This is a genomic window from Algoriphagus sp. (genome assembly GCF_024642405.1).
Lineage (GTDB): Bacteria > Bacteroidota > Bacteroidia > Cytophagales > Cyclobacteriaceae > Algoriphagus.
In genome coordinates this window covers 1-44,438 of sequence record NZ_JAHEBC010000002.1, presented here as the reverse complement: position 1 = coordinate 44,438, position 44,438 = coordinate 1, and the positions used below count along the sequence as shown (strand labels likewise).

The 44,438-nt window shown below is 35.4% G+C and carries 39 protein-coding genes and 1 riboswitch; of the genes, 18 read left to right on the top strand and 21 right to left on the bottom strand.

Annotated features, from left to right (window positions below):
* Positions 1 to 16: 16 nt before the first annotated feature.
* The 3 genes from Q0L68_RS00435 to Q0L68_RS00425 form a co-directional block, all read right to left on the bottom strand.
* Positions 17 to 643: a hypothetical protein gene (locus Q0L68_RS00435; RefSeq protein WP_296697812.1), complete on the bottom strand. Its 627-nt coding sequence runs from the start codon at positions 641 to 643 to the stop codon at positions 17 to 19.
* Positions 644 to 717: 74 nt separating this feature from the next.
* Positions 718 to 3,132 carry a TonB-dependent receptor gene (locus Q0L68_RS00430; protein ID WP_296697809.1) on the bottom strand — a complete coding sequence of 805 codons (2,415 nt, stop codon included), beginning with the start codon at positions 3,130 to 3,132 and terminating at the stop codon, positions 718 to 720.
* Between the two features lie 145 nt (positions 3,133 to 3,277).
* Positions 3,278 to 4,540 (bottom strand): FAD/NAD(P)-binding oxidoreductase, encoded by a 1,263-nt coding sequence (locus Q0L68_RS00425; protein ID WP_296697806.1) that lies wholly within the window; start codon positions 4,538 to 4,540, stop codon positions 3,278 to 3,280.
* Positions 4,541 to 5,124: 584 nt separating this feature from the next.
* On the opposite strand from Q0L68_RS00425, the gene Q0L68_RS00420 reads away from it, so the two are divergent.
* Positions 5,125 to 5,781 carry a Crp/Fnr family transcriptional regulator gene (locus Q0L68_RS00420; protein ID WP_296697802.1) on the top strand — a complete coding sequence of 219 codons (657 nt, stop codon included), beginning with the start codon at positions 5,125 to 5,127 and terminating at the stop codon, positions 5,779 to 5,781.
* On the opposite strand, the gene Q0L68_RS00415 is transcribed toward Q0L68_RS00420, so the two are convergent.
* Complete coding sequence (locus Q0L68_RS00415) at positions 5,782 to 6,585, bottom strand: universal stress protein (protein ID WP_296697799.1); 804 nt, start codon at positions 6,583 to 6,585, stop codon at positions 5,782 to 5,784.
* A 217-nt stretch (positions 6,586 to 6,802) separates the two neighbouring features.
* On the opposite strand from Q0L68_RS00415, the gene Q0L68_RS00410 reads away from it, so the two are divergent.
* Together Q0L68_RS00410 and Q0L68_RS00405 are read left to right on the top strand one after the other, a co-directional pair.
* Positions 6,803 to 7,609: a sulfite exporter TauE/SafE family protein gene (locus Q0L68_RS00410; RefSeq protein ID WP_296697796.1), complete on the top strand. Its 807-nt coding sequence runs from the start codon at positions 6,803 to 6,805 to the stop codon at positions 7,607 to 7,609.
* A gap of 28 nt (positions 7,610 to 7,637) precedes the next feature.
* Positions 7,638 to 7,994 (top strand): rhodanese-like domain-containing protein, encoded by a 357-nt coding sequence (locus Q0L68_RS00405; RefSeq protein WP_296697794.1) that lies wholly within the window; start codon positions 7,638 to 7,640, stop codon positions 7,992 to 7,994.
* A 44-nt stretch (positions 7,995 to 8,038) separates the two neighbouring features.
* On the opposite strand, the gene Q0L68_RS00400 is transcribed toward Q0L68_RS00405, so the two are convergent.
* Positions 8,039 to 8,689, bottom strand: a complete 651-nt coding sequence (locus tag Q0L68_RS00400) for a sulfate ABC transporter permease (RefSeq protein WP_296697791.1) — start codon at positions 8,687 to 8,689, stop codon at positions 8,039 to 8,041.
* A gap of 74 nt (positions 8,690 to 8,763) precedes the next feature.
* Here Q0L68_RS00400 and Q0L68_RS00395 point away from each other — a divergent pair, with 74 nt between their 5' ends.
* The 5 genes from Q0L68_RS00395 to Q0L68_RS00375 all read left to right on the top strand — a co-directional run bounded on the left by Q0L68_RS00395 (position 8,764) and on the right by Q0L68_RS00375 (position 14,038).
* The gene (locus Q0L68_RS00395) at positions 8,764 to 9,963 is read left to right on the top strand and encodes a tol-pal system protein YbgF (RefSeq protein ID WP_296697787.1); all 1,200 of its coding nucleotides are present in this window, start codon (positions 8,764 to 8,766) and stop codon (positions 9,961 to 9,963) included.
* A 209-nt stretch (positions 9,964 to 10,172) separates the two neighbouring features.
* Positions 10,173 to 10,655, top strand: coding sequence for an Lrp/AsnC family transcriptional regulator (locus Q0L68_RS00390; RefSeq protein ID WP_296697784.1), 483 nt, complete (start codon positions 10,173 to 10,175; stop codon positions 10,653 to 10,655).
* A gap of 57 nt (positions 10,656 to 10,712) precedes the next feature.
* On the top strand, positions 10,713 to 11,255 hold the full coding sequence (locus Q0L68_RS00385; RefSeq protein ID WP_296697781.1) for an NUDIX hydrolase: 543 nt from the start codon (positions 10,713 to 10,715) through the stop codon (positions 11,253 to 11,255).
* A 3-nt stretch (positions 11,256 to 11,258) separates the two neighbouring features.
* Positions 11,259 to 12,617 (top strand): MATE family efflux transporter, encoded by a 1,359-nt coding sequence (locus Q0L68_RS00380; protein WP_296697779.1) that lies wholly within the window; start codon positions 11,259 to 11,261, stop codon positions 12,615 to 12,617.
* A gap of 68 nt (positions 12,618 to 12,685) precedes the next feature.
* Positions 12,686 to 14,038 (top strand): M24 family metallopeptidase, encoded by a 1,353-nt coding sequence (locus Q0L68_RS00375; protein ID WP_296697775.1) that lies wholly within the window; start codon positions 12,686 to 12,688, stop codon positions 14,036 to 14,038.
* Here the strand turns inward: Q0L68_RS00375 and Q0L68_RS00370 are convergent.
* From Q0L68_RS00370 to Q0L68_RS00320, 11 genes are all read right to left on the bottom strand, one after another.
* Positions 14,032 to 15,213 carry an MFS transporter gene (locus Q0L68_RS00370; protein WP_296697772.1) on the bottom strand — a complete coding sequence of 394 codons (1,182 nt, stop codon included), beginning with the start codon at positions 15,211 to 15,213 and terminating at the stop codon, positions 14,032 to 14,034. The two genes, Q0L68_RS00375 and Q0L68_RS00370, sit on opposite strands and share 7 nt — an antisense overlap.
* Before the next feature lie 1,053 nt (positions 15,214 to 16,266).
* Positions 16,267 to 17,368, bottom strand: a protein-coding gene (prfB, locus tag Q0L68_RS00365) for a peptide chain release factor 2 (protein ID WP_296697769.1) whose coding sequence is annotated in 2 segments (ribosomal slippage) — positions 16,267 to 17,307 and positions 17,309 to 17,368 — 1,101 coding nt in all. Because the reading frame shifts where the segments join, the coding sequence is not laid out codon by codon here.
* Between the two features lie 67 nt (positions 17,369 to 17,435).
* Positions 17,436 to 17,942, bottom strand: coding sequence for a hypothetical protein (locus tag Q0L68_RS00360; protein ID WP_296697767.1), 507 nt, complete (start codon positions 17,940 to 17,942; stop codon positions 17,436 to 17,438).
* An 86-nt stretch (positions 17,943 to 18,028) separates the two neighbouring features.
* Positions 18,029 to 19,096 carry a branched-chain amino acid aminotransferase gene (locus Q0L68_RS00355; RefSeq protein WP_296697765.1) on the bottom strand — a complete coding sequence of 356 codons (1,068 nt, stop codon included), beginning with the start codon at positions 19,094 to 19,096 and terminating at the stop codon, positions 18,029 to 18,031.
* A gap of 44 nt (positions 19,097 to 19,140) precedes the next feature.
* On the bottom strand, positions 19,141 to 19,689 hold the full coding sequence (locus Q0L68_RS00350) for a cob(I)yrinic acid a,c-diamide adenosyltransferase (RefSeq protein WP_296697762.1): 549 nt from the start codon (positions 19,687 to 19,689) through the stop codon (positions 19,141 to 19,143).
* Between the two features lie 58 nt (positions 19,690 to 19,747).
* Positions 19,748 to 20,464, bottom strand: coding sequence for an ABC transporter ATP-binding protein (locus Q0L68_RS00345; protein WP_296697760.1), 717 nt, complete (start codon positions 20,462 to 20,464; stop codon positions 19,748 to 19,750).
* A gap of 86 nt (positions 20,465 to 20,550) precedes the next feature.
* Entirely contained in the window at positions 20,551 to 23,331 is a 2,781-nt protein-coding gene (locus Q0L68_RS00340) for a hypothetical protein (protein WP_296697755.1), read from the bottom strand.
* Positions 23,331 to 23,618 (bottom strand): Asp-tRNA(Asn)/Glu-tRNA(Gln) amidotransferase subunit GatC, encoded by a 288-nt coding sequence (gene gatC / locus Q0L68_RS00335; RefSeq protein WP_296697752.1) that lies wholly within the window; start codon positions 23,616 to 23,618, stop codon positions 23,331 to 23,333. The genes Q0L68_RS00340 and gatC overlap by 1 nt, the downstream gene beginning before the upstream one ends.
* A complete protein-coding gene (locus Q0L68_RS00330; RefSeq protein ID WP_296697750.1) occupies positions 23,605 to 24,345 on the bottom strand; it encodes a 1-acyl-sn-glycerol-3-phosphate acyltransferase in 741 nt (246 codons plus the stop codon). Before Q0L68_RS00330 ends, gatC begins: the two co-directional genes overlap by 14 nt.
* Entirely contained in the window at positions 24,338 to 24,715 is a 378-nt protein-coding gene (locus Q0L68_RS00325) for a cyanoglobin (protein ID WP_296697747.1), read from the bottom strand. The genes Q0L68_RS00330 and Q0L68_RS00325 overlap by 8 nt, the downstream gene beginning before the upstream one ends.
* A gap of 28 nt (positions 24,716 to 24,743) precedes the next feature.
* Entirely contained in the window at positions 24,744 to 26,093 is a 1,350-nt protein-coding gene (locus Q0L68_RS00320; protein ID WP_296697746.1) for an NfeD family protein, read from the bottom strand.
* A 206-nt stretch (positions 26,094 to 26,299) separates the two neighbouring features.
* On the opposite strand from Q0L68_RS00320, the gene Q0L68_RS00315 reads away from it, so the two are divergent.
* The 3 genes from Q0L68_RS00315 (at position 26,300) to Q0L68_RS00305 (ending at position 28,920) form a co-directional block, all read left to right on the top strand.
* The gene (locus Q0L68_RS00315) at positions 26,300 to 27,481 is read left to right on the top strand and encodes a LysM peptidoglycan-binding domain-containing protein (protein WP_296697744.1); all 1,182 of its coding nucleotides are present in this window, start codon (positions 26,300 to 26,302) and stop codon (positions 27,479 to 27,481) included.
* A 117-nt stretch (positions 27,482 to 27,598) separates the two neighbouring features.
* On the top strand, positions 27,599 to 28,153 hold the full coding sequence (locus Q0L68_RS00310; RefSeq protein ID WP_296697741.1) for a hypothetical protein: 555 nt from the start codon (positions 27,599 to 27,601) through the stop codon (positions 28,151 to 28,153).
* Positions 28,153 to 28,920 carry a TIGR02757 family protein gene (locus tag Q0L68_RS00305; RefSeq protein WP_296697740.1) on the top strand — a complete coding sequence of 256 codons (768 nt, stop codon included), beginning with the start codon at positions 28,153 to 28,155 and terminating at the stop codon, positions 28,918 to 28,920. The genes Q0L68_RS00310 and Q0L68_RS00305 overlap by 1 nt, the downstream gene beginning before the upstream one ends.
* Here Q0L68_RS00305 and Q0L68_RS00300 read toward each other — a convergent pair.
* From Q0L68_RS00300 to aceK, 4 genes are all read right to left on the bottom strand, one after another.
* Positions 28,917 to 30,134, bottom strand: coding sequence for an ATP-grasp domain-containing protein (locus tag Q0L68_RS00300; protein ID WP_296697737.1), 1,218 nt, complete (start codon positions 30,132 to 30,134; stop codon positions 28,917 to 28,919). The two genes, Q0L68_RS00305 and Q0L68_RS00300, sit on opposite strands and share 4 nt — an antisense overlap.
* 2 nt (positions 30,135 to 30,136) lie before the next feature.
* Positions 30,137 to 31,555, bottom strand: coding sequence for a M17 family metallopeptidase (locus tag Q0L68_RS00295; protein WP_296697733.1), 1,419 nt, complete (start codon positions 31,553 to 31,555; stop codon positions 30,137 to 30,139).
* A gap of 1 nt (position 31,556) precedes the next feature.
* Complete coding sequence (locus Q0L68_RS00290) at positions 31,557 to 32,684, bottom strand: alpha/beta hydrolase-fold protein (RefSeq protein ID WP_296697732.1); 1,128 nt, start codon at positions 32,682 to 32,684, stop codon at positions 31,557 to 31,559.
* 78 nt (positions 32,685 to 32,762) lie between these two features.
* The gene (gene aceK, locus Q0L68_RS00285) at positions 32,763 to 34,490 is read right to left on the bottom strand and encodes a bifunctional isocitrate dehydrogenase kinase/phosphatase (protein ID WP_296697729.1); all 1,728 of its coding nucleotides are present in this window, start codon (positions 34,488 to 34,490) and stop codon (positions 32,763 to 32,765) included.
* 316 nt (positions 34,491 to 34,806) lie between these two features.
* On the opposite strand from aceK, the gene Q0L68_RS00280 reads away from it, so the two are divergent.
* The 4 genes from Q0L68_RS00280 (at position 34,807) to Q0L68_RS00265 (ending at position 37,688) form a co-directional block, all read left to right on the top strand.
* Positions 34,807 to 35,505 (top strand): hypothetical protein, encoded by a 699-nt coding sequence (locus Q0L68_RS00280; protein ID WP_296697727.1) that lies wholly within the window; start codon positions 34,807 to 34,809, stop codon positions 35,503 to 35,505.
* Entirely contained in the window at positions 35,492 to 36,127 is a 636-nt protein-coding gene (locus Q0L68_RS00275) for a CoA pyrophosphatase (protein WP_296697725.1), read from the top strand. The genes Q0L68_RS00280 and Q0L68_RS00275 overlap by 14 nt, the downstream gene beginning before the upstream one ends.
* Positions 36,128 to 36,191: 64 nt before the next feature.
* Positions 36,192 to 37,445, top strand: a complete 1,254-nt coding sequence (locus Q0L68_RS00270) for a DUF819 family protein (protein WP_296697722.1) — start codon at positions 36,192 to 36,194, stop codon at positions 37,443 to 37,445.
* Positions 37,446 to 37,688: a (2Fe-2S) ferredoxin domain-containing protein gene (locus Q0L68_RS00265; RefSeq protein WP_296697719.1), complete on the top strand. Its 243-nt coding sequence runs from the start codon at positions 37,446 to 37,448 to the stop codon at positions 37,686 to 37,688.
* A gap of 18 nt (positions 37,689 to 37,706) precedes the next feature.
* Here Q0L68_RS00265 and Q0L68_RS00260 read toward each other — a convergent pair whose 3' ends face one another.
* Positions 37,707 to 38,027, bottom strand: coding sequence for a YbjQ family protein (locus Q0L68_RS00260; protein ID WP_296697717.1), 321 nt, complete (start codon positions 38,025 to 38,027; stop codon positions 37,707 to 37,709).
* Positions 38,028 to 38,259: 232 nt separating this feature from the next.
* Between Q0L68_RS00260 and Q0L68_RS00255 the strand changes: the two genes are divergently transcribed.
* From Q0L68_RS00255 to Q0L68_RS00245, 3 genes are all read left to right on the top strand, one after another.
* The gene (locus Q0L68_RS00255) at positions 38,260 to 42,555 is read left to right on the top strand and encodes a PAS domain S-box protein (protein WP_296697715.1); all 4,296 of its coding nucleotides are present in this window, start codon (positions 38,260 to 38,262) and stop codon (positions 42,553 to 42,555) included.
* Between the two features lie 58 nt (positions 42,556 to 42,613).
* Positions 42,614 to 43,930: a hypothetical protein gene (locus Q0L68_RS00250; RefSeq protein ID WP_296697712.1), complete on the top strand. Its 1,317-nt coding sequence runs from the start codon at positions 42,614 to 42,616 to the stop codon at positions 43,928 to 43,930.
* Between the two features lie 83 nt (positions 43,931 to 44,013).
* Positions 44,014 to 44,112, top strand: a riboswitch (SAM riboswitch).
* 61 nt (positions 44,113 to 44,173) lie between these two features.
* The coding region (locus tag Q0L68_RS00245) for a homocysteine S-methyltransferase family protein (RefSeq protein WP_296697708.1) at positions 44,174 to 44,438 on the top strand (265 nt) is incomplete at its 3' end.

The window sequence follows — 44,438 nt, the reverse complement described above, 5'->3', positions numbered from 1 at the left end:
TTTTTAAAACTTTGAATTATTTGATGTTTAGTTGCTCATTATTTACTGAAATAGTCCTTCCATTTTCAAAAATGAGCTGCAAACTGAACTCAATAATAACCTCTTTTTTAGGGTCTTTAATAAAAGTTAATTTGTAATAATCATCTAAATAGAGGGTATTGTTTTCAGAAAGAAACTCTTCAATAGGTTTTGTCTCTGAAACGAAGTAATAATTGATTTGAAATAAATCATTTAGGATATCACCGGCTTTTAAAACGGTTCCATCTCCCAGTGTTACCTCTTTTAAATTAAATAATTTTAAATCTTCCAGTCTTTCTTGAGATTTGGGTGGTATTGGTGAACAAGCATAAACCACACCTGGCACACCAAAAGTGGAAGACTCAATATTAGAAAGCACTTCAATGTCTTTAATTTTGAAAGTTTTTAAAATCTGTTGGTAGGGTTGTGGTATTTCAGGGTTAACTTCCTCTCCTTGAGTATTTACTGTCAGCATCTCAAAAGAAATTATTTTGAAATCATTTACTTGTGTCTGAGAACCACAACCACATGTATCATTGCATACTATATCACATGAAATAGGAAGCAATGCTAAAAGCATAAATAGAAAAGCTGTTGCTAATGAATTTTTATAAGTCTTTCTCACAGAAACTAAACATTCGAATTATTCAAATTTGTAAAATTCAATGAATATTTTTTAGCTTTTCACGAGATAACTTTCTAAAAATTAGCTTTTAATGAAAAAATAAAGTTTCTACCTGATGCAGTAAGTCCAGAACTATAGGGTCTATATCTTTTATCTCCTATGTTTTCTAATCCTGCCATGAGGTCAATAAAATTCGTCACTTTAAAAGTACTATGAAGATTGAATGTCACCCACGAAGGCGAATATGGATTCCCATTTTCATCCTTTGCGTAAAGTTGAGGCTTACCTTTTTCATCGAGAGGCATCTCCTCATAACTAACTTCTCCACTGTAAATACTGCTAAAATCAATTTTTAATCTTTTTTTAGAATAAGTTAGCCTAGTTAAACCGAATAAGGGAGCGGCATGCCTTGAAGGGCTTGTGCTTTCATCATCGAGTTCTTCTTCACCTTTCTGCCAATTTATTTTAGAATAAAAAAGCCAATTTTGGGTAGGTGACCACTCAATTCCAGCTTGAATTCCATACACTGTAGCGGTTGCGGCATTTTGAATTGCCAATACTTTACTTTGTACGCCTTCATAAGGGATGCTATCCAATCCATTTAATTGGAATGGCCTTCTTACCATAGCATTATCCATTAAAGTGTAAAATAAAGAAGCATCAATTTTTAAGAAATTCCCCCAAAATTTATTGATGTTGATTTCTGCATTGTAAACATATTCTGGTTTTAAATCTGGATTAGGGACAATTATAGCTCCTGGTTCAGAGTCAAAAAATTTACCTAGGTCATCGACATTGGGAGCTCTAAATCCAGTAGAAAGCTGTGGAGAAATTAGCCATGTGGAAGTTGGTTTAAAAATTAAGCCAATAGACCCTGTTAATGCATTATTATTATTGGTTGTCTTTTGATATGGAAGAGGGAAAAAGTCATCATTAGATAAAAAATCAGCTGAGAGTAAAACCTGATTATATCGTAATCCAGTCTGCAATTTTAAACTTTCTGATAAATGGGCATGGTAAGTACTATAAATGGCTAAGGAGGTCCAATCTGATTTAGGGTATCGGGATGATGCCGGAATTTCCTCCATAGATTGGATATTGATTTCTGTTCCTGTTGACTCTACATTATTATAAACTGTTTCAATTCCATAGCTTAAAAAACTTTCCTGATTTATATTTTTTACCCAATCTGCATTTAGGGACCAAGCATTTACTTTTTCTACTCGGTCAAATAAACTAGAGTTGTTAAATCGTCTATTGAGCCTGCTTTCTTCAAAATATTGCTGGGCAATTTTTATACTCATTTGATCATATAATCTGCCATTTCCTAATTGATTCAATGTTAATTGATTCATCATCCAGATCTGAGGCCCGTAATTCCAAATCGCATATTTTGGGTTTTCATAAGTTCCCTCGATCAATCGATCATATCTGGGAATATCTGAAGATTTCGAATAATGAAATGCATATTCCCAATCCGTTTTATTGGAAGGTTTAAATCGGATTTTTTGCATTATGTTCAACTGAGAATACCCACTTGTCTTTTGTTTTTGAGGATCTGGATTTTCTAAAACCTGATCTTGGTTTCGAGAAGGAATCACATACCAAGGCCGTAAATAGTCATCAGATCCATTTTTACCCATTTTCAGATCTCCATAATCAACATGAGAAACACTGGTTAAGAATGCCCACTTTTCCTTTGCAAAAGAAATATCTCCATGGAAAGACTTTTCATTATTAGATGAAGAAAAACGACTAAATAGATTCCCGCCGACTGAAAGTCCTGAATCTGAAAAACTTGGTTTTATGGTTTCAAAGGCCATGACGCCTCCTAAAGCATCACTTCCAAACATTACGGAGCCAGGACCAAATAAAATCTCCGTATTTTGTACCGCTAAAGGATCAATAGAAATTACATTATGAAGATTGCCCCCTCGGAAAATGGCTGTGTTAATTCGTATGCCGTCCACAGCATAAAGTAAGCGATTTGCAGAAAACCCCCTTATCATTGGGCTTCCGCCTCCTTGTTGACTTTTTTGAATAAAAACATCGCCATTGCTTCCCAACCAGTCTGCGGTATTGGAAGGGGATCTTAATTGAAGTAAATCTTTGTTTAATACGCTGACTTTTCCAGGTATATCTTGATTGCTTTGCCTCCATCTACTGCCAGAGACAATTGCTTGATCCATTAGGATAAGACCGGGTGTTAGATAAACATTAAAACCTTTCTCTTTTAGTTCTTTGATTGAAAATGAAGAAGATTCGTATCCCATTAATTGGAAGTGAATTTCTCCCTGATTGGAAAAAATCTCAATATCTATTTGGCCTTTTCCATTAGTTACTGAACTTCGATAGGGCTCATTGCCAAAAACTAATACTCCTGGTAAAGGAAGATTTGTGTTTTTTTCAAAGACTGTTAAGATTTGCCCAAAAGAGGAAGAGCAAATGAAAAAGATAAAAGAAAACAGGAATAAATATTTCTTCCTCATAGAAGTTTAAGGGAATTAAACAGGTCTGGATATTGAAAAGTAAATGTTTGAAATTACAAATAAATCTTCCTTTAGATAGAAAGTGATTAATTGGTTTGGAAGGCATAAAAATAAAAAAACCGGTCTATTTTAGACCGGTTCCGCATTAAGCTTTTCCTTTAAGCATTAGATTCCAATACATAAAGGGCAGCCCATATTTTTTGAGTAGCCACATGGAATATTGTTCCTTGGTGGTATCCACGAATTTTGAAATCAAGGGATCACTATCTCTGACATTATCATATTTAAACTCTGCTAGGACCATTTTTGAATATCCTGTTACCAGTGGGCAAGAGGAATACCCATTATAGGATGCAGAACCTACCTGGTTGCTGTGAATCAATTTCAATAGATTTTCTACCACTACAGGTGCTTGTTTTCTGATGGCTGCTCCAGTTTTTGCAGTTGGCAAAGCAGCGACATCTCCGAGAGAGAATATATTTGAGAATCTTTTGTGCTGCAAAGTGTGGATATCGACATCTATCCAACCTTTATTGGCTCCATCTTGAATGGATACTATAGAATCCCTAATGAATTTCGGAGCGCCTTGTGGCGGAGCTAAATGAAGAAAATCAAAAGAAATTTTTATTTCTGATTCACCGACGATCTCTTCACCTATTTTATTTCCTTCGGTTACTACACATCCATTTTCCCCAGGTTTGGAATATCTAAAAAAGATCTCTTTTTTCTCTGGGTCAATTCGGACTGGTGCATAAAATGGTTTGAAAATAATATCACGGTCATGAATAATTTTATTTAGAGTTTTGGCGAAATCTGGCACTCCAAATATGACTGTTCCGGGAGTCGCGAAAATGACATTTGTTTTCTCTCTGACACCAGCTCTCCTGAAATGCTCTTCCGCCAAATACATAATCTTCTGGGGTGCTCCACCACATTTAATCGGAGTGGTAGGTTGAGTGAAAACTGCATTTCCTCCCTCAAATTTTTGAAGTAATTCCCAAGTATGTTCGGGGTCAGTATAATTGCTACAAACAATTCCTTTTTCCATTGCCTCAGGCAATCCTGGTAATAATTCAGGCATCATCACTAAGCCTGGTGCGATTACTAGGTATTCGTAAGATATGGTACCTGAAGATTTTGTATTAATCGAATTTGAATCAGGATTTATCTCAGTGGCATAATCTTTCAACCAGTCCACTCCATCTGGTATATAATCAGCCTCATTTCTTTCGGTGTCTTTAAAATCGTAGGTGCCTGCACCAACCAGTGTCCAAGCAGGTTGATAGTAGTGTTTTTCAGAAGGCTCTATGATCGCCATTGAAAGGGATTTATCTTTCCTTTTAAGTTGAGCTGCAACAGTTATTCCTGCTGTTCCTCCTCCGATAATAAGTATTTGATAATGGTTCATTTGCTGATAACTTGATTTTGAGAAATTTAAAAAGACTTTGGGAAGTAAAAGGTGACATTTATCACCTACAGAAAATTCTCTATATTTTTTTGTTTCAATTCTTTCCTTGCCTGATTTTCTAAAAGGCCATTTTACTATGAAATTTTATTGTGAATCAATATGAAAAAGATTCATTGTTTGATTTTTTGAGGAAGTTGGAATTAAATACCAAAAAAAGAATAAACACTAAGATTAAATCGACATTTTTAGCTTTCCTCTTCTTCCTGTTATTCAAATACATAGTTAAAGAAATGACGAGTTTTATCTGCCGCCTTGAATTTCAAATAATTCATATCTTCCATAATATAATAATATGAAATTCAGTTATTTATAGAAATTAATTATAGAAATAGATAGAAGGGTTTTTGAATTCAATACCTTCAGTTGTCTAGCATGTAACATATCATGAGAATGGACTTTGTTTTGAACAGAATTATTTAGGTAGCGTTTTGTACCTTAAAAAGATTGGTTTTATTTGCAATATGTGATGCAAATCACCTATATCCTTTTTATTGAAACTTAACTTTGATTTTTTACTGACTAATATGAATCAAGAAGAGCTTAAATCTTATTTGCCTAATTTTACCGACCCAAAATTACTTCAGGAAATTTTGGATAAAGGTCAGATCCTTCATTTGCCTCCAGGTAAAATATTAATGGAACCAGGGCAATTTATAAAGATGGTACCCATAGTCTTGGAAGGATCAATTAAGATTTTGAGAATGGATGAAGAGGGTAAAGAATTGTTTTTATACTACTTGGATGCAGGGGAGACCTGCGCACTTTCTTTAACCTGCTGTTCAGCATCGAAACCAAGTGAAATCAAAGCAATAGTTGAGGAAGAAACTACTTTAATAGGGATTCCTGTTTCTGTCCATGAACAATGGACTGAACAGTATAGACAATGGAAAGATTTTGTTTCAAATACCTATCAAAGCCGATTTCAAGAGATGTTGGTGGCATTGGATGCTGTAGCTTTTAAAAGAATGGATGAGCGTTTGATGCGGTATATCGTTACTAAAATGAAGCAGCATAAGGCAAATGAACTGCACACAACTCACCAAGAAATAGCAAATGAGTTAGGGACTTCACGAGAAGTGATATCAAGGTTATTAAAACAACTTGAAAAAAAGAAATGGATAGAATTAGGCCGAAATGTGATTTATATTCGGGATGATTTCGAAGAATTGATTAATAAATGATCAATTCATAATTAACAAGGGAACATGGGTATGATATGCCATCTGGATTGTCTTGCTCTTGGATAAGATCTGATCCCAAATATTTTTTTGGTTATGGCACATGACTAATATTACATTTTTATTTCTTCCAAGGTATTTGTCCAGACCATCAATTAAGTTTTCGGATTTCAAAGTTTCTAATTTTGAGTCAAGTTCAGGATATTTATTTTGAACATATGCTTCTAGACCAAGCACTGTTAATTCTTCCTTAAAATTGTGACGAATCTCAATGTGGAGGAAATCTATTTTCAATTCCCAACTTTTGCTTATTTTAATTACCCTTTCTAAAAAAGGCTCTTCATGATCAGAAAACTCTAATGCCAGCGTCATTTTCTCTATATTTTTAACCTTTGCATCGGCAGGTATCAGTAAAACAGGACATTCGGAGGCTTTAATTACATCGATTGAAGTACTTCCTAGTAAGGTACGCTTGATTCCAGTTAAACCTTGAGTACCTATAACGATGAGATCTGCATTAATTTCTTCAGCTGTTTTAGAAGTCATAATTGAAACTGTACCATCTTTTATCATTCCTTGCACCTGAACGTCTTCTTTTTTGTAATGTGTTACTAATTCATCGAGATAGGATTCCGCATCTTTATGCATTCCTTCTATGACGATAGCTGCTTGGGCAGCAAAATCATAAATAGCCTCGATTACATGTAATATAGTAATTGATCCATTTTTCCTTTTTGCCAGGGAAACTGCAAATTCCAATGCTTTTTTCGAATTTTCAGAGAAATCAATGGGGACTAAAATTTTCATGATCGTTTAATTTTCAATCAAATTACAAAAAATGTTTTCACCGATTTATGATATAAATCAGGATTGAATCTATAATTTTTATTATTATCAGTTTCTTAAAATTGTCATAGTTGTTTTTAGTTTAAGGAGTTAGTTTTTAAAATCAAATGTAACTTTTGTCACTACATACGGCATATTCCAATTGTACTTTTGTCATGTCAATGATGGATAAAAAAATATGGACTTAGTTAATTTAATAGGATTTGCGGCTGCAGTAATAATCGGAGTATCACTTGGACTAATAGGGGGAGGCGGCTCTATTCTTACTGTACCTGTTCTTGTATATATTTTAAGTGTTGAGCCGGTTTTAGCGACGGCTTATTCACTTTTCGTCGTAGGTAGTACCTCTCTTGTAGGTTCTTTTACTTACATGAAAAAACAATTGGTTGACTATAAAACTGCTTTAGTTTTTGCTATTCCTTCATTTATAGCAGTTTTTTTAACAAGAAAATTTCTTGTTCCAGCTCTTCCTGATCCCTTATTCACAGCAGGAGGATTTGAAGTTTCAAAAAGTGTAGGAATAATGGTGTTTTTCTCCCTGATCATGTTGGCAGCATCATATTCCATGATCAAAGAGAAAAAGAATAATGAAAGTAAAGAGGATTCTGAATTAAAATTCAATTTCCCTTTAATTGCAATAGAGGGACTGCTCGTAGGTTTAGTGACAGGGATAGTAGGTGCAGGTGGTGGTTTTTTGATTATTCCTGCATTAGTATTATTAGCCAAACTACCTATGAAAAAGGCAGTTGGCACTTCCTTGTTGATCATTGCGGCTAAGTCGCTTATTGGTTTTCTGGGCGATGTATCCAATCAACCAATTGATTGGATGATGCTACTAATTTTCACTGGATTATCTATTGTGGGGATTTTTATTGGAAGCGCATTATCTAAAAAAATCAATGATAAAGTGTTGAAAAAAGGATTTGGTTGGTTTGTACTAGCAATGGGAATCTATATTATTTCTAAAGAATTGATTTTTGTATAATTCTAGGTTAGTAATTCATTGATGATACATGAAAACCATAAATAATATAGTCATTAACTCTTCAAATTCCTTTCCTAAGAATTACGAGAACCTACCTTCAGGTCCATTTTATGATCTATTCCTTTCTAACAATAGTGTTTTAATAGATGTAAGGTCTTTTGGGGAGTATGTAGTAGGAAAGATTCCCGGGGCAATAAATATTGATGTTTCGCGCAGCGACTTCAAAATTCAAGTTGAAGAACTTCCCAAAGAAAAAATCTATTTGGTTTACTGTAGATCTGGAAATAGAAGTAAAACAGCTTGCGAAATTATGATAAATCTCGGATTTGAAAATGTGAAAAACCTTGAAAAAGGTTTGATTTCCTGGAGATTTGGAATAGTCTAAATGAAAAACTTATTTATAATAAAAGAGCCATCAGGCTCTTTTTTTTAACCTTTATATACTAAGACATAAAAAGTAAGCCAAATTGCTAAAGGAACGTAGTAGGAAACAATTACCACCATCGAACTCTCTCCAAGACTCCTGTTACTGATCATGTGAAAACCGTAAAGCCAGAGTATTCCATAAAGGATTTCAAAAATGTTGATGGTACCTAAAGCATAATGAAATTGGTCAGCAATATTTTCAGGACCCAATAGAGAAAGTAATGATAAGGCTCTAAACTCATCTATTTCTTGAAAAGTAACAGAAGATGATGGGTTTAAAAAAATCAATAGTCTCAAGAGTTCGGGAAAAATAAAAACCACTTCGGCCACCAAAGCAAACTTCCAGAGCTCTTTATAGGGTACTTTAAATCCAAGAAAAAATGCTCCTACCCAAAAAAGAAAGGCAATTGCTGTGAACTTCCAGAGTAAGGCAAAAGGAGTCCAGATATAATTGAGAGCATTGAAAATATGAAAAATCATAAAATCTCCTCTGCTTTCAAGTGAATCGTAATCTGGAATAGATTCTAAGATCAGAGAATTAGTTAAATATCTGATTGTCAGGAATAAAATTACTAAAATAAAAAAATAAGTCCTTTTATCGAAATCAATTATGTCTTTAAGACGTTGTGCTTCTGGAGTGAGTGGTTTAGCCATTTTTAGAGGTTTCTATTCCAAATCTAAAATAATGTTTGGGATATCATCTAATTTTGCAAAGTCATTAAAAAATCATGCACAAAAAGATATTAACTATTTGTTTGTTTTCAATATTACTTTTCAGCAAAGTAATAGCGTTTAGTCAATCAGCTCCGATAGATACATTTGGAGTTGAGCCTTCTCGATATTTACTTCTTGATAAAGGCTTACAGTTTAGAGTTACAAAATCAATAAATAGCATGTATGATTTTAACTTTCCTGTAGCTGAAAGGGATTTTGCTGTTTTGGCGTATCAATATCCTGATCATCCATTACCGGATTTTTTAATGGCTTTAGGTTATTGGTGGAGAATAGAGGTCGATGTGACCAATGAAAAGTATGATGATATTTTTATCGAATACCTCGATAGAGCTATCGAAAAGGCGGAAGTTATTTATGATGAAGATGAAACTAATAAAGAAGCCGCTTTCTTTTTAGCTGCGGGATATGGTTTTCAAAGTAGATTATATTCAGAAAGAAAGAAATGGACAAAAGCAGCTTGGGGAGGCAGGAATGCTCTAAAATACATGGAGTTAAGTAGAGGAGAAGAAGAATTTAACCCGGAGTTATTATTAGGGGATGCATTGTTTAATTATTTTTCAGTATGGATTCCAGAAAATTATCCGCTCTTAAGACCCGTTTTGGCGCTGTTTCCAAAAGGAGACAAAGAGTTAGGACTCCAACAATTGGAACAAGTAGCCACAAATGCTTTTTATACCAGAGTAGAAGCTCAATATTTTTTATTCAGACTTTATGCATCTGAGGAAAAGAAGCCATACGAAGCATTGAGAATTTCAGAATATCTGCATTCGAAATTTCCTAACAATCCTTATTTCCATAGATCATATGCAAGACATTTATATACTGTAGGAAGATGGGTAGAGTCTTTTGATCAATCCATGGAAATATTAGATCGTATTGACTCCGGACAAGTTGGGTATGAAGCAAACTCAGGAAGGTATGCAGCATTTTATGTTGCAGAATACAACAGAAGGATAGGGGATATGGCTGAAGCCAAAAAGTATTATTTAAAAACAGTTTCATATGGAGAGGAGTCGGAGTCTCAAGAAAGTGGATATTACTTGCATTCTTTAGTTCAACTAGGAAAAATGGAAACAGCAGCAGGAAATAAAGCTTTAGCAAAGCAGTATTTTAAAGAAGTAAAACGTTATGCAAAGCGAAAACACCCCGCTCATCAGGAAGCAAGAGATTTTATCAAAAAGAATAAACTTTAAATTAATTTCTCTCGTAATTTCCATGGTAGTACAAGAGAAAATTTGAATATTTTTGTAGAGCTGAGGTATTTTTGTAGGAATCTTTGTCAAAAGCCTTTGTTTTATTAATAAAATTTCGAATTTGAGTATTAAAATAAATTGTAACGCTTTAAAATTTTAAGCAATTATTATAATTTTGCACAACAGAAAATTTTGTAAAAAAGGAAATCATGGATAATAGCGTAAGAATTAAATTTGATAAAATTGATAGAAGAATTCTGGAAATTCTTCAGGGTAATGCTAAAATTACAAACGCTCAACTATCCAAAGACATTGGACTTTCACCTGCACCTACTTTAGAGAGAGTGAAAAAATTAGAGCAATCTGGGATTATTAAGAGCTATCATGCTAAACTTGATCCAGAAAAAATAGGTTTAGGGGTAAGCACATTTGTATTAGTAAGTTTGATCGGACATAATAAAGGGAATATTGATGCATTCATGAAGGAAATTAATGGAATTCCTGAAGTGATCGAGTGTCATCATATAACCGGTACAGGAGATTTTATCCTTAAAATTATTTCTAAAGATATTACTGCTTATCAAAAACTAATGTTGGAGAAAGTTTCTGAAATCAAAGAAGTAGATTCAATGCAGTCAATGGTGATTTTGTCTACGTTCAAAGATTCGAAAGTTTTGCCAATCCCTGCGTAAGAATTAATAAAGATTATTAAAGGGGTGCTATCTGTCACCCCTTTTTTTTTGAATAGTATGGAACAAAACCCTTGGAAAACCCAAAAAATAAAAGAGATCTATGAAAATCCATGGATCAAAGTAGAGGAGCATGAAGTAATAAATCCAGCTGGAAATCCAGGTATCTATGGTAAAGTCCAATTTAAAAATAAAGCTTTGGGCATAATCCCGGTTGATAGTCAGGGAAATACTTGGCTTATTGGGCAATACCGGTATCCTTTAGATTGCTATTCCTGGGAGATTCCGATGGGAGGAGGGCCTTTAGAAGTTGATATTTTGGAAAGTGCAAAAAGAGAGCTTAAGGAAGAAACCGGTATGAAAGCTCAAAAATGGACCGAAGTATTAAGAATTCATACTTCCAATTCTGTAACCGATGAGGAAGGGTTTGTTTTCCTAGCGGAAGATCTTGAAGAAGGAGAAACTGAATTTGAAGAAACAGAGGTATTAAGCATTAAAAAACTACCATTCAAAAAAGCACTCGAAATGGTTTTAAATGGTGAAATTACAGATGGAATCAGTATTGCGGGTATCCTAAAGGTAGCGCGTATTTTAGGAGTATAACTAATGACGATTAAGGATCATTTCCGAATCACTTTCAATCTTGCTTTTCCAGTCATGCTTAGCCAACTGGGGCAAGTTTCCGTTGGCGTTGCGGATTCTATGATGGTAGGTAGACTGGGAGCATTACCCCTTGCTGCTGCGTCCTTAGGGAACAGTATTTTTTTTGTAATTCTGATGTTTGGAATGGGGGTTTCAATGGGAGTTACTCCTTTGGTTTCTGTAGCTGAAGGAAAAGGAAAAAATAAGAGAATCTTCAATTTGTTTCAACATAGTCTTTGGATAAATATTTTTACCAGTTTTTTACTTACTTCATTTGTCCTAATTATAGTACAGGGCTTGCATTTTTTAGATCAACCCGATGATGTAGTGGCATTGACAGTGCCATACCTGTTTATTATTACAGCATCTTTATTTCCTTTCATGATTTTTCAAACCTTCAAGCAATTTGCGGAGGGTTTATCGCAGACCAAACAGGCAATGTATATTACCATTTTTTGCAATCTGGTTAATGTTTTTCTTAACTGGGTATTGATTTTTGGGAAATTAGGTGCCCCTGAAATGGGACTATTAGGTGCTGGATGGGCTACCTTAATTTCAAGATTATTAATGCCTATTATGATGGGCTGGTACGTCCTAAAGTCTAAGCGATATCAAGTTTTTCATCTTTCCATGTGGCTCAAAAACTGGAGCTTACCTATGTTTAGTCGAATTCTTAATGTAGGAATACCAACAGGTTTCCAATATATTTTTGAAGTAAGTGCCTTTAGTTCTGCAGCAATTATGATGGGTTGGTTAGGAGTAAATGCTTTGGCTGGACACCAAATTGCATTGAATTTGGCGTCAATAAGTTATATGATGGCAGCGGGCCTTTCTACGGCTGGTATGATCCGGGTAAGTAATCAGATTGGAAGGGGTAATTTCAAAGCAATGAAAGAAGCTGGAATGGTTGTTTATGCCATGGCCATGATTTTCATGTTTACAACGGCTTTGATATTTATCATATTTCGAACCTACCTGCCAACTCTCTATATAGATGATCCAGAGGTTATTTCTCTTTCAGCTTCACTGTTGATTATTGCAGGGTTATTTCAGTTATCTGATGGTGCACAAGTGATAGGATTAGGCGTATTGAGAGGGATGGAAGATGTGAAAATACCAACTCTGGTGACCTTGGTTGCTTATTGGGTAATAGGACTGCCACTTGGATACCTTTTGGCTTTTAAATTTGACTATGCAGAAAAAGGAATTTGGTATGGATTATTGATTGGACTCAGCATTACAGCCTTCCTACTTTACTTCAGATTCAGAAAACTAAGCCAAAAGAGAATAATGCTATCCAAGCCAGTATTACCAATAGTTTAACCTTTCATTTCATTTTTATCCTCTTGGAAAGAATATTGAATTATATTAACGAATTAAATATTCTTGATATGATTAAAAATTTTCTTGCACTGGTATTCGTGCTATTAGTTTTTCAAAGTGTTTCTGCACAGGATTTCGCAGTTCTCACCCAGAGAGAGCAAGCAGAAGTTATTGATGGTTGGTTAGATGATAGGATCACAAACCTTCTACCCGAACTTATGACAGAGACTGGGATTGATATGTGGGTTGTGATTTCAAGAGAGTATAATGAAGATCCGGTGATTCGAAAACTTCTTCCTGCAACATGGATGGCAGCTCGAAGGAGAACCATTTTAGTCATGTATCAACCTGCTCCAAATGCAGCGGTAGAAACTTACGCAGTGGCAAGGTATGATGTAGGAAAAGCATTTAAGAGAGCTTGGGATCCAGAAAGTCAACCAGATCAATGGGAAGCCCTAATGGATTTGATTAGAGCCAAAAATCCGAAAAAGATTGGATTGAATTATGCCAAAGATTATGGTCATGCAGATGGATTGACTATGAATGAATATCAGATTTTTCATGATTATCTTCCTGAAAACCTTAAACCAAATATAGTTTCTGCCCAAACGTTGGCAGTAAGATGGCTTGAAACCAGAACTTCTTCTGAGATTGCAACCTATCGTCATATTCAGGAGATAGCGCATCAGATTGTTCAAGAGGGTTTATCAGAAAGCGTAATTACACCTGGCGTCACAACCACAGATGATGTGGTTTGGTGGTATAGAGAGAAAATTAAATCAATGAAACTTGATACTTGGTTTCATCCTTCAGTTGATATTCAACGACCTGATCCTGCCTCTCAGGAAGCAAATAGGTCTTTTGCCAGCAAACCTGCTTCTCAAGTAATTATGCCAGGGGATCTTCTTCACATAGATTTTGGTATTACCTATCTCAGATTGAATACTGATACTCAAGAAATGGCTTATGTATTGAAATTTGGGGAAACGGAAGTTCCTGAATTTTTACAAAAGGCTTTTGAGGCTGGAAATCGGGTTCAGGATATATTGACTCAAAATTTTGTCTTAGGTAGAACTGGGAATGAGATTCTTAGAGAGTCTAGGAAGCAAATGGATGCCGAAGGGATAAATGGAAGCATTTATACCCATCCACTGGGATATTATGGTCACTCAGCTGGTCCCACCATAGGAATGTGGGATAACCAAGGAGATACCCCAGGTGCCGGAGATTTTCCACTTCATGCAAATACAGGCTATGCTATTGAACTTAATGCGGTTGTTTTTGTGGAGGAGTGGAACAAAGAAGTGAGAATTATGCTGGAGGAAGGTGCTTTATTCGATGGTGAAAAAGTACATTATTTCAATGGTCGCCAGAAAAAAATCTTAGCTATCCCAAGAATTACAAATTATCTGAATCAATAAAATGATAGACTGAGTTTGCCATTTCTTCTTGAGAAAAGTAATAGTATAAATGCTATAAATGCAAACCCAGCTGCTGTCAAGAATACCAAATTAAAGTTCTCTGGCTGATTGGAAAACAAGAAGCCAGAGACAATTGCTCCAATGCCTATTCCTGCCTCTAATGCTATATACATGGTAGCAAGGGCTCTTCCTCTAAAATTATCTAAGGATAAATCAACAACCCAGGCAGTCACTGTGGGACTATACATTCCAACGGCTGAACCAAAAAGTACTCCCGAAGTCAAGAAAAAGGTTTTGTCCGTTGAAAAAGCAATGGAAATCATTGCTAAAACCATCAAAAGACTCGCCACTCTCAGAACAGGGATTCTTCCAAATTTATCAGAGACTCTTCCTGCGAGTAATCTAATGCCTAAAGAAGAGATAGTGAAAACCGCAAAAAACAATCCCTTATTTTGAATTCCCAGATAGCTTGAAAAATCAGGGATAATTGTAAGGACTGTTCCAAAAGAAAACACACAGAGCAGGAGAACAATAGAAGGAAGAATGACTCTTTTTTCAATAATTTCACCTTTTTTTAGCTTGAATAATTGAGGAGATACTTTTTCCCGATTTTGTAAAGTTTCTTTTAATCTGATTATGATCAGGATTGAAAGTATAGAGGTAAAAGCGGAACAATAGAATAAGATTTCAATGGGCCAAAAAGTAGCAATCCATCCGCCAATAGCTGGTCCTGCTGCCATTCCTAAAGAGCCGAAAAGCGACTGAAGACCTAATGCTTCTCCTCGTTTCTGATAAGGGATGATATCAGCAACATAGGCAGAGATCCCTGTAGGGGTAAATCCGGTAGAAAAGCCATGGAGGAATCTTAAGAAAAGGAAACCTCCAACAAAACTTAAAATAGGATAAAGAAGCCCAGAGATAAAACAAACCGTGGCTCCAAAGACCATTACAGGTTTTCTACCGACGGTATCCGCCAGCTTGCCGCTAAATGGTCTTGACAAACCTGCCGAAAGAGTAAATAATGAAATGATTAATCCTTTATATTCTTCACCACCCAGCGAACTTAAATAGGCTGGTAATTCAGGGATAATCATATTGAAGGATGAAAAAAATAAAAAGGAACTTAAGCAAAGGAGAAAAAAATCAAGCGTAAAAAAGGAGGGGAGGATGCGCATCAGGCCTCGAAATTAAGAAAAAAGGTTGGGATAGAGAATCAAGTAGCAAGACATTAGTAACAAGAATCAAGAGACAAGAATCTCTAATGAAAGGAATTCCATATCCCCGGGTTTAAACCCGGGGTAAATGAATGAGTAGCCCCGTGCTTTAGGGTAATGAATGAAAAAGATTTTCATGTTTTGGCTGGAAAAATGGGGTTTCTTATTTTTTAGCCGAAAAATGATTTTCTACCAAATCCTAAAGGGATTTCACATTTTTAGAATTACCGATGCCTAATCATAATTCGACCCCATCGGGGTCGAATTTTAATCTTAATTCTATTTCTATAAATATATGACCCATTCTGGGTCTTCCAGCTGTTCTAGATTTGTCATCTCGAACTTTGATCTAAGGAATTATAATCTCAAACTTTTTAAGTTGTGATTTGCTTTAAGCTGTGGAAAAATCAATAACCATCATTGCAATCCCATTTCTAGCCTCAGGTTAAAAGCTGAGGCTAAAAAACTATCCTATCTGTGGTGCTAGCCTGATATAGTTTTTAGTAGGTAAAGCTTATTTTGCGAAACTAAGCATTTCATTTTTTCTAGGCTAGAAATTGTACTTCTGCAAAATCCCGAAGGGATTGTATGTTTATAGCTATGGGAATATCCTGCCCATTCGACCCCGATGGGGTCGTAAGATTCGATTATTTATCTTTTCTATAAACATGGGACCCCCTTCCGGGTCTTTCTTTTGGGTAGTAAGAGATTTCCTTCCTTCCGCAGGCAAGCTCCCTAGACGAAATGACTTAAATCAAGACCCTTAGTACTTTTGAAAAAAAAGTGATCAGAAAAAAGGCCAGGATTCGATCCTAGCCTTAATGATTGTTCTTTATGTATCTAATTTTTTAACAAAGATTTCTCCCTCCGGTCGAAATGACTAAAAAACACAAAGCAGAATAATATAGATTTCCTGCCTTCTGCAGGCAAGCTCTTCGGTCGAAATGACTTAAATCAAAACAGAACTGTCCAACTGTCTATTGATCACTGTTTCACTACCGACTGAAAACTTCTCTACTCTTTATTCACTTCTTCTTCACTTTGTGCTAGGAGATAGGCTTTCATAAATTCATTTAAACCTCCATCTAATACATGTTGCGTATCGGAAGTCTCAAATCCAGTCCTTGCGTCTTTCACCAGTTTATAAGGGTGAAGCACATAGTTTCTTATTTGAGATCCAAAATCCACTCTCAATTTAGAAGATTCGATTTTAGCGATTTCAGCATTTCTCTTCTCAACTTCCAATTGAAATAGTCTTGATTTCAACATCTGCATCGCCTTTTCTCTGTTGGCAAGCTGGGATCTTTCTATCTGACATACTACCACGATTCCTGTTGGCTTATGGGTCAATTGAACTTTGGTTTCAACCTTGTTCACATTTTGACCACCTGCTCCTCCCGATCTGGAAGTGTGCAATTCAATATCAGCCGGGTTAATATCGATTTCGATAGAATCATCAACTTCAGGGTACGCATACACCGATGCAAATGAGGTATGGCGTCTTCCTCCAGAGTCGAAAGGAGAAATACGGACCAAACGGTGCACTCCTGTTTCAGATTTCAAAAATCCATAAGCCAGTGGGCCTTCAAATTCCAGGGTACAGGATTTGATTCCTGCTACGTCCCCTTGCTGAACGTCCACCTCTCTGACTTTATACCCATTTTTTTCTCCCCACATAATATACATCCTCATGAGGATTGAGGCCCAGTCATTACTTTCTGTTCCACCAGCTCCAGGATTAATTTCCAAAACTGCATTGAGCTGATCTTCTTCTGAAGAAAGCATTTTCTTCAGTTCGAGTTCTTCGACGACATTTTTGGCTTTTTCAAATTCTGATTTGATTTCCTCTTCGGAAACTTCATCGGCACTGTAAAACTCATACAGTACTTCAAGATCTCCAATTATTGTTGCGAGGTTTTCAAAAGCGGATGTCCATGTCTTCCGAGCTTGGATTTGTTTCATTGTTTTTTCTGCTTCTTCCGGATTATTCCAAAAGTCAGATTGGGCTGAAACGGCCTCAAAATCTTCTATTTCTGCTTTCTTACGATCGTAGTCAAAGATACCTCCTTAAAGCCGAGGTGCGAGCTTTCAAGTCTTTCAGTTGTTCTGAAGTCATCTGTCTAGGTGTGAAATTTAGGTGGCAAAATTCAGAAAAAAAATCTGTTAATGCTAAAGGATTTTGATTAATCCATTCGCATCAGAATTATTTGAATATGATTTCGACCTGTATGTTTGAAGGTTTTATACCTTAAAGGTAACATCGCCAGACCAGTAGCTAATAATATTCCAGAAGTTACTCCCACCCCTTTATCAATAGAAATTTCGCCATTGTGATATATACTGTTGATCATATCTACTGAAACTAAAATAACACCAGCTCCGAGGATTAATGAGTTAAATGCTCTTAAGGTTCTATTTCTCTTATCCTTTTGTCTAATATCAATTTCTTCAATATCTAAAGGAGAAATAATATTTTCACTCATGTAGATAAAATCCTGATCTACCTTTTCAATTACATCGGTAATGAAATAGCCTATTTTCTTGCTTTTGTAGGTAATCTCTTCTCCAGGGTAATAGCGAATTTGGGATTTTTGATTGGCTCCTCTTTTTAATAAAATAAAGTCTTTGGATTGCGAAAAGGCAATCGAACTGAGAAGAATAAAAAAAGAAAAAAGGATCAGTTTTTTCATTTAGCTAATTAAACAATTAATAGTTAGCAAAACAGAGTTTTCTCATAATTATAAAAAAAAACGGGAATCTAAATTCCCGCCTCTTGTTAAACTTTAATAATCCAGTTGTGAGGATCTTTAATAGATCCGTATTTGATACCATCCAATTCTGCAAGCACCTTCTTTGAAAATGAATTTGAGGATATAGAAGGAAGAGAATAGTCTTTACCATTTACATTGATCCTTTCGATATGTGCGATCGTAGCGGCTGTACCAGTACCGAAAGCTTCTTCCAAGGTTCCTTCTTTTAAAGCGGTTTCTAATTCAGAGACAGTCAAAAATCTTTCTTCTAATTCTTGATTCCAGTCTTTGGCTAGTTGGATTACCGAATTTCTTGTAATTCCTTTTAGGATAGTACCTGAATCAATGGGAGCCGTAATTATTTTCCCATTGATCTTAAACATGACATTCATGGTTCCACTTTCTTCAATTTTACTGTGGCTTTTCCCATCTGTCCAAAGTAATTGATCATATCCGTCCTTTTGAGCTTTTCGTGCAGGATATAAGGACGCAGCATAATTACCTGCGGTCTTTGCAGCTCCAGTACCTCCCTCATTAGCACGAGTGAATACAGTCTCTACTTTAACGCTGACAGGTTTGCTATAATAATTTCCAACCGGACATGTAAAAATGATAAACTTATACTTCTCTGAAGGTTTTACTCCTATATAATCATCCATTGCAAACATAAATGGTCTGATGTAAAGCGATGAACCTTTCCCACTCGGCACCCAGGCTTTGTCCAATTCCAAAAGTTGCATCATACCTTCCATGAATATTTCCTCAGGAATAGAAGGCATACACATCCTTTCTGCTGATTCATTCATTCTTGACCAATTGGCATCAGCTCTAAATACTAAAATTTCACCTTGGTCATTTTTGTATGCTTTCAATCCTTCAAAAATTGACTGTCCGTAATGCAAAGTGGCATTTGCCGGACTCAGCATTAATGGTGCATAAGGCTCAATTTTAAAATCAGTCCATTCGCCATTTATATAATCAGCAACAAACATGTGGTCACTGATTGATTTTCCAAAAACTAAGTTGGAAAAATCTGTCTGTGGAAGGCGAGAAGAGGCGGTTTTTTCTACCGGTATGGCAAGTGATGTTTTCATAATATTATGCCTTATTACTGGAACTGTCCAGCATCATTTTCTAATTAAATTCTTGGCTTCCAAGTAACCTCGTCAGCTCCAAGTTCTTGACTCATTGACCTTCCCAAAACAAAAAGAAAATCTGATAGCCTGTTTAAATATTGAATTACTAATTCTGAAACGTGCTCATAGGATGCCAACTCCACCACTATTCTTTCAGCTCTTCTGCAAACTGTCCTTGCTAAGTGGCAGAATGAAACGGATTGATTTCCCCCAGGTAATATAAAGGCAGTCAAAGGAGGAAGTAAAGCTTCCATTTTGTCCATTTCATTTTCCAAAAGCTCAATATCCTCATCATGAAGATCGGGTTTTTTCACCTTTTCTTTTCCCGGTACAGTGGCTAGATCTGCTCCAATGGTAAATAATCTATCTTGGATCTCTTTTAGTAATTCAGATCTTTTTTCATTTACCTCCTGATCTCTCAATAAACCCATATATGAATTGAGCTCATCGATTGTCCCATAAGCATCTATTCTTAAATCAGATTTGGGGATTCTTTTACCTCCTAATAAAGAGGTGATTCCTTTGTCTCCCGTTTTTGTATAGATTTTCATTCAGAACTATATTTCGTTCTGACAAAAATAAGAATCTATTTGTAAATAAAAGGGAATATTAAGCGTGCATCGTAATTCCTCGAGTAGGATTTGGATTGATCGTATCTGATTCTACTAACCCATCTCTTAATCTTACAATCCTATGCGCGTAATGTGCAATGTCATCTTCGTGAGTCACCATAATAATGGTATTGCCTTTTGAATGTAATTCATGAAATAACTCCATGATTTCATACGAAGTTTTGGAGTCTAGATTTCCTGTTGGTTCATCCGCTAGAATAATACTTGGATCATTCACCAAAGCTCTGGCAATCGCAACTCTCTGTCTTTGACCACCTGAAAGTTCATTAGGTCTATGTTTAGTTCTATCTCCTAAACCTACATTTGAAAGGGCCTGAAAAGCCCGTTCTTCACGATCTTCTTTGCTGAAACCAGCGTAAACCAATGGTAATGCCACATTTTCAAGGCAGGATGCTCTCGGTAATAAGTTGAATGTTTGAAATACAAAACCAATTTCTTTGTTTCGGATTTCAGCCAATTCATTTTCACTCATATCACTGGCATCTTTATTATTCAATATGTAGGTGCCGGAAGTAGGGGTATCTAAACAACCAATAATATTCATCAAAGTTGATTTACCAGATCCAGATGGCCCCATAAATGCTACATATTCTCCTCTATCTACTGTTATAGAAATGGATTTAAGAGCTTGAATTATTTCAGCTCCCATTTTATAGGTTTTGTTTATTTCGTGGGTTTCTATTACTCTGGCCATGAATATTAAATTTTGATCAAGATAAGTTTTGTCAGTGAGAAAAGTAAAAAGAGTCTTGTGAAATTACGTGAAATGTTCAATGAAGTTCAATAATTAAATTTTTCCAGTTCTGATTCAGGTACCCATTTGCTCATTTCTATCAAAGCATCATTTGCATAATTATCAAGTTTTAAGTTTTTGGCTGCCTGTATTTTTTTAAACCATAGTAATGGATCATGATTAAACTGAGACATCTCATTTAATAATTCATATTGATTTAAAGGATCCTCAATTCTTTCTGCTGCAGTTAACACCAAAGGAGTAAAATAGGGGTTTGCTGTTAAATCATTCCCGATTTTAAGCCAGTTTGCAAAAGCATTCAAAGAATTTTCATTTTCCCAGTTTGGATCTGCTAAAAAAGAATCCAAATTTTCATCAGTATTAATTTTTGTTTTCACATAGTTACCTAACATTTCCATTTGGGATTTATTTAAGTCATGAGATTTATAGCTTAATAGACGTAGCGATAAATCAGTTTTCAACTCAGAATCCGGAAATTTATCCCAAGACAGAAACAAGTCTTGGGGGAATGACTCATGAAAGTTTGTGATGAGCTGTAAGTATCGGTTAATGGTATTCTCAGGATCTCGCAAATAAGAGGGTGAAATCACCTGATATTTTTCTCTTATTTCTTCCATCTTTTCATCAAATCCTGCTAAAAGTAAAATGGCCAAATGATGAGGTTGAAAAGCCTGAAATCCTTTTTCTTCTGCTACTAATAATTCCTTCGCTGATTTTTTGAAATCAAGGTTTTGAGCAAGTATCTGAGAAGTTAAGCTTAAGTAATATCCCGCCGAATTTGGATTTCTAAATGCTAAACCATTGAGGTTTTTTACAGCTTCGATTACTCTTCCTGCTCCCAAACTTCTAATAACTGCAGTTTCCTGTATATCCATTATATAATCACTCATAATGGGATCTTTGCTCAGTGAATCTAGAAACTGCAAATCAGCAGTGGGGTCAGAATTATTTTTTTCGGAATAAAAACTTCTCCAACCAGCATGAATAAGCATTGGACTTCTGGTTTTTTGCAATGAGCTTTTAATTTCCTTTTTAAGTTCTTCACTGGAAACGTTTGCTAATGTATTATTATGTACCAATAAGTTTATCTGACCAATTAAATCTTCAGGTTCATCGTTTTTGTCACCTTTTACTCCAAGTTTAGTTTGTATCGCCTGAAGATTTGATGTTAAGATTTTATGATTTTGATTTCCATCCTCCAATAACCTCAAAGCTTCATTAGGTTTATTTACCTTAATGTAAAAAAGCGCCAAATTATTAGTCAAATGGGGTTCATCAGGAAATACATTGAGCCCTTTCTCTAAATAAAAAATAGATTCAAAGATTTTGTCTTCTCTATGAAGTCTATTGCTCAGAAGTATGATGTTATCTACCTGAGGGTATTCAGCAAAGCTTTCTTCCAAATGTTGTTTAGCGAGAGTTGGCTGATTCAATTCAAAAAGTAGTTGTGCGGTAAGATGCTTAGCCTTATGGTTTTTTCGGTATTTGGCCCAGGAGTTTTCATATAAAATACTGGCCTCCAACTTCTGATCAGTTTGATAATAATAATCCCCTAAAATATTATTTGTGAGGGAGTTAAGCTGAACCCCAATGATACCTTCTGCATAAATAGTCAGGACTAAAATAGCCATTAAGCCGCCAATTCTTAAGTGATAATAAGGAAGAGAATAAGGCTTGTAGAGTATTTTATCAATCTCTTTTCCTGAATTCATAATCGATAAAAAATTGCTAAAAAGGTAGACTATGAAAAATAAAGTAAAACCTATTTGACTGTATAAAAACAGGTGTTTTAAAAACTCCTCACCAGGTTGATTTCCTGTAATTATCAATTTCCAACAGAGCCAAAGAACTAAACCGAAGCCTAATAAATGTAATATTCTCAAGTTTCTCCCGGAAGTAGCCAGATTTGGTATCTGAGCTATTTTCGAGTCCAAAGAAAACCAACCCAAAACGCCTGTTGGAATAAGTAATAAAAGGGGTGAGAATCCGAAAAAAGGATTGGCTAAATCTCCAGTCATTTCCATAAAAAGGATAAATAATGCTGTCAGATAGCCTAAGGAAATAACTGCAATTTGCCTTGAAATCTTGATTCCTACATTTTTATTTATTCTTGCCAAAAGAATATAGCTTCCAGAAACAAGACTGTGTCCATTCCAAAAAATCCAGGCTATGGATAACCCTAAAGCAAGAATGGTTGAATATTCTGAAATGTAAATTATCGGATTATCTATTGGGCTCAATTTGGAAAGAAGAAAAATTGAAATCCCAAAGCTGAGAAAAACAGAAATCCATTTCAGGATGAATGATAGATTTTGTCCCCAAATATGGATGGTTATTACTGGACCTAAAGTTCCTATTAAAACAATGATAAGTGGGATATTGGCATTGGCTCCACCGATATTCAGTCCATTTAAGTTACATAAGGTAATCAGTACGATCCATCCTATTCCTCCAGCTACTACAGCGAGCTTCTTGAATTCTGTAAGAATAGCCAAGAAAGAAACAGAAACGAGAAAAACGATTCCGAAAAATATATAAGCTTCCAGAATTTGGGGTGAATTTGGGAAAGCTTGAAATTCTTGAAAAATCAGGTAATTATCGACATTAATAGGAAAGGAAATAGGGCCAATCTGGACAAAGTCAAATGGAATGATGATTCTATCTAGGAAAGTGGAACTTTCAATGATCTGATAAGGAAGGGGATCAAATAATAGATAATTTAACGCAAAAAGCCCTCCAGAGATAATTAATAGGAGGGCTGGAATATTTTTGAATAAATATGAAATCTCGGTTTTTTTTCTCTCCATTACTCCTTCACCTTAGGAACCCTGAAGTAATCAGAATCTCTTTTTGGGGCATTTTTTAATCCGGCCTCATGATCTAAATGAGTTCCTTTAATATCTTCCCGCATGTCATTTATTTCGGAAGACATAGTCGTCAATGGCTCAATGTTTTCAGTATTAATTTCATTGAGTTTTTCTACCCAATCCAGAATTTGACTCATGTCTTTTGACATTTTCTCTGCACCACTTTCGTCAAATTCAAGTCGTGCCAAATGGGAAATTTTCTTTATCGTTGTTTTATCGATTTTCATAGATTTCAGAGTCTTTATTCAATTGATTTTGAATTATCTCAAAACATCTCCGGTTGAGGGTCTCTTCTGTGTCATCTTCAGATGGTAAAATTGCTTCATGAAGTACCATTTTTGCGGGCATTCGATTTAACAAAAACTTTCCATCGTCGGGTAAAATTAGATGATTATAAGATAAAGTGACAGGGATTATCGGGATTTGTTTAGAAATTGAAATTTTAAAAGCTCCATTTTTAAAAGGAATCATATTTGGTGGATGTTTCGTGTAAATACCACCTTCTGGAAATATAACCAAGCTACTTCCGTTTTCTAGAGCCAAAGATGCCCTTCTCATAGTTTCAGCTCTACTTTTAAGTCTCTCCCTGTCCACAGCAATGTGTAATTGCTTGAAATAATAACCAAAAAGTGGGGCCTTTCTGATTGATGCTTTACCTACAAATTGTACATCTCCTGGAATAAATCCCATCATAGGAATATCTAAATAACTAAAATGATTGGCCATGTAGATATAGGATTCACCCTTTTTAGGCTTCGCTTTATTTTCAATTTTTACAGGAAGAAAGATGAGCGTAAAATAAACTCTTGCCCAGTACCTATTGATTTTTCTTCCGAATTTCTTAAAACCGGGGACCCAGATACAAACTAGAATAAAAGGGAAAATTATAAGAAAACTGAATGCAAATACAACAGCAGCATATATCGAATATATCCTTCTCGGTAAGTTATTCATGGTTGATCATATGATTTGCAACCTTGATGAAATACCCAAGCATGAGCTCTTTCACATTTGGATCTAAGTTCAATTGATCTATTGCAGTCATCATCGCATTGAGCCAGTGATTTCTCATATCTCCATTGATTTTCCATTTAAGATGCCTCATTCGTAATCTTGGATGCCCTCTTTGTTCAGAATAAGTTTGTGGTCCACCAAATACCTGAAGTAAAAATAGAAACAGTCTCTCTTCTGCAGGAGCTAAATCTTTTTCAGGATATAAGCTACGAAGCGACTCATTTTTCCTTACTTCCAGATAGAAAAGATGGGTGAGTTGTCGGATTTGATCTTCTCCGATTAATTCATAAACTGACTGAAAAGGATTCATGCCACAAACTTAGTGATTTCCAAAAAGTTTACGGCTCGTATTTTTTTACTTTTAGAGAGGTGCCTTCCGTGGAAATCACAATAATTTGTTCCCCTTTATCTAAAAATTCACCTCTGGAGGAAGCATCAAAGATTTCTCCTTCGATTTCCACTCTTCCACTTGGTCTCAAACGAGAATGTACAGTGCCCATTTTCCCAAGTAAATCATTGGAGTAAAAGCTAGAAGTATAACCATCTTGCCTTTGTTGAGTGCCTGCTAAAGTAATTGCACTAAATGCTTTCCATTCGTTTACTTTAGGTGTGAGCCAGAAAACTAAAGCCACAGAGGCTATTGCAGCTAAAATCACAGTTAGTAAGGCGGCAAAAAGGTCGGCAGCAGGAACAAATTCAAAATCAAAATTTTGATTAGGGAGCATACCTAAAACCAATCCTGCGAGGATGCAGGTAATTCCTAAGACTCCAAAAATCCCGAAGCCTGGGATCACAAACAACTCTATGGCTAATAAGATTATTCCGGCTACAAAAACGATAATTTCCCAGTTTTCAGCTAGTCCGTTTAGGTAGTAAGGAGTGAAATATAAAATTACAGCAATAATAGAAGCTAAAATCGGAAAGCCAATTCCAGGAGTTTGTAACTCAAAATAAATTCCTCCAATGATGATCAAAATAAGAAATCCGCTTACTGCAGGATTGAGAAAAAAGCCAATAATTTGTTCTACCACATCAGTTTCATAAGCGATAACCTTTGCGTTGGATAATTCCTGTCCCTGAATGAGGTCGTCGAGCGAATCATATTCTCCATCTGAAAAGCCATATTTTTCTGCTTCAGAAACTGAAAATGTAATAACTGAACCCGCCTCACTGATTCCTTCTATTTCTATATTTTCGTCGACCATAGCTTCGGCTATTTTAGGATCTCTTCCTTTTGCTTCGGCAGTACTTCGCATCATGGATCTCATATAGGATTGATATTTATCCGGAGCTGCAGCTCCATCAGTGCCATTGACCACGGTAGCTGCACCAATACTTCCTCCTGGTGCCATAAAAATTTTATCACAGGCAATTGAAATCAACGCTCCTGCAGAGGCAGCATCTTTATTGATAAATACGTAAATGGGAATCTTGGATTCAAGAATCATTGTACGGATATCATCTGCATCATTTACCGCTCCTCCATACGTATCCATTTCAATGATTATCAGGTCTGATTCTTCGCTTTCGGCTTTTTCCAGCGCCAGTTTCACTCTTCTATTCATTGCTGGATCAATGTTTTCGTCGATTTTAAATGTGAAAATTTTATCTATAGGTGTTTGTTGGCCAAAAGAGACTGTTGGTAAAGCCAAGAATAAAGAGAAAATGCAGATAAATAGGGTCTTCATATTTACTAGTACGAGATTGCTGAGAAAATATACAAAAAGGAGCTGGAAACTAGTGATTTTATCATTTTTTGATTCTTAATTTGATATTCTTTATTAGAATTGATTAATCTTGAAAGAATTGTTTTCTAGCATAATTCTTGTTCCCATTTAAAAGACAGATTAGTCTAGTATTTAGAGTACGTTTATTTACCAGTCCAACTATAATTATGATTTTCGGATCGAAATCCAATTTATTCTTATTTTCAGCTTTACTTCTTATTTCTTCCTATTCATTTGCCTTTGGTACTGCGAATGTTGATTCTGTAGGGGTAGAGAAAGTCGGAGATAAAACCTACATACTTCATGCTGTGGAGCCAAAAGAGACACTTTTTGGAATTAGCAGAAGATATGCAGCTCCGGTAAGTGAAATCATTGAATCCAACGAAGTATTAAAGCAAGGGCTTAAAATAGGCCAAACAATCCGCGTTCCATTCATTGCAAAATCTGAAATTCCTGATGGCGCAAGTTTACATAAAGTTGTTCCAGGAGAAACTCTTTTTTCAATTTCAAAATCATATGGAGTTTCAGTGGCTGAAGTTATGGATTGGAATCAACTCAAAGGAAATGATCTTAGCGTTGGGCAGGCACTAATAATTAAAAAACCAGTTGTAGTGGAAGAAACCCCAGCAAAAGTTGAGGTAGTTCCTGAAGAAAAACCAAAACCTCAAGTGGTAGCAACAAGTTCTACGGCATCTGTTAAAAAAAGCGAAGTAGAATCACCAAAAGTGGTAGAAAAGAAGGAAGAAAAAGTAAAGCCTGAACCTGAAAAAATTGAGGTCAGAGAGTCTGTACCTACCAAAACAGTAGAAAATGGCGTTGCCATCGCTCCGGGAGAATGGGTTTCGCATGAAGTGAAATCAGGGGAGACGCTTTTCTCAATAGCAAATCTTTATCAGGCAAGAGTAGAAGATTTGATTAATTGGAATGCGTTAACTTCCAATAATGTGAGAGTTGGTCAATCTCTAAAAGTAGGTAGAGGTGAAGTTGGGCCTTCAAGTGTACCTATAGTAGGAACTCCAAGAGTTGTGTCAAACGCAGATGAAATGAATATTCCAGAAAGTTCTGGAAATACATCCGGAGGTTTTAAAAATATAAAGGAAACGGGACAAGCTGAATTGATAGAAGGTACAGGTGGGCATAAAAAATATTTGGTATTACATAGAACTGCGCCAGTTGGTACGATCATGAGGATAAAGAATGAAGAGAATGATGTAACAATCTTTGCAAGGGTAGTAGGCACTCTTCCAGAAACAGGAGATAATGCAAAACTAGTGATTAAACTTTCTCAGGCTGCTTATGACCAATTGAAGGCGGTAAATCCTAGATTCCCAGTGGAGGTTATGTACTAAATCTTAATTAAATAGAATCATCAAACCCGGTTTTGCCGGGTTTTTTATTTTGTAAATAGGTCTATTTTTTTGTTTATCCTCTATTGAGGGCTAATTTTGCATTTAGTATTCGTGCTCATGAACAAATTTCAATTATTCTTTCATCACTTATTCAGATTCATCTGGAACCTGATTTTTGTGATATGTTATCCTATTCTAGCAAGTTTTGGAATATTGTTTATTGGGATTACCTATGTATTTTCTTTAATCTCAAGTGTTTTGATGCGAATTAAACCAGAGGGTAGGAAGGTAGTGCTGAAGGATGTTGAATGGGAAACCCTTCCCTTTTCAAATGATTTATTGGAGGCAAAGCTTTTTAAACAAATCATGTTTGGACCGTCGGGATTTAAGCTTAGAAGGAAAGATGGGGTTCCGACTGTTTTAAGTGATTTTGTGTTCGGGAATAAAGTGCGAATTATTGATGAGGGTTTTATCATAGAAAAATGGAACAGCACTGAATCTAAAAATTTACCAGATTTTGATATTTGTCTTTATAATCCTGAAGAAGACAGTCTAAAGTCTCTTACGAATATCAAATGCTTTGATTGGCATGTATCCGAAAAAGTCGACAATGAGTTGTCTTTCAAGTGGTTTGATGGGACTCAGGGTGGAGAAGTGAAAGTTGCTCTTTGATGCAGGATTTAAAGGGCTTTTTAGATGAAAAAGTAGCGTTATATAATCAACATGGGTTTATCCAAAATGACCCGATTTCAATTCCTCATAAGTTTTCAAAAAAACAGGATATAGAGATTTCAGGATTTTTTGCCGCTATTTTGGCTTGGGGTCAGCGAAAAACTATTATTAATAAATGCAATGAGCTTTTCCTTCTCATGGATAATGCTCCCCATGAATTTTTGTTAAATCATAAGGAAGAGGATTTGAAACCATTCCTAAGTTTCAAGCATCGGACTTTCAATGATATTGATACATTATATTTTATCCACTTTTTGTCCTGGTTTTACAGAAATCATGATTCATTGGAGGAAGCATTTCTAATTGGCTGGAATAATGATGAAAATGCGATGGAAAGTGTTTTAAAATCTTTCCATGAATATTTTTTTCATTTACCGGATGCACCTCTAAGAACAAGAAAACATATTGCTACCCCAGCAAGGAAAGCCGCATGCAAAAGAATCAATATGTATTTGAGGTGGATGGTAAGGAAGGATGATAACGGTGTTGATTTTGGGATTTGGGAAAACATCAAGCCAGCCCAGCTCATTTGTCCCTGCGATTTGCATGTGGATCGAGTAGGGAGGAAATTGGGATTGATAACCAGAAAACAGACCGATTGGCTCACTGCTATCGAACTCACCTCAAGATTGCGTGAATATGACCCAATCGATCCTGTTAAGTATGATTTCGCACTATTCGGTTTGGGAATAGAAGAAAAGTTTTAATGAAACTTTTTCAACTCAGGCGCATCTGCAACGGTAGAGATTCCATCTGAAAGTCTAGCAGCATAATTATCCAATAACTCAAGAACGCGTTCTTGCTTTTTGGATTTTACAATTAATCCTGCGTGGTATTCAAGCGGTACTCTGAAATAAACTTCGTCATCATCAAAACTGCTTAAATCCGGGTGTTCCACATTTGCTAAAGTCAAAACAATTCCGGCATAGTCTTTACTGACTTTAGGAAGATTGTATTTTGAATTTTTGGCTTGGCAATCTTCTATTTTTGCCCATTCTTCCCAAAGATTGATGCCTGATGCTGCTTCTACCATTTCTGCGAGATGTGCTCCACCAACCCGTGAAGAAGTTTCAAGGAAATATATTTCTCCATCTTCTTTACATTTAATGAATTCTGTATGTGTAGCCCCTGATTTCATTCCAAAGGCTTTCATTATCTCAGAATTTGCCTTTTTGATCGCTTTGTCATCATTTGAATTATACTGAATGTTTGCACTTCTGAATATTCCACCACCTTGTGAAATTTCCATAGGTGTAGCTAAATATCTGGATACACAACAGAATAAATTTTTTCCTTCTAGCTGAAGTCCATCTGCATGATAGACATCACCTGGTTTGAATTGTTCCACCAAGTAATATAGCCTGTTTTCTCCAAGCTCATGAATATGTTTCCAAAGAGAATCTTTATCATGAACTTTAATAATGCCATTAGCCGAAGCTTCGGATCTTGGCTTTAACACCCAAGGAGCTGCCACATTATCTGCAAAATGGTTGATGTCATCATCATGGAACAATGAAGAGAAGGCAGGAACTTTTATACCTGATTCTTTGGCCTTTACTCTCATGGCTAATTTATCTCTAAAATATCTACCCGTAGTTTGTCCCATGCCCGATATTCTCAAATTCTCCCGGAGGAATGTGGCTTTTTCTACGTCATAATCATCCAATGAAATGATACTTTCAATTTTATGGGATTTCATTAGCCCCCCTACACCTTTTAGCAATAGGTTCAGGTCCCAATCCAGATCCTGACCCGGCATATAAAAAATTTCATCTATGTATTCAAATGCCCAGGGTTTGTCTTTTAATTTCTCAGAAGTGATAAGAAACACTCTATTTCCCTGCTTTTTAAGCTGTGTTATAAATGCATTACCCTTAAAGAAATTAGAAATACATAAAAAGGTTTTTCCTTGATTTTCCATACTTAAAGTTGATTTTCAATGAATTTAAGCAATAATCCCACACCAAAAGCAGTTCCCGATTTGGTTTTAGAAAATTCGCTGTCTCCGTACGCTACACCTGCTATGTCCATATGAGCCCATTTTTTGTGCTCATGAATAAACGCTTCTAAAAACTTTGCTGCAGTGATAGCTCCTGCTATAGGCTTTCCATTATAATTTTTAATATCCGCAATTTCTGAATCCATTTCGGTTCTGTACTTTTCCCAAAGTGGGAGAGGCCATACTTTTTCTCCACTTTCCATGCCAGCATCTTGTAGAGATTTGGAAAGGTTATCGTCATTCGAGAACAATGCACCACATTCGTATCCAAATGTTGAAACACTACTTCCGGTTAAAGTAGCAAAGTCTATCAACTGATCTGGATTATAATTTTTTACCATATAGGAAAGGCCATCTGCAAGGATTAGCCTACCTTCTGCATCTGTATCTATAACTTCAATACTTAAGCCAGCATGAGACCCAATAACTTCACTAGGTAAATAAGAGTCTTTGTCCACCGCATTTTCAACTGCTGGTACTATGGTGGTCAGATTAATCTCTAGTTCCAGATCAGCAATTAATTGTGTGGCCGCTAGAACAGCAGCAGCTCCTCCCATATCGGACTTCATATGAACCATTCCAGCAGTTTTGATATTTAATCCTCCGGTATCGAAGGTCACACCTTTACCGACCAGACCGATATGAAATTTTGCATTGGGATTTCTGTATTCTAGGATAATGAATTTTGAAGGTTTTGAGCTGCCTCTGCCAACTGCCAGAAAAGCTTTTAAATCTTCATTTTTAGAAATTTCCTCATTAAATACTTTGGTATTGATTTTTAGATTTTTTCCCTTTTCTATAGCCCAGTTAGCTAAGTATTCGGGGGTTAACTCATTGGGAGGAAGATCTACCAACTTAAATCCCTCTATTTTTGCTTTGGCAATCTTCTGAGATTTTAAAAATATTTGGTCAATATCTTTATTTTGGGATAGAATGTTCACCTTTAAATCACCAAAATCCCTTGATTTTTCTTTTTTATAGAAACCTAATGAATACGACCCCAATTGAAAGCCTACTAAGGCATTTTCAATTAAATTTTTGGAGCATAAATCATGAAAATCCAAGGTGATATGCTTTTCAACCAATTCTTTGTTTTTGGTCAATACTCTCCGAAACGATTTTTCTATTTCCCAAGGGTCAGGAGATTCTCCTAATCCTATTAAGAGAAAAACTTTTTCTTCCGATTCTAAAAGAAAGGTTGAATCTTTTTTACCTGAAAAAAGAGAAGTCTTAATTTTCTTTTGGATTTTTTCTTCCAAAATCTCATCAATTCTCTTCTCCAAAACTGGGATTACAAAAAGAGAACTTTTAGCGAAATCACTCGGGTTTATATAAAATTGCATTTTAATCTTCTTTATTGCTGTAAAACAGCCATTCTATGGCTTTAGGGAACTCATCGCTCCAATATTGTTCGTTATGTTTTCCTTCTTGGTTAATACTCAAATGGACTTTCATTTTACCTTGAAGACTTTCTCTTTTCAAAATCCTATTTCGAAATTTGGTTACATGTTTAACCATCGTTTCACTTTCATCTCCTCCTGCATATAAATAAATCCGGGTATCCATAGGTTCGAAAAAATCCAAAAAACCCAATTTAATTTTAGGAATTACCCAGAGGGAAGGGGAGAATATCATGAGTTTTCCAAATACTTCAGGATAAATGAGACCAGAAAAAATACTCACTAATCCTCCCATGGAACTCCCTCCAATTCCGGTAAATTCTCTTTCACTTTTTGTACGAAAAGTTTTATCTACAAATGGTTTTAAAGTGTCGGTAATAAAACGGATATATTCTTTCCCATGACCCTTACCAAGTAAGGTTTTTCCTACATTATATTCCTGAAGTCTTTCAGATTCCCCGTGTTCAATGGCTACGATAATAATTTTCCCAATACCATAATCAGACATGACAGCTAATTTTTTATCTATCTGCCAATTACCAAATTCAGCTTCTTCGTTAAAAAGATTTTGTGCGTCTTGAAGGTATAAAACGGGATAGTTTTCTTCGCTGGTTTCATAATCATGAGGTAGCAACGCCCAAATTTTTCTGGTTTTATTTAATTGAGGAATTTCAAATTCTTCAGATATCAAATGGATTTTTGGTAGCTGGCTGGGACGATATGGAAGCCAGTTTTTTCTCCATTTTGCAACTTTCTCGATTTTAGATGTTTTATTATCATCCCAGTGTCGGTTTGGAGTTCTGTTTCCGTATTTATCTATTTCTACTTCAGACCAATCACCTTTCGTGAATTTATAAATTAACTCTTCCTGAAATTGAGGTTCATCGGGAAAGGAAAATTCATACTTCCCTTTCCCAAGTTTTGTCATCAAAAATTTAAAGTCTTGAGTTTCCCAGTTATTGAAGTTTCCGGAAATATAAACAGGTCTATCATCATCCTGGGCTGTATGGAGAATGATTTTCCTTCCTAGTTTAGTCACTGGTTTGATTTTAGATTTTACTTCAATACTCATAGATAGGGCGAACTGGGCGGGTATGCAGATTGCAAAAATAGGCTTTTGTTACCGATGTAAGAAGAAAAAAATGATTGCTTAGACTTTTAGCTCGGGTCTAAACCTTATTTCTTCTGGATAGGGGTAAGCATGTATCAATTCGCCTTTTTCTATTCTAACTTGAATTCCCTGCCAATATTCTGGTGAAAACAGATTAGAATGATAATCTAAAAAGTGTTCTTTTAAATCTTTTCTTCCAATCATCCATCTTTTAAAATCCTCCGGGAACACATCATTTTTAGCAATAGAATACCAAGGTTCCGGAGCATAAATCTGCTCGTATGTCTCTGCTTTTGGTTTAACCCTGAAGTTCATGTCATTTAGAAATTCAATTTCATCATAATCATAAAAAATCACTCTTTTTTGCCTGGTTAGCCCAAAGTTTTTTGTCATCATATCTCCAGGGAAAATATTAGCCTGAGCTAGTTGGAGGATTGCTCTTCCGTAATCCTCAACCACTTTTTTTCCTTCTTCTGTACCACAATGTTCAAGGTACAGATTTAAAGGTTCCATTTTTCTTTCTGTATACAAGTGTTTAATAACCAGATGAGTATCTGTGAAATTCAATAAAGAATTAGTTGTATTTCTCAACTCTTGAATCAAATCAGGACTGATTCTGTCTTTTGGAATTTTAAAATATTCAAACTCATGGGTATCGGCCATTCTTCCAACTCTATCATGAAGCGAGACAAGTTTATATTTCTCCCGAACCTCCTGACGAGTCATATTTTTCGGAGGCTCGAAATGATCTTTTATTAATTTGAATACGATGTTTAATGAAGGTAATGTAAAGACTGTCATTACCATTCCTTTAATGCCGGGAGCAACCACAAATTGATCTTTGCTATTATCTAAATGGTGGAGAAAATCTCTATAAAAAAGAGTTTTACCATGTTTATTAAAACCAATTGCATTATAAAGTTCGTGTATCTTTTTATGAGGGATCACCGAACTTAGAAAAGCCACGATTTCTGAAGGAACTTCTGCCTCTACCATGAAATAAGATCTGGTAAAGCTAAACAAGTGACTCATAAGATTCGGGTCAAAAATCAGAGTGTCCACGAATATCCCATCTTTGGAGTGCATAATGGGAATAATAAAAGGCATCCATTTTTTTCCAACGAAAGTTCTTCCTATCAAGTAGGCTGCTTTGTTTCTATAAAAAATTGATTTTAAAATTTGGGTTCTTGTTTCCGAATCTATTTTATATCGTGTTAAAATGACTTTTTGGACACCCTCGATTAAAAACTTAATATCTTTTTCCTTTTCCATAAAAGGAGCTCCAAAATCAAAATCATCCAGTATTTGAAGAATAATTTTGTCTAAACCCAAACCTTTGGGATAGTTTCTTATCAAATCTGAATTTTCTCTAATACTACAAAAATCATGGCCTTCCATGACAAACATGAGGTCTTCATCAATATCAACGTTTTCATATGTTTTCCGAATTACTGAGTTAAAAAAAGTTTCTGCTATTTCTAGCTCAGGCAAAGTTGATATTAGGTGAGAATACTCAGTTTTTATGGTAGTCCAAAGCGCTCGGTCTGTGCTTCTATCGGCTAGAGATTTTTTACATGATGCAGCAAGAGGAAAGAGTAAATCCTTGTAAAGGCGAAGTCTTTGTTTGTGGTTTAATTGAATAGCTTGCCAATTTCTTTCACTAAAATATTTTGGAGTTAATCTAGTGTATGCATTAAAGGATTTTATGTAGGTCAGGAACCCATTAAAGATTTTTTCTGCGATCTGATAATCAAGGGATTTTGACATGAGAAAAGATAAATTTCAAAATTGAACTTGTTAAGTTAACACAGATAAAAATATTTTGAGATTGAGAGAAATTATTTATCCTGATTTTTAGGCTGTTAACATAAAATAATTAAGGGGAAATATAATTTTGAAAATCTTTCGCAATCGATTGTTTGGAGGAAATGAAAACATTTTCTACTTTTCGCAGGTATTCATGAATTGAATATCTACAATAGGTTTAATAGGTTTGAGAGCAGGAAAAGGCCAGGATTTTATCCAGGCCTTTTTTGTTTTTTAATAACTCTAGATTAGTTTCAACTTCTCCTATTATTGTTACATGAAAGTTTCCAACATAAATAAGCTTCAAATTACCGTTTTACTGGCATGTGCAGGGCTATTTTTTTCTTGTGATTCTACGGAGCCGGAGACTGAGAATCCTGACTCTATTCTATCAGTCGACGAGGTAGAAGCCAAAAAATTGAGAAGTTTTCTTGAAGTTGGCTTGGGAAAGAAATCTGAGTGGAAATCTCATTGGGAAAATGAAATTGATGTTTTTGAAGCGCAGGACTTTTTGTTGATTCAGACAGATACTATTGATCCAATGGAAATGCCTGAGAAAAATCCAATCCTTAAAGACGATCCGCTTTTTCCTTACCAAATTCCTCATCCGGAAGGAAACGGTACAATGGATATTTATAGCTATAAAGTAGAAGCCCAAGACGGATTAGAAACTCCTTTTCTCAATCCGGATTCAGAAGTGATTTGGTATCGAGAGGATGGGATGAAAGAAAGGTTGTTGTTTATGGGACCCTCTGGTATGTTTGAAGATGGACTTTGGATCAATAATACTACTTTCGTCGTTTTTGGCTTTTTTCAGGAAGAGGCTGGTTTTCGACCAATGGCATGGGTTATAGAACTTGAGGATCATAAAGTACACAGGTATCAATTAACTAAGGTTACTTCGGATTATGAGACTGAATCTTACATAAACCAAAAAATCAAAAAAGTAGATTTGAGTTCAAATGGAGTTTCATGATTTCATCAGGATTATAAAAAATGGATTAGAAGCCCCATTGCCTGGGGTTGAAGCGCATATTAATATGTCTCCTAGACCCATTAATAGAAAAAGGTTTGATCCGGAAAGACCTAAAAACCACAGGAAAGGCGCTGTATTATTATTGTTCTATCCAGATCAAAAAGAAGTGTATTTCCCTTTGATAAAAAGACCTGAATATGATGGAGTTCATAGCGGCCAAATTGCATTGCCTGGTGGGAAAATGGAGCTTGAAGATCCAGATTTAATTTTTACCGCTTTAAGAGAAGCCTCAGAAGAAGTTGGGATAAATCCTGACGAAGTAGAGATTTTGGGTAAAATGACTGATTTATATATTGCTCCTAGCAATTTTTTAGTAACTCCAGTATTGGGATTTACCACATCCAAGCCGGTTTTCATTCCAGAAGAAAAAGAAGTAGAAAGAATTATTCAAACTACCATCAGGCATCTGTCTTCTCCCGATATTCTGAAGCAAAAAACACTAGACATTAGCGAGTCTTTCAGGCTGAATACTCCATATTTTGATATTGAAAAAGAGATAGTTTGGGGAGCAACGGCAATGATATTAGGGGAATTTCTCCGAATCATGGAAAATGGAAAGTAAGTAAACATTTTATTTTCTGGAAATAATTATTGGTATTATAGCAATTCACTCCGTATTTCGAACCATGGAAGAAAATATCCCCTTTTTTACAAATGATGCTATTGTTTTTGGTATCCTAATGTCCATTTTGGCCTTCGTCTTTGCCACATCTGCAAGTTCAAATACTTTTTGGAGAAAATTTTATGGAATAGTACCAACCGTTCTTCTTTGTTATTTCATACCTGCCTTATTTAATTCTTTTGGTTGGATCTCCGGAGAAACATCTGGAATTTACCAAGTGGCAAGTAGATACTTGCTTCCTGCATCTCTAGTTTTGTTTACCATAAGTATTGATTTAAAAAGTATCTTAAAGCTAGGTCCTAAGGCATTGACCATGTTTTTGGCTGGTACTTTAGGAATTATGATAGGTGGACCTTTAGCACTCGCTACAGTAGGTTTTATACAACCTGAGTTATTAGGAGGAAATGGGCCTGATGAAATTTGGAGAGGATTGGCTACAATAGCTGGCTCTTGGATTGGAGGCGGTGCAAATCAAACTGCGATGCTTGAAGTTTTTGGAGCTAGTCCTTCACTTTTCAGTCAAATGATTGCTGTGGATGTTCTAGTGGCGAATTTATGGATGGCTGTTTTATTGTATTGGGCTGCAAAACCAGAGGTTATTGATAGGAAATTCAAAGCTGATAGTTCAGCTATTTATGAATTGAGGGATAAGATTGAAAAATTTAGGGCTGGGATTATGAAGATTCCAAGTCTTTCTGATACCATGATAGTTTTGGGAGTAGGGTTTGGAATTACCGGTTTTTCACATTGGATAGCAGATGAGATGGCACCCTGGATCGGAGAGAATTATCCTTATCTAAGTCAATATTCTTTAGACTCTACATTTTTTTGGATTGTTGTTGTTTCCACCACTTTGGGATTATTACTTTCATTTACAAAAGCCAGAAATCTAGAAGGTTCTGGGGCTTCTAGAATGGGAAGTGTTTTGTTATACGTCCTAGTTGCTTCGATCGGTATGCAAATGGATCTAAGTGCCGTATTAGATTCACCGATTTTATTTTTAATTGGGATCTTATGGATGTTTTTTCATATCCTGATCATGTTAATTGTAGCTTTTATTATTAAAGCTCCGTTTTTTTATGTGGCAGTTGGATCGCAGGCCAATGTGGGTGGTGCGGCTTCTGCACCGATTGTAGCTTCAGCTTTTGATCCATCTTTAGCTCCTGTGGGAGTGTTATTAGCTGTGCTTGGTTATGCTGCAGGAACCTATGGAGCCTATCTATGTGGTTTAATGATGCAAGCTATTTCTGGGGGATAAATGGAATCTAAAAGAAAACTTATATTTATTTGTCAAGGATCTGATTGTAAGAAATCAGGATCCAAAAGCCTAAACAAAAAAATAAAGGAAGAAATAAACTCTAAAGGTCTGAAAGGGCAATTCAAATTGATTAAAACAAAATGTATGGATTGTTGCAAATCAGCCCCGGTGGTAATAATTGGAGAATATTTTTGTAAAAAGGCAACTTTTGAGAAAGTGATTTCTCAAATAAAAAAGTCCTGATTTTTCAGGACTTTTAGTTTAAAGTTTGACTGTTTTTACGGCGGTACCACTGACGGTGACCATCAACATGCCATCCCGAATTGTCTCATAGTCTAAATCAATTCCAATCACCGCATTTGCTCCAAAAGTTCTGGCTTGAATTTCCATTTCAGCCATTGCTGTTGCTTTTGCTTCCCGTAGAACTTGCTCATAGGCAGATGATCTTCCTCCTACTATATCGGTAATACTTGCAAAAAAATCCTTAAAAACGTTTGCTCCAATAATTGTTTCGCCAGAAACAACTCCTAAATATTCTTCGATTCGATATCCATCAAGGCTTGGGGTAGTAGAAATAATCATAAATTAGTTTTGTTATTAATATTGACACTATTCACTTTAACACGAAAAAATGAAAATAGAGTTTTTAATCTTTTTTATTTCTACCAGAAAAAAGGAATATTAATTTCAGATTGTGGTAGGTTAAAATAAATTATGAGAAGCACTATTGGAAAGTTAGTTTACTTTTAGCCAAATTAAGCTTCATTTAATAACTTTAGTGCTATGACTTTAGAAAAACTGAAGTGATTAGAGTATGACAATGTTTCAACAATTTGATATTTCAGATTTTTTCGATCAGATGAGCGAACCGCTATTTATGATCGATTCTGAAGAAATAATTTTTTTTAATGCTCATTTTAAATCAAACTTTAAATTTCTAGAAGAGGACTGGAAGAAATTCGTTCAGTATCCTAATGTGATTATAGAGATAGAGGAATATTTCAAAGGGAAGGAACTAGAGCCATTTACATTTTTCAAATCCTTACAATCGAAATCGTCCGAGTATGTTTTGTTTGAATGGAGTTTTGTCCCGCTACCGTCTAGCTATCAGGATCGATTTTTAATTTTAAAAGGAGTCAGATCAAAATTCTACACTGAATCTATGCTCCTAAACCCTCAGCCTAGGACCATAGAGAGTGAAAGTTATAACCTTCGATATTTGGAAAGTATTCTTAATAATACCCATGATTTGATATCAATACTCGATGTAGAAGGGAATTATAAATTTGTTGGCCCAAATGTCGGTAAAAAATTAGGCTTTAAAGTCGAAGATATTGTTGGTAGAAATTTCAGACAATTCATAGATGCAGGGATTATTGAATTAGTCAAAGGCAACTTCGAAAGTGTTCTAAATTCAGAAGAAGAAATTAATATTGATTTTTGGGTTCATAAAGAAGGGCAGGAGAAAATATACATAGAAAGCTATGCTAAAAACCTTCAAAATCACCCACACATCAAAGGAATCCTTTTCAGTGGAAGAGATATCACGGATTATGTTCAAATGGATATCTCCCTTCAAAAGAGGTTAGATCTTGAAAACATTATCAATAAAATTTCACATCATTTAATTAATGAGAATTTAAAAGATTTATATAAAAATTTTACAGAGGCACTTACAATATTAAGCATTTCGTTAAAAGCAAATTGCTCCAAAGTCCTCCTCAGAAATTTGGAAAATAAAAAGTTTGAGATTTTGACTGAATGGCAAAATCTAAATGAGGAGGTCAATCTAACTTTTGATGTGAATGACTTGGATGGAATGGTTGAAGATCAACCTAGTTCACCAAATTTCGGTAAAGTAAAATTGATAAAGTCTTTGAATAAAAAATCAGTACTTCTTATCCCAATGATATCCACTCTGCAGTTGAAAGGTGTTTTGGTGATAGAGTTCAAAAATGAAGATATTTTCTCTGATGAAAGTGAGCTTCAAATTCTTAGGCAGTTAGGAGATATTTTGTATGGGGCTTATCAGGGGGGACAGATGCTCCAAAAAATTGAGAGAAATGAGAATTTGCTTGCCACCACAGAACTATTAGCTAAGTCGGGATCATGGAGATACAGTCCAAATAGAAATAGCTTTCATTTTTCAGGTGGTTTGGCTCGTATGTTTGGATTAGGAGATAAACCAACCTATGCCAAGATTTCTACTTTAATTTATAATATTCAGAAAGAAGATAGGAATAGCTTTATTAATAATATAAGACTGACTATCGAAACACGAAAACCTACATCGGGTGAGTTTAGGATGCTATCACCTGGGAATAGAGATGTGATTTTGAGTTATGAAATTGATGCAAGAGATCATTTTTTTAATCATAGTGTAGAAGTTTTTGGATTTTGTACGGACATCACTCAAAAGAAAGCTTCAGAAGAATATCTTTTGTTGCAATCGCAAATATTGACGCAGGTAAATGATCCAATTGTAGTGACTGGGCTTGATTTAAATCTCATTTATGTGAATGAGGCTGCGAAAAAGCTATGTGGATCACCAGACAATGAACCTTTGAAAGGGAGTATTTACAAGTATTTTGAATTTTATGATCCGGAAGAAAGTTTAGAAAATTTTATCTCTGTGCAAGGAGATTCATCAGTCTGGAAAAAGGAAATTTTCATTAAAATATCTGGGAAAGAAAAAGAACCTTTTGAATTATCGCTTCAACCAATTTTTTCTGAAAAAAAGGAGAAGATCGGTTTTTCTTTTGTCTTAAGAAATTTATCTGAAAAATACGAAGCTGAAAAATTGGCGAACAGAGCCAAAATGATTGTGGAAAATAGCCCCACGATTTTATTCAGAGTTGATCCGAATAATGATTTTCAAATAGTATATATCTCTGAAAACATTAATCGTTTTGGATATAATTCAAAAGAATTAATCGATAAGAAGAAATCAATTCTTGATTTATTGTATCCTGAAGATGCGAGAAGAATCCGAGAAAAAGCTTATTCAACAAAGACAAGCAAAGGGATAAAGTCATTTTCAGGATCCTATAGATTGAAGAAATCTGATGGGCAATATATTTGGGTTGAAGATCAAACCAGAGAAGTGTTAGATGAAACAGGTGAGATTTATCTACATGAAGGAATCCTCCAGGATATTAATGACAGAAAGAACCTGGAAGTAATCAATGAACAAAGAGATAGGCAGTATAGACTTCTTGCCTCAAATATCCCCGGAACCAATATTTTCCTTTTAGATAAGGAGCGTAAATATATAGTTGCTGAGGGGACAAATTTTGATCACTGGGGTATTACACGGGAAGATTTTGAAGGAAAATTTCTATGGGAAATTTTCCTCACTTCTTATGAAGAAGTAAATTCTCTTCTAGATCGAGTCTACTATGAGCGGGAAATAATTGAATCAGAGTTTCCAATTAAAGGAAGATATTATTCAAGAACTTTTAGGCCAATTATCATCAATGAACAAGTGGAGTTTGTTCTTAGTATCATTCGGGATATTACAGATGAACACCAAGCAAAAATTGATCTTATTCAATCCGAGGAAAAATACCGGACTTTAGTAGAAGAATCAACTGAAATAATTTTTTCATTAACTGAGACATTTGTCCTAAGATATGTTTCACCAAACGTATATCAATATCTTGGATATAAAACCGAGGAAGTGATAGGGAGAAGCATTTTTGATTTTTTAAATCCCGATGACATGGGAGAGTTTCAAAAAATGCTAGACTCCACAGAGAATTTCCTTGCACAGAATCAGTTTTTGGAATTTAGATTACTTCATAAAAATGGAGAGTACAAAGTATTTAATTCCAATGGAAAATTGATTCTGGATAAAGATGGTAAGTCTAAATATTATACTGGAATCGCCCGGGATATTTCAAGATTAAAAGAAGCCCAAGGTGAATTGCTGAAAGCCAAAGAAAATGCAGAACAGGCGTCTTTAATCAAATCGCAGTTTCTTTCAATTATGAGTCATGAAATCAGGACTCCCATGAATGCAGTTATAGGACTTTCCCATTTACTGGTAGAGGGAAACCCTAGGCCTGACCAGCTAGAAAATTTAAAAACTCTACAGTTTTCAGCTGAGAATTTGATGGCTCTGATCAATGATATTTTGGATTTCACTAAAATTGATTCTGGAAAGGTAGAGCTTGAATTAGTGCCTTTTGATTTGCAGAATGTTATCTCCAGAATTGTACATTCACATAGCTTTCAGGCAAGTGAAAAACTGATTAAAGTTGAATTCAAAATAGATCCCAAAATACCAAATCAGGTCATAGGAGATCCTATCAGACTAGGTCAAATAATCAATAACCTAATTTCTAATGCTATCAAATTCACGGAAAATGGATACGTGAAAATCATACTGAAAGAACAACTTCGTGAATCAGATTATACAGTTATAGAATTTACTATTGAGGATACAGGGATCGGGATACCAGAGGACAAAATAGAAACGATATTCGAAGCATTTACCCAAGCATCCACTTCCACGACAAGGAAGTATGGAGGGACAGGATTAGGATTAGCCATTGTGAAAAGGCTGGTTGCTCTTTTTGGAGGTGAAATCTCTGTAAGTTCCATTGAAGGAAAGGGAAGTCAGTTTAGATTTTTTGCGAAATTTAAAATTGATGAGTCTGCTATTTCTAGAAGTAAAAATCTGACTATCAATGGTGTTAAGTCCCTTCAAAATGCCTCTATATTAGTTGCTGAAGACAATTATGTAAATCAGATTCTTATTCAAAAATTCCTTAATAAATGGAATGTTGGCAATTTAGTGATTGCATCAAATGGGGAACAAGCTTTAGAAGAATTTGAAAAAGGAAATTTTAATCTGGTTTTATTGGATCTTCAAATGCCTGTTTTAGATGGGTTTTCCACAGCAAAAGCCATTCGATCTCATTCTGATAAGGAAAAGAGAGAGGTTCCGATTTTAGCTCTGACAGCTACCTCTTTACATGAAGTGAAAAATGAAATGATGGAAATTGGGTTTAATGATTTTATCCCAAAACCATTTATTCCAGACATACTCTACGAAAAATTAATTAAGCAACTAAATCGTAAAGATTATCCGGGAATTTCTGTTTAGCATTAATTTTGCCTGCAAAGCTCAAGACCAATGAGTCAACTTCAAACAGAGTAACTTCATGCCCCTTTTTTCGCGTTTTTTTCTTTTTTTTCTGTTTATAGGTTTTTCCTATAAACTATCTGCTCAAAGCCTTGTCACAAAACGATCTTCGTTTTATGTTTTGGCAGGGACTTCAGGATCAAAATTGAGGCAATTTGATCAATTAATGGAAGATCGGGGATTGACCGGGCTCCGAAATAAATATCATACGATAGGTTTAGGCTATCAAGCTCGATACAATGACTTTGTTATTGGGATGGAACTTTACCATAACAGAGGATTAAAAAGTGAGTTTGATGATTTTAAAATAAATTATAGAACCTCAAGAGCCTTGTTGAATATTGGTTATGCTTTTATTGAGGAATCTAAGTTTCAATTAATCCATTACATGTCCATCGGGGCAGGGTTTCTGAATTTTCAAATGTTACCACAAAATCCTTCTCAAAATCTAGAGGAGTTTTTGGCTGATCCTGCTGAAGGATTTATTTTACGTAAGCGAAATATCCAAAAAGGAAGCCAGTACTATGGGAATTTTTTAACAGAAACAGGTTTCCAGTTGAGTTATGATTTTGATTTACCTGGCAGGGAAGAAGCACTGGAAGTTTTACTGAAGTTAGGATATGCCTTTAGTCCGTTTGAGGGTAAATGGAATTTGAATGATCTATCATTTGAAAATACTCAAAGTGGAGCTTTTATTAGGGTAGGGGCAGGATTGACTTTACCTGATAGAAATTTCTTTTATAAAGATGCAAGTATTGGGTTTTATTTGGTCAACGGAATTCATTTTACTAGTCCTTCAGGCTTTAATAAAAAATTGGAAGAGGCAGGACTAAACCCATTTGATGGTTCTCCTTCAAATTTGGGTTTAAGAATTTTAGGTGAAAGTGGAGACCTGCTTTATGGAGCAGATGTATATAATCTAGCAATGAGTGGGTCGGCAAATAATCTTCGAAATCATTCCTTAAATAGTTTAAGGGTTTATGGAAACTTAGGGATGAAAATTATTCAATTCAAAAACATGGCTATAGGTGGATTGGCTGGTTTAGGGTTTGGAAATATTCGCTATACCATCACTCAGAAAGAAAAGCCTAATTTCCCCGAACTATTTGAACAAAGAACCTTCGATGGATATTTAAAGAATAGTGGATTAATGGCTAAACCAGAGGTTTTTGTGGAGTACGGCATCCCCATTGGACAAAGGAATCTTTTTGACCTTGTGTTGAATACCTCTTTCGGGTATGAATTACCGCTAGCCAATTATAAACTAGGGGATTACAATATGGCTACATACATGTCAGCACCCTATCTAAGCTTTGGGATAGGTGTAAGACCTTAATAATTTGGAGCAATTGTTTGATTCCGTTGATCAAAATTGATTAAGTAGCCTGTTTTATTAGCAAAATGATATTACCTTTGAACAGCTTATCGAGAAAGACTGAGGGAAGGGCCCTACGACGTCTTAGCAACCTGTAATCAAGGTGCTAATTCCCATTCCGAATTTGCGGAAATAGATGAGCGGAAGAGTCCTAGTACTTTTTTCCGTGTTTTGCTCGATTAGCTTTTTGAATGATAAACTAAAATGCAAAACAGAACAGAATTATTACTTCAGCAAATTTCTAAACGAATTCTAATTTTGGATGGTGCTATGGGTACCATGATCCAACGCTATTCTTTGTTGGAAGAAGATTTTAGAACTCCTGAATTGGCCAATCATCCAAAAGCACTAAAAGGAAATAACGATTTGTTATCTCTCAGCCGTCCGGATATTATCCAGGCTATTCATGCTGAGTACATGGAAGCAGGAGCAGATATCATTGAAACCAATACTTTCTCTGGAACTTCCA

Bases quoted from the DNA above. Each gene is read 5' to 3' on its own strand.
- aceK (WP_296697729.1), bottom strand. From the start codon at position 34,490: ATGTCAAAATCCCTTGATTATCAGATCGCAGAAAAAATCTTTAATGGG.
- Q0L68_RS00300 (WP_296697737.1), bottom strand. From the start codon at position 30,134: ATGGAAAATCAAGGAAAAACCTTTTTATGTATTTCTAATTTCTTTAAG.
- Q0L68_RS00255 (WP_296697715.1), top strand. From the start codon at position 38,260: ATGACAATGTTTCAACAATTTGATATTTCAGATTTTTTCGATCAGATG.
- Q0L68_RS00270 (WP_296697722.1), top strand. From the start codon at position 36,192: ATGGAAGAAAATATCCCCTTTTTTACAAATGATGCTATTGTTTTTGGT.
- Q0L68_RS00250 (WP_296697712.1), top strand. From the start codon at position 42,614: ATGCCCCTTTTTTCGCGTTTTTTTCTTTTTTTTCTGTTTATAGGTTTT.
- Q0L68_RS00425 (WP_296697806.1), bottom strand. From the start codon at position 4,540: ATGAACCATTATCAAATACTTATTATCGGAGGAGGAACAGCAGGAATA.
- gatC (WP_296697752.1), bottom strand. From the start codon at position 23,618: ATGAAAATCGATAAAACAACGATAAAGAAAATTTCCCATTTGGCACGA.
- Q0L68_RS00430 (WP_296697809.1), bottom strand. From the start codon at position 3,132: ATGAGGAAGAAATATTTATTCCTGTTTTCTTTTATCTTTTTCATTTGC.
- Q0L68_RS00390 (WP_296697784.1), top strand. From the start codon at position 10,173: ATGGATAATAGCGTAAGAATTAAATTTGATAAAATTGATAGAAGAATT.
- Q0L68_RS00360 (WP_296697767.1), bottom strand. From the start codon at position 17,942: ATGAAAAAACTGATCCTTTTTTCTTTTTTTATTCTTCTCAGTTCGATT.
- Q0L68_RS00375 (WP_296697775.1), top strand. From the start codon at position 12,686: ATGATTAAAAATTTTCTTGCACTGGTATTCGTGCTATTAGTTTTTCAA.
- Q0L68_RS00260 (WP_296697717.1), bottom strand. From the start codon at position 38,027: ATGATTATTTCTACTACCCCAAGCCTTGATGGATATCGAATCGAAGAA.
- Q0L68_RS00315 (WP_296697744.1), top strand. From the start codon at position 26,300: ATGATTTTCGGATCGAAATCCAATTTATTCTTATTTTCAGCTTTACTT.
- Q0L68_RS00345 (WP_296697760.1), bottom strand. From the start codon at position 20,464: ATGGCCAGAGTAATAGAAACCCACGAAATAAACAAAACCTATAAAATG.
- Q0L68_RS00410 (WP_296697796.1), top strand. From the start codon at position 6,803: ATGGACTTAGTTAATTTAATAGGATTTGCGGCTGCAGTAATAATCGGA.
- Q0L68_RS00320 (WP_296697746.1), bottom strand. From the start codon at position 26,093: ATGAAGACCCTATTTATCTGCATTTTCTCTTTATTCTTGGCTTTACCA.
- Q0L68_RS00415 (WP_296697799.1), bottom strand. From the start codon at position 6,585: ATGAAAATTTTAGTCCCCATTGATTTCTCTGAAAATTCGAAAAAAGCA.
- Q0L68_RS00290 (WP_296697732.1), bottom strand. From the start codon at position 32,684: ATGAGTATTGAAGTAAAATCTAAAATCAAACCAGTGACTAAACTAGGA.
- Q0L68_RS00370 (WP_296697772.1), bottom strand. From the start codon at position 15,213: ATGCGCATCCTCCCCTCCTTTTTTACGCTTGATTTTTTTCTCCTTTGC.
- Q0L68_RS00295 (WP_296697733.1), bottom strand. From the start codon at position 31,555: ATGCAATTTTATATAAACCCGAGTGATTTCGCTAAAAGTTCTCTTTTT.
- Q0L68_RS00380 (WP_296697779.1), top strand. From the start codon at position 11,259: ATGACGATTAAGGATCATTTCCGAATCACTTTCAATCTTGCTTTTCCA.
- Q0L68_RS00400 (WP_296697791.1), bottom strand. From the start codon at position 8,689: ATGGCTAAACCACTCACTCCAGAAGCACAACGTCTTAAAGACATAATT.
- Q0L68_RS00395 (WP_296697787.1), top strand. From the start codon at position 8,764: ATGCACAAAAAGATATTAACTATTTGTTTGTTTTCAATATTACTTTTC.
- Q0L68_RS00385 (WP_296697781.1), top strand. From the start codon at position 10,713: ATGGAACAAAACCCTTGGAAAACCCAAAAAATAAAAGAGATCTATGAA.
- Q0L68_RS00265 (WP_296697719.1), top strand. From the start codon at position 37,446: ATGGAATCTAAAAGAAAACTTATATTTATTTGTCAAGGATCTGATTGT.
- Q0L68_RS00305 (WP_296697740.1), top strand. From the start codon at position 28,153: ATGCAGGATTTAAAGGGCTTTTTAGATGAAAAAGTAGCGTTATATAAT.
- Q0L68_RS00420 (WP_296697802.1), top strand. From the start codon at position 5,125: ATGAATCAAGAAGAGCTTAAATCTTATTTGCCTAATTTTACCGACCCA.
- Q0L68_RS00330 (WP_296697750.1), bottom strand. From the start codon at position 24,345: ATGAATAACTTACCGAGAAGGATATATTCGATATATGCTGCTGTTGTA.
- Q0L68_RS00405 (WP_296697794.1), top strand. From the start codon at position 7,638: ATGAAAACCATAAATAATATAGTCATTAACTCTTCAAATTCCTTTCCT.
- Q0L68_RS00340 (WP_296697755.1), bottom strand. From the start codon at position 23,331: ATGGAGAGAAAAAAAACCGAGATTTCATATTTATTCAAAAATATTCCA.
- Q0L68_RS00350 (WP_296697762.1), bottom strand. From the start codon at position 19,689: ATGAAAATCTATACAAAAACGGGAGACAAAGGAATCACCTCTTTATTA.
- Q0L68_RS00275 (WP_296697725.1), top strand. From the start codon at position 35,492: ATGGAGTTTCATGATTTCATCAGGATTATAAAAAATGGATTAGAAGCC.
- Q0L68_RS00280 (WP_296697727.1), top strand. From the start codon at position 34,807: ATGAAAGTTTCCAACATAAATAAGCTTCAAATTACCGTTTTACTGGCA.
- Q0L68_RS00325 (WP_296697747.1), bottom strand. From the start codon at position 24,715: ATGAATCCTTTTCAGTCAGTTTATGAATTAATCGGAGAAGATCAAATC.
- Q0L68_RS00310 (WP_296697741.1), top strand. From the start codon at position 27,599: ATGAACAAATTTCAATTATTCTTTCATCACTTATTCAGATTCATCTGG.
- Q0L68_RS00355 (WP_296697765.1), bottom strand. From the start codon at position 19,096: ATGAAAACATCACTTGCCATACCGGTAGAAAAAACCGCCTCTTCTCGC.